Genomic DNA, 57,671 nt, shown 5'->3' with positions numbered 1-57,671 from the left:
CTGCCCACGCTGGGGTTGTCGCTGGGGCTGCTGGCTCGCTATCCCGTGGTCGCCGCGCGCACCGCGCTGCGCACGCGGCAGCAGGGCTTCCCGCTGGGCCACGCGTTGGCGTGGGGTGGCAGCGTGGCGCTACAGCCCTTCCCCGAGCTCTTGGGGGTCATCAAGTTCCACCGGGACCGTGTGCAGCACGCCGCGCCCGAGATCATCGAGTACAAGTCATGAACGCGCCCAAGTCTTCCTCGTCTCCTGCTCTCGCCGTCGGCATCGTCGGCGCGGGCTACATCGCGGACTACCACGTGAGCGCGCTGCGTGCGGTCCCCGGTGTGGAAGTGCGCGCGGTGTGTGACCTGCGGGCCAGTGCGGCCGCCCGCTTCGCCGAGGCCCAAGGCATCCCCGCTTCCTATGGGGACCTCGCCGAGATGCTGCGCAGCGAGAAGCTCGACGCCGTCCACGTGCTCACGCCGCCCAACGCGCACGTGGCGCCCGCGCTGCAGATCCTGGATGCCGGCGTGGACGTGCTGCTGGAGAAGCCGCTGGCCCACACGCTGGCCGGCTGCGAGGCGCTCGAGAGCGCGGCGCGAGCGAGCGGCGCGCGCTGCGGCACCAGCCACAACTTCCTGTTCACGAAGCCCTACGAGCGCTTGATGGCCGACGTGAGCAGCGGGCGCCTGGGGCACTTGGATCAGATCGACATCGTCTGGAACAAGGAGCTGGGGCAAGTGAAGGGCGGGCCGTTCTCGGCCTTCATGCTGGCGCACCCGAGCCACATCCTGTTCGAGGTGGCGCCGCACTCCTTCGCGCACGCGCTGCACCTCACCAGCGGGCTCGCGCCCAACACCAGCGCCACCGAGATCACGGATCTGAGCGTGGACGCGCGCGACGAGGTGGCGCTGCCGCGCGGCTTGCGCTTCTTCCGCCGCTGGGAGATCCGCGGCTGGGCCGGCAAGACCAGCGTGCGCATCCGCTTCTGCTTCGACGCCGGCTACCCCGAGCACTACGTGCACGTGCGCGGCAGCAACGGCACGGGCCACGTGGACTTCGAGAACAATACCTACGTGCGGCAGGAACACACGCCGTACCTGCTGGACATCGACCGCTTCGTGAACGTGGGCCACGCGGCGCAGAGCGCGCTGACGCAGGCCGGCGCCACGCTCGGCCAGGTGGTGCTGGCCAAGGCCGGGCTGCCCGTGGCCGGTGGGCCGTTCGCCGAGAGCATCACGCGCGCCGTGCGCTGCTTCTACGACACGCGCCTCGGGCGGCTGGACGCACGCCTGGATGTCGCGCTGGCCAAGGGGGCGGTGGCGCTGGCCACGCGCGCGGCCGAGCGGGCCGGGCTGGGGCAAGGAACCCAAGCGCCGGCGGTGAGCGCCGCGCCCAAGACGGTGGTTCCGCAGGCCACTGGAGCGCAGCGCCCCGACACGCTGGTGGTGGGTGGCACGGGCTTCATCGGCCGCGCGCTGGTGCGGCGCCTGGTGGAGAGCGGCGTGAGTGTCCGCGTGCTGGCACGTGACCCCGACGGCGCGCCGCCCGAGCTGATGCGCCCCGAGGTGGAGCGCGTGCGCGGTGACTTCACGGACCTCGCGTCCGTGGTGCCCGCCCTCGAGGGCATCAAGCACGTGTACCACCTGGCTCGCGGCTACGGGAACACGTGGGACGAGTACCTGCGCTGGGACGTGGCGCCCACGCGCGCCTTCGCCGAGGCGTGCGCCAAGTCCGGGGTCGAGCGCTTCTTCTACGCCAGCTCCATTGCCATCTACTACGCGGGGGCGCGCGCCGGCGTCATCACCGAAGACACCGCGCCGGTGGACGGCATGCTGCGCGCCAACGCCTACGCGCGCAGCAAGGCCGAGAACGAGCGTGTGCTCACCGAGCTGATGCGCACCCACGGCCTGCCGCTCACGCTGTTCCGCCCGGGCATCGTGCTGGGCGCGGGAGGCCCGCCGCTGCACTGGGGCATCGCGGCCTGGCCGTATCCCTCCGTGTGCCGGCTCTACGGCAGCGGCGACCACCCGCTGCCCATCGTGCTGGTGGACGACGTGGCCGACGCCATGGTGGCCGCGCGCACCGCCGACGGCGTGCTGGGGCAGTCGTACAATCTGACGGCCGACCCGTGCATCACCGCCAACCAGTACCTGGACGAGGTGGAGAAGAGCGCGGGCGTCACCATTCGGCGCGTGCCGGTCTCCGCGCCGCGGGCCTACGTGACGGCGCTGTCCAAGTTCGCGGTGAAGGCCGCCGGGCGCAGCCCCGCCGCCGTGCTGCCCAGCTACGCCGACTGCGAAGGCAAGAGCTTCGCGGGCACGTTCAGCGCTGCGAAGGCCGAGCGCGAGCTGGGCTGGAAGCCCGAGAAGCGCCGCGAGGTGCTGGTGCGCGAGGGCATCCACCGGCCCGTGCGGGAGTACTTCGAGCTGGGTGACACGAGCGCTACCTCCGGATCCGCTAGCAGCGCGCCCGTGCAGCCGGAGTCCGCGCCGTGATCTTCCTGGCCAGCGCGGCGCTGGGCGTCACGGGCACCCTCGCCACGCTGCCCGGCACGCTCGAGCTGGGCGCGCTCACGCTGGGCTCGCTGCTGGGCAAGCCGCGCCTCCTGGGCGACGCGCGCGCGTGCGGCATGCTGGCGGTCATCGTGCCGGCGCACAACGAAGCGGGCGGCATCGCGCAGTGCGTGCAGAGCCTGTTCGCGTGTGAGCAGCCTCCCGGTGGGGCGCGCGTCATCGTGGTGGCCGACAACTGCAGCGACGACACCGCCGCCCGGGCTCGCGAGGCCGGCGCCGAGGTGCTGGTGCGCAACGACACCGAGCGGCGCGGCAAGGGCTACGCGCTCGAGCTGGCGTTCACGCACGCGCTAGAAGACCCGAGCGTGGAGGCTGCTCTGGTGGTGGACGCCGACACCACGGTCCTGCCCAACTTCTTGATCGCCATGGCGGCGGCCTTTGCGGGCGGCGCCGACGGCGTGCAGTGCCGCTACCTGGTGAGCAACGCGAGCGAGCACCAGCTCCGCAACGTGGCGCTGCTGGCCTTCAACGTGGCCCGGCCACGCGCGCGCGAGCGCTATGGGCTGTCCGTGGGCATCCTGGGCAACGGCTTCGGCCTCCACCGGCGCGTGCTCGAGGCGCTGCCCTACACGGCGCGCTCGGTGGTGGAGGACCTCGAGTACCACGTCATGATGGTGCGCGCGGGCTATGCCGTGCGCTTCGTCGAGCAGACCGCCGTGAGCGCCGCGGTGCCCACCACGGCTGCCGCCGAGAGCACGCAGCGCGCGCGCTGGGAGGGTGGCCGCCTGCGCATGCTGCGCGAGCTGGCGCCCAGCTTGGCTGCCGACGTACTGCGCGGGCGCGGGCGCAGCGTGGAGCCGCTGGGCGAGCTCTTGCTGCTGCCGCTGGCGTCGCACGTGGGCGCGCTGCTGGTGGTTCTGGTGCTGCCGTTCCCGCCCACGCAGCTGTACGCGGCGGGCGCGCTCTCCTTGGTGGGCGCGCACGTGCTCAGCAGCCTCATGACCAGCGGCGCCACGCGCGCCGACTGGGTGGCCCTCGGCACCGCCCCCCTGTACGTGGCGCGCAAGCTCGCGCTGCTGCCCGCCATCCTGCGGGCCTCGAAGACGGACCAAGAGTGGGTCCGCACGGCCCGCCCCAGCTGAGGCGCGGCCCGAAAGACGATCATGATGCGAAGCAACCCCACCTCCGAGCCGACCACGCCCTCACGGGCCACGGCCCACCCGCAGCTCCTGGCGCACACGGGGCTCGCGTCCCGCTTGCGCCGCTTGCCCGTGGTGCGCCTGCTGGGCTCGGCCTTGCTCCTCACGCTGGTCGCCGGTACCAGCCAGTGCAGCACGCGGCCCGCGAGCGAAGCCAGCACCGACGCCACCGCCACGCCGCGCGACACCGCCCCCCCGCGCGATGGCCAGCCGCCCGTGGTGTTGCCAGACCCGGGCACGCCGCTCACGAGCGCCAACGTGTTCTTCCTGGGCCACAGCCTGCAGGGCTGGCAGGCGCCCGCCATGATCGCCAACTTCAGCACGCACGCTGGCGCCACCTACAACTACAAGGCGGCCATCGGCATCGGCGCCAACCTGGCCTGGCAGTGGGAGCACCCCGAGCGCGCCGAGGGCCACAACCCGCGCACCACCCTGGCGGCAGAGCCCTTCGACGTGTTGGTCATGACCGAGGCCATCCCGCTGGCCTCGCAGATCGCGGGGGCCGACAGCTCGGGCAACTTCGGCCGCTTCCTGGCCTTGGCCCACGCGCAGAACCCCAACGTGCAGGCCTACCTCTACGAGACCTGGGACTACCTCACGGTGTCCAACTGGCGCGCGCAGCTCGACAGTGACCGCGCCTTGTGGGCCTCCATCATCACCGACGTGAACGCTGCACACCCCGGCCGCGACGTGCTCTTGATCCCCGGCGGGCGTGCCATGGCCGCCCTCCACGACCGCATCGAAGCCGGCCAGGTCCCCGGCATCACGAACCTCCGCGACCTGTTCACGGACGACGTGCACCTCACGAACACGGGCTGGTACTTCATCGCCATGGTGCAGTACGCCACCATCTTCCGGAGGAGCCCGGTGGGCCTGCCGGCCGCGACCACCAACCGCTTTGGTGAGGCGATCCCGCCGCCCCCCGCAGCGGCCGTGCCGGTCATGCAAGAGGTGGCCTGGCAGGTGGTGCTGGGTGACCCGCTCGCGGGCGTCCAGGCGCCGTAGCTCACCCTCCGAGGTACTCGGACTCCAGCATCAGGTCCGCGATCACGCTCTGGTACTCGAGGTGGGTCTCGTGCTCGCGCGTGCGGAAGCGCTTGCCCTCCTGCGCCAGCATGAACGCACGGTAGTCCGGCGCGCCGGGCACCTTGATGTTGTCGGCCACCACGATGGCGTGCGGGCGCAGCCAGCCCTCCTGCAAGACGCGCTCGAGGTCGGGGAGGTAGGCCGCCTTGTCGTGGTCCACGAACACGAAGTCGAGCACACCTGTGCCGAAGCCGTGCTCGCTGCGCAGCTGGCTCAGGGTGGCGCCGCCGTCGCCGAGCGTGCCCACCACCACGGTGATGCGGTCGGCCACGCCCGCGTGCTCGAAGATGCGGCGCGCGATGCCGGCGTTGTCGGCGCTGAACTCGATGGAGTGGATGTGCGCCCTGGGGGCCACGCGAGCCATGCGCAGCGCGCTGTAGCCGCAGTACGTCCCCAGCTCGAGCACGCGCTTGGGCTGCGCACGCCGGACCGCCGCGTCCAGGATGGCGCCCTTCTCGTCGCCCACGTTGATGAGGAAGGCCTCGTCGTAGGCGTACTGGTCGATGACGCGGATGACGTCGTCGAGGTCCCCCTGGCGGGCGTTCGCTGCCACGTACTGCGCCAGGCGTTCCTCGCGACCGTCGCCCACCTGCCAGGTGGTGAGCAGCTGCTTGCGACCGAGCGCCATGCGCCAGAACGACCAGCGCAGGAACGGCACCTTCTTCCAGGCTCGCGTCATCCCGGAAGCTTACACGGCCCCGGGACCCGTGCCGATGGGCTCAGGCCACTCAGGCCTTCTTCAGGAAGCAGGTCTTCAGCACGATGGCGATCTTGTTCACGCGCGCGTCGATGAGCTCGGGGTCGTCGGTCAGGCGGATGTTCTTCACCAGCGTGCCGCGCTTGGCGGTGAAGCCTGCGCCCTTCACTTCGAGGTCCTTGATGAGCGTGACGGAGTCACCGTCCACCAGCACGGCGCCGTTGCTGTCCAGCGTGGGGCGCGCGCCGTCGCCAGCCGCGGCGCCGCCACCGAGGCCCGCCTGCGCCCAGGCCAGGGTCTCGTCGTCGAGGTAGAGCTGGCCCAAGAGGTCCACGGCCCAGGCCTCGTCGGGGAGCGCGTGCAGCAAGCGAAACGCAGCCACCTGCACGGCGGGCACCTCGCTCCACGCGGCTTGCTGCAGGCTGCGCAGCGCGGCGGCGTTGGCGGCGGGGGACACCACGGCGGCGTCGCACGCGGCGCACAGCAGAATCGCGCGCTCGCTCGGTGCGCTGCCGGGAGCCTCGGGCCCCACGGGGAACACGTGCTCCGCGTCGGCCGCTCCGCAGAGCTCACACTGGGAGCCCGCGCGCGTGCGCAGGGCTGGGAGAAGCACGCTCGAGTCGCTCATGAGGGCGCGTCTTGCGGCATCGCCACCGACACCGCAAGGCGCACCTCGCTCAGGGCGCGACGGCCGCCGTCACGAAGAACACACCGGTGAGGTCTTCGCTGACGGAGATGGGGTCGCCGCCGCCATCACGCGACTCCACGCGCCACTGGTAGTACATGCCCGGCTCGAGCGGGCCCGCGTAGTCCACGCTCGGGTTGCCGCCGCCCGAGAACCCGGGCTGCGTGTTCTGCCACACCTCGGTGCCGAACACGTCGTACACGCGGATGTCGTAGCTCTGCTCGCTCGAGTCGTCGTTCCACTCGAAGGTCACCGTGGCGCCGCTGGCTACCTCGGTGGGCTCGTCGGCGCCGGGCGAGAAGATCTCGAGCGCCTCGGTCACCTTGAAGCTCTCGCTCACGGTGATGTCCGTGCCCGCCACGTCCACGAAGACGATCTGCGTGCCCGCGATGCCCGGGTCGGGGTCGCGCACCAAGAGGTCGTTCTCGAACGCGGCCAGCACGGCGTAGCGGCCAGCAGGCACGCCCTCGATGACATAGTTGCCGCTGATGCTCACGGCGCTGCCCGGCTCGGGCGCGCGCAGGCCGGGGGCCACCTCGCCGCGCACGAACGTCTCGGTGATCTGCACGAACGTGGACTCCGGGATCAGCACCACGCTGGTCACGCTGCCGCCCGGCGCGTTCACGATCTGCAGCGAGCCCGACACGGTGGCCAGCGCGTCTTCGTTGGCGGCCAGGTCCACGCCTGCCAGCGCGGCGGCGGCCACGGTCACCTCGGCGCTGTCGAGCGAGCTGCCCGCGCGGTAGCCGCGCACCGTGTAGGTGCCGGCCGCGACGCCGTAGATCACGTACGAGCCGTCCGCGTCGGCGTAGCCGAAGGGGCACGGCGCGGTGTCGCACCCGGCCACCACCAGCGTGCCGGACGGGTTGTCCCCGCCCACCACGCCGCTGACGCTGGGCAGGCCCACCTGCGCGTCAGGCACGCCGATGAGCACCACGTCGGTGCTGCCGTTGTCGGCCACGAAGCCCACGTCGGTCACCGCCACCGCCTCGCTCGCGTCGATGGGCAGCGCGGGCCGGAAGCCGCTGGGGAAGGGCAGGTAGTCCTGCGCCGCGACGCGCAGCGTGAACGTGCCCGAGACCGGCAGGCCCATGGCGTCGCGCACCACGGGCACCGCCAAGCGGTAGCGCCCCGCCGCGTCGGTGATGGCCACGCGCGTCACGACCGAGCCGGCGTTGTTGGCGGCCAGCACGCGCGCGCCCTCGATGGCGCTTCCGTCGGATGCGTCAGTCACGTCTCCGTCCACGAACACCGGCGCGAAGCACGCGTGCTCGCCGCTGGCCACGGGGTCACACACCAGGCCATCACCGCACACGTCGGCCACGGAGGGGTCGCACACCTCGGTGCAGGTGGCGTCGGCGCCGTCTACCGCCAGGCACACGAAGCCGTCGCTGCAGTCGGGCGCGGCCAGGTCACACGCGCGGTCGGGGGAGCCGCTCTTGCAGCCCGAGGCAACCCCGAGGAGCGCGAGCAGGAGCAGCGGAGAAAAACGAAGCAGGGTACGAGTCATCTCCCGTATACCCATGCTAGGCGGGCGTGGATACGCTCTCACTGTACAGAGCCGGTGTGGGACACTGTGGTTGCGAGGCCGGCTGAGTGACTGTGGACCTTGTGATTCGAGACTCAACGACACGAACCGAGCGGGCCCTGGTCATCTTCGCCTGCGTCACCCTGGCGGGCACGGTGCTGCTCAACGCGTGGGTCTGCGACGACGCCTACGTGACCATGCGCACCGTGGAGGCGTTCCTGCGGGGCGATGGCCTCGTGTGGAATCCTGGCGAGCGCGTCCAGGCGTCCACGCACCCGCTCTGGCTTGCGCTCCTGGTGCTCGCGCGCGCGGTGGGGGTGAGCGCCTACGCGGCGCTCCTCGGCGCGGGGCTCCTGTGCACCGCGCTGCTGGCGCTGGTGATGACGCGTATCCAGTCTCCGAGGCGGGTGTGGCCGGTGCTCGTGGTGCTCGCCGTGTCGCCGGCGTTCGTGCACTTCTCCACGTCTGGCCTCGAGGCGCCTCTCACGCACTTGCTCTTGGCGGCGTTCTACGTTGGCGTGGTCCGGGGGACCTCGCTGCGTGGCCTCGCGTTGCTGGCCAGCGGCGTGGCGCTCTGCCGCATGGACGCGGTGTTGTTCTGCGTGGCCCCCATGCTCTTGCGCCTCTACGAGGACGCGAGGAAGCGCGGGCGGTTGCGCGCGCTCGCTGACGCGGCCCTCGGGGTCCTGCCCTTCCTCGCGTGGTCGCTCTTCGCGCTCGTGTACTACGGCTCGGCGGTTCCCAACACCGCGTACGCCAAGCTCGCGCACGGGACGTCGCGCACGGAGGTCATCGCGCAGGGCGTGAGCTATCTCTGGACCACGGTCACCTTCGACCCGCCGGGCAGTGCGCTGGCCGCGCTGGGCGTCGCTGCGGCGCTGCGCGATGGGCGCCGGGCCATGGTCGCATGCGCTGGGTCTGTGCTGCTCTACCTGGCCTACGTGGTGTCGGTGGGCGGCGACTTCATGGCGGGCCGCTTCACCACACCCGTGCTGGTCGCCGGGGCCGTCCTGTGGCTGGTGTCCGCCTGGGGCGACGAACACCTCGAGCTCGCCACCCGCACCACGCGACGCCGCGCGGCGTTGGTCGGGCTCATCGCCGTGCTGGGCGTGCTCCCGCACGACCACGTGGCCACGCCGCTCGCCCGCTCCTTGGGTCTCCCGATCCCGGCCGGCCCGCTGCCCCTCCACAGCACCCACTGGGTCACGGTGGAGCAAGCCTTCTACTGGAGGGCCACGGCGCTCCTCGAGGTGGCGCGGTCATCCTCGCCCCCGCCACGTCACGAGTGGGCGGACCGTGGGCGCTCGATGGGTGCCGAGGGCGGCGTGCACCTCGCGCGCAACATCGGCTTCGCGGGCTTCGCGGCTGCCGGTGGCGCCACCCTGGTGGACCCGTACGCGCTCTCGGACGCGTTCCTGGCGCGTCTCCCCGCGGCACGCAACATCGACTGGCACGTGGGGCACTATCGGCGCGCCATCCCGCGCGGCTACCCGCAGTCCGTCGAAGATGGGCGCTGTCACATGGACGACCCGGAGCTCTGTGAGCTGTTCGACCTGGTGCGCAGCGTCACGCACGGGCCGGTGTTCTCGCGGCAGCGATTCGACGACATCCTGCGTCTGCATCGTTTTCGTCCTTCGCCGCGGCTGACGGAGCGCATGGTCCACGGCGACCTGGTGCGAAGCGTGGAGCAGCCCCCCGAGCCCGTGCGCTTCCTCGACTCGGGGTTGGACGTGCGCTTTGCAGCCCCGGTGGCGCAGCGCTGGGTGGCGCGCGTGTCCCCCTGCCGTGACTACGAGGCGCAGCTGTTTCGCGGCGACGAGCGCGTGCTCGTTGAGCGAGTCGTAGCGCAGCGCGCCACGAACGGTGCCCCGGGCTGCGTGCTGACGGTCCCCATCCGCAGCGGCGCCGTCAGCCACGTGCGCATCCTCCCGCTCGAGCGGCCGGGCCCGTACCACTACTTGGGCGTGGTGTCGCCGTAGGATCCCAAGGATGGTCATTCACACCAGGACGGGGTAAGCAGCGGCCGTGGCTCGCCCCTCGCGCCAGAGACCCTGGGCCCTCCCGCTCCTGCTCGCGCTCGGGGTCGTGGCGCCCTGCGCGCTGCAGGCCTGGGTGAGCGACGACGCGTTCATCACGCTGCGCGTGGTGGACAACGTGGTCGAGGGGCGCGGCGCCGTCTGGAACACGGGCCAGCGTGTGCAGGTCTACACCCACCCGGCGTGGTTCGTGCTGGAGGTGGCCGTCATCGGGGTCACGCGCGAGTACTTCCTCACGCCCATGCTGCTGGGGCTCACGCTCACGTTCGCCTTCGTGCTGGGGCTCGCCTGGCACGCGCGCGAGGCACCGTGGCGGGCGGTGTTCGTGGCCGCGCTGCTCGCGGGCTCACCGTCGTTCACGGACTTCGCCACCTCGGGCCTCGAGAACCCGCTCACGCACCTGTGGCTGCTGCTGGCCGCGCTCGAGGCCACCCGCTCGGACGTGCGGCTAGGGCGGCTCGCGCTCTTCGCGGGGCTCCTGCAGCTCACGCGCCCCGACGGCGTGCTGCTGATGGTGCCGCTGGTGGCGCTGCACGCGCTGCGCACGATGAGCGCGGAGGGCGCCGTCATCACGGCCAAGCGCCTGCTGCTGGCGGGCCTGCCGGTGCTCGCGTGGTACGCGTTCGCGCTGGTCTACTACGGCACGCCGGTGGCCAACACGGCGCTCGCCAAGCTGGGCGCGCAGCTGCCCGCACGTCACACGTGGCCGGTGGGCCTGCACTACCTGCAACTGCTGGTGACCCGCGATCCGGCCGCCGTGGTCTTGATCCTGGCGGGCACGTGGACGGCCATCGCGCGCTTCCGCAGACGCCGCACGCACCCGGGTGGCGGCAGCGCCGCCGCGTGGCTGGTGGGCATCACGCTGCACACCACCTATGTGGTCAGCATCGGAGGCGACTTCATGCTGGGCCGCTTCTGGACGCCGTGGGTGGCGCTGTCCGCGATCCTGGTGGTGACGGCGCACACGCCTTGGCCGCTCCCCGCGCGCCGCGCTCGCGTCACGCGCACGCTGGCCACGCTGGGCGTGCTCGGCGCCCACGTGGGCGTGTTCCTCCTGCACGCGCACCCCTGTCGCCCAGAGCCCACCACGCAGGAGCTGTTGGACTTCAGCTATGGCGTGTACGACGAGCGCGCCTTCTACCGGGCCGACCTGAGTATCCAGGCGTGGCTCGACGGTCGGGGCCCCGGCACCTTCGGCTCGGGCGCCCACGCGCGACGGATCGCCGAAGAGGTGCGGGCCAGCGGTCAGCGGCGCGTGATGGAGGGCGCGCAGGCTGGCTTCTTTGGGTTCTATGTAGGCCCCGATGTCCACTTGCTGGACCCCTTCGCGCTGGCCGATCCACTGCTCTCCCGGTTGCCCGCGTTCCGCATGCCCAGGTTCCGCGCGGGCCACCTCCCGCGCCCCATCCCGCCGGGCTATGTCGAGAGCGAGCGCACCGGGGAAGACCACTTCGAAGACCCGGTCCTGGGCCGGCTCTGGCAGCGCGTGCGCCTGCTGACCAACGGCCCGCTCTTCACGCGCGAGCGCTGGGAGGCCATCGCGTGGCTGCTGACGCACGACGCCACGGAGGGGTTGGACGTGGATCGCTACTTGCTCTGGCACGCCACCCACGCCACCCCGGCGACGCTCGTTCACGGGCGCGTGCCCGTGCGCGACATGGGCATTCACGTGGACCTCGGTCGCGTGCAACGGGCCGAGACGATCATGGTGTACCTCGACCCGCCCGACCGCCGCGAGCTGTGGTTCTACCGGGGCACGCAGCGCTTGGCCGAGGTGGTAGCGCCCGAGGGCAACGCGCCCTTCCCGGTGCCCGAAGCCGCCCGCACGGGCTTCGACCGCGTGGTGGTGCTGCCGCGCGATCACTACCGCCCGGAGGCGCGCTGGTTGGATAGCGTCGCGCTCGATGGCGTTCGGCTCCTCGACGCGGGCGAGCCTCCTGCCCGCTGACGCGAGCGCCGCTCAACGCATGGCGGTGGCCTCGGCCACCAGGCGCGGCGTGGCCTCGGGGGTGTTCGCGAGGCCCAGCGCCTGCGCGGCGGTGGGGGCGATCAGGAAGAAGCGCAGCGACACGTCCACACTCGCGGCGGTGCGCGCCTCGGGCGGCAGCGCGATCCGCAGCGTGCGTGTCTCGTCCGGTGTGAGGCGTGAGTCCGGGCCGAGCGCGGTGGCGAAGGGCGCCATGGTGGGCTGCCCGGCAGCGTCCAGGAACACCTGGCGCAGCATCAGCGTGGGGGCCTCGCTCGGCGACTCCCGCCACGCGCGCCACAGCTCGCGGCCGTCGGCGGCCTTGGCAACGGCTTGAAGCACGGCCAGACGGCCCGGGAAGCCCGAGGGGAAGGCGTGTCCCGAGCGGTTGCGCAGGGTGACCACCAGGGTGCGGCCCTCGAGCGCAGCGCTCAGCTCGACGGCGCTGCGCAGGAGCGCGTCGTCGCCGCGCCAGGCCGCGTGCGGGCCGAGGAAGCCGTGACTGCGGTGGCTGGGGCGGCCCCCGACGGCGCCGCTCGGCCCGTCCACCGTGGGCATGTGGCAGCCCGTGCACGTGGCGCTGGGGTCACTCGCCGCCAGCTCGTTGCCGGTGTTGCACGTGGGGATGCCAGCTGGGTTGTGCGCCTCGCGGTGGCAGGTGTTGCACAGCGTGCGGCCGTCCGTGAGGTGCGCCGCCGCAGGACCCGTGCCGTGCGCTGGGGACGCATCGGGCGGCAGGTCGTGTGGACCGCGCAGCAGGCGCCCCTCGGCCCAGGTCAGCGCCGCGTGGCCCGCTCCCGCGCGCACCTCGTCCACGCCATGGCAGCTGCGGCACGAGACGCCGTGAGCGGCCAGCGGCGCGTCGGGCTCGGTGGCGGCGCGCGGGTGGTGGCAGCTGCCGCACTCGTTCGCGATGGCGGCGCCCTGGCGCTCCATGCGCAGGCTGCGCAGCGCGGCGAAGATGGGGTCCTGCGAGTGGTGCGCGTGCGCGTGCATGGAGCTCTCCCACTCGGCCACCACGGCGGCGTGGCAGCTGGCGCACGTGCTCGGGTCGTCGAGGTCCACCTCGAGGGGGGCCTCGGCTCGCGGGGTGGGCGTGGCCTGCGCCTCGTCGGTCGGGGCCGCGTCCGAGCAGGCCATGAGCCCCAGCGAGATCAGGAGAGCGACGAGACAGCGCAGCGTGATCTGCCGAGGACTGGTGGAGTGCATGCTGGCCAGAGGATCACGCGCGGCGTGCCGCAAGCCCAACAAATGCGTCCGCGCGGTGAGCCGCCCGAGGGCCCTCAGTCGGCTGAGCAGGGCCCGTCGTACGGCGTCGTGGTCAGCACACGCGTGACGCGGAAGCCGCGGGGCTCCTCCAGGATCTCCACCCACAGGTTGTGCCGCACGGTGCCGTAGGCGTGCACCTCGATGCAGCGCGAGCCCCACTCCACGGTGGTGCCCACGTCCTGGAACGACGTGCTGTCGCGGGCTACGCCGAAGGCCGGGCTGCTCTCGCCGCGCTCGCCCTGCACCACGCGGAGCGCGTCTCCGGCCGCTCGCTCGGCCGCGCTCGGGGCCTCGTTCTTCACGTCCATCAAGAACGCGAGCGCGAGCGCCGCTTCAGGCTTTGCCCGATACTGCGCGACGCCGTAGGCCACGGCCAGCGCCGCCGCGAGGCCGAGCGCCATCCACACGCCGCGGGGCACCAGGGGAGGGAGCTCGTCGTCGGCCATGCCACGAGGGTACGCCCGTGTGGGCCCGCTCATCAATCGGGGCCGAGCCGCGCAACCGGCGCAATGATGTGGGGCGCCGGCTTCTGATTGGCAGCGAACGCCGTCAGCACGTGGCGGACGCCCTGACGGTAGCTGTTCTCGTCAGAGAGAAACTCGCGGCCAGCGTCACGCGCGCCAGCTTGCAGCGTGCGGTAGTGCGCGGGATCGTCGACGAGCTTCACGAGCTGCTGGAAGTAGCTCTCCGGATCGTCGGGGTGCGCGAGCGTGACTCCGCCCGACAGATAGTGGACCGCAGGACACACCTTCGAGGTCACCACGGGCCGCCTAGCGAGCAGCGCCTCCACGATGACGTGATTGAACCCCTCGACGAAGTCCGTCCGCGTCGGAACGATCGCCGCGTGGCTCTGCATCTGCAGCGACCGCAGCTTCTGGGCATCACACCAGCCGTGCAGCACCACCAGGTCTTGCAGGCCGTGCTCGCGCACCTGACCCTCGAGGGCGGCGGATGCGGCACCGCTCCCACAGATGTCGATCACGATGTCGCTGCGTTGCGCGGCGCGCAGGCGCCGGGCGATCTCCATCAAGTCGAAGACGCCTTTGTTGGCTTCCACGCGACCCACGAACATGACTCGAAACGGCCGTCGCGATGCCTCCGGATCCGGGATGTCCGAGAAGAGGTCGGAGCGAAACAGAGGAAAGAACTCGACGATTGGGATCGTGCGCTCGCCTGCGATGTCCTGCACCTGGGCGCTGACCATGCTCGACGCGCTGAGGACTGCGTCGCCGTGGAAGCGGTAGAACGGCCGTTGGGTGTGGAACAGGACGCGTGACTTGGTGCTGCGCGGTTGAAACGCCGGCCACAAGACGCAGTGATGAGCTAGCACGACACGCACCCCCAGGAGCTGGAGCGGAGCGAGCAACTCCGGGTGCGGCTCGCCCCCGATGACGACGACGTTGGCGCGAAAGGCGACGGCACGCTTGATGATGGCGGCCGCCAGGATGACCTGCGCCGCGTGGTACGCGAGGCCGTGCGTCCCGGCCAGGTAGTCGTCGATCTTCTCCACACGCATCTCGCCGTGCTGCGCGTCGCTGTCGTTTGCGTGTGTGGTGAGTGCGAGAACGGACGCGCCGACCTCCGCGCACGCATCGAAGAACTGGTGCGAATAGCCCACGTGGGTGATCGCCTCCAGCTCGGAGTGGTTGGCCCAAGCCTGAAAAGCCGCTTTGGCATCGCCAGCGCCGGCCATGTACAGCACGCAGAGCTTCTTCATGTTGATGCTCTCATCCGTCGGGGGTGAGCGTGCCCCATTCGACCACTCGGAGGCGCGAGACGTCGAGCCCCGCCGTGCTGCCGCTCTCGAGCACCCCGGCGAAGGCCTCGCGCGCGTCGGGGGACCCGTCCGCGTACACGTTGATGGAGCCCGAGAAGTCGCCCACGTAGGCGCCGTACACTTGCAGCGCACGCGCCACGGTGCGCCCCGCCGGCGAGAGGCCCAGCGTGTCCACGTCCAGCGAAGGGTCCAGCTGCAGGCGACCGCCGCAGGGCACGCCCTCGCTCTCGGAGATGATGCCGTTGGCCGGGTGCCCCGTGCTGGCGGGCGACACGAACCAGCGCTGGCGAAGGCCGGGGTAGGCCAGCACCAGCGCGTGGCGGATCTCTCCGGCGCGCAGCTCGGCCGCCGTGATGAGCCCGGCCATCAATGGGAAGCCACAGGCGCGCGACCCGTGCGAGGCGTACCACTCGGTGGGGCCGCCCTTGGGGGGGCGCACGCCGCTGCCCCGCAGGTCCACGCTCGAGCACAGCGTGCAGTCCCAGCCGCCGTCGGCGCGCGGGCGCGCTTGAAAGAAGTCGTAGGCGCGCCCCGCTGTCACGTCCACGAGCGTGAGGTGTCCGTCGGCCTCGGGAGCTGCCTGGGCGCCCGCGGGCACGGGCCAGCGCAGCGTGAGGTTCTCGCCCTCGTTGCCGAGCGGCGTGTGCACGTCCACCAAGGGCGTGCTGGCATTCACCCAGTAGACGGGCACGCTCCATGGGTGGATGGACACGCTGAGGCCCGGCCACTCGGAGCTCTCGGCCAGGTGCTGTACCAGCGTGGCGCTGTCGGGGCGCAGCGCCACGCCCGCCGGGATGGGGGTGTTCCAGGGGCTGCTGTCGGCGAACGGCCGAAAGATGTTCGGAGCGGGTGGCTCCCGATAGCCCGTGACGGCGCCGCTCTCGGGTGCACCCGCGGCGCCGCTGCACGCCGCCAACACCACGGCCGGAGCGAGCGCGGCCAGGAGCGTTGCCAGCCCAGCGCCCCGCCCGGAAAAAGAAGAGCGACGCCGTGTGGTCATGAAGCCCCTCGCGGCGGCAGCGCGCCCGTGTCGACGAAGTCTCGAATCACATCGAACAGGGGCCCCTCGCGGCGCGGCGGCTCGGCCACACCCGAAGCGGTGCGCACCAGCGCGGTGAGACGCTCGAGCCCCTCGGGCAGCTCGCGTTCTTCCCACACCACCACCACGCCTGGGCGCTCCCCGAAGCGGCGCGCCGTGGCCAGCTGGTGGTCGTTGCGCGTCTCGCGCAGGTCCGCGCGGCGCGGCAGCACCAGCACGGGCTTGCCACGCTCGAGCGCCGCGAAGAGCGTGCCGATGCCCGCGTGCCCCACGATGGCGTCGGCCTCGTCGCAGGCCAGGTCGAAGCGCGCCGGTTCGAGGAAGCGCTGCGCTTCGAGGTGCGTGGCGTTCACCGTGGAGTCGCCGATCTGCGCCGCGACCCGCGCGCTCGGGTTGGCCGCCGCCCAGGCGTCCATGGCGAGCACCAAGCGGTCGAAGGGCATCTGCGCGCCCACCGTGAGCAGCAGCTTCATCCGAGCACGCTCCCCGCGAAGCGCGGGCCACCCGGGCGTGCCAGCTCGGGCCACTGCGTGAGCCACAGGTCTGCGAAGCGCCCCACCTTCTGCCCGCTCATGCTCAGCTCGTCCACGTTGGCCAGGCTGTCCACCCAGATGGTGCGTGCCCCCAACGCCCGCCCCAGCACCACGCCGAAGAAGCCAGGCAGCGCGCCCGTGCTGACCACCACGTCGGGCCGCTCCTCCAGCAGCACCCGCAGCACCTGCGCTGCGCAGCGCAGCATGCCCAGGCGGTCCCAGCGGGTGGTGTCCGGCACCACGCGCAACGGCGCGCTGCCCACGTGCGCGCGGTAGGTCTCGTCCACCGTCACGAACACCATGAAGTGCCCGTCGAACGCCGGGCGCAGGCGCAGCAGCTCGACCCAGTGTCCGCCCCCCGAGCTGATGGCCAGCACCTTCTGCCGGCGTGGCGAAGAGGCCTGCCTTGCTGCGCCGTGCGTGCCCATGCTCAGCCCGCGAACCCGCTCAGGAAGTCGCCCACGTGGCCCGCGCGGTCGTTCTGGCGCGCCACCGCGTCCGACACCGCCAGCAGCACGAAGGCCACGCCGCCGTCCAACGCCAGCTCACGCCGCACGCGCCGCAGCTCCGAAGCCTTGATGCCCGCGCCTACCAGCACCATCACGCCATCGGAGCGCCGCGCCGCGCGACGCAGGGCCGCCACACCGCGCTGGCCGTCCCAAGTGCACGTGGACACGCGCAGCGCGTGGCTGATGCGGATGCCGCCAGTGTCGTCGGCCTGCACCGCCGCGAAGCCGCCCGGGGGGCTGTTGCGCGTGCGCCGGCCCATGGGCAGCACGTTGCCGATGACGTGGCGCTCCGGCTCGCCCGAGCTGCTCGTGGTGCTCCCCAGGCTGCTGGTCGCGCCACCCTGCGCGCTGCGCGCTGGGGACATCACGGCCTCGTGCTCGTCCTGCACCACGCCGCGCCAGGTCTGGCGGATGACCATGGTGAGCGTCTCGGCCAGCTGCCGCTCGATCTCGGTGGCGCCCACCAGCAAGAGCTCCCCGCGTTTGTCGCGCATGAGCTCCTCGAGGTCGGCCAAGAGGTCGTCGAACGCCTCGCTGTTGCGTGGCCAGCTGGAGGTGGCCACCACCGGCCCCTCGCCCCACCAGGCGATCTCGGGCGGCGCGATCAGCCGCAGACCGTTCAGGTCGCGCGCCACGACGACCAGCAGCGCCAGCAGGCCGAACACCAAGGGCACCCCGAGCGCGATGATCTTCTTCTTCTTGGACGGCACCGCGTTCTCGGGCGGGATGGCGTTCGACACGCTGCGGAAGCCGGTGGGGATGTCGTGCAGCTGGTCGTCGATGTTCGCTGCGCGCTCGGTGAGGCTCTCCACCAGCGCGCCCTTCACGTTCACCTGCGCCAACAGACTCGCGGCCTGCGACTCGATGTCGCTGAAGCGGTTGCCGCGCTCCTCGGCGGCGGTGGCCAGCTGCTCGAGGGTGGTCTGGCGTGACTGAAGGGTCTCGAGCTCCGTCTGCGCCGCCTCGAGGTTGGTGCGACGCTCCACCTGCAGGGCGCTCGACCCACCCGTGCGAGCGACGCCCGTCGAGTCTTCGGCGGCCCCCTCGCGCTGCTGCCGCTGGAGTGCGGCCACCTGCCGCTGGAGCGACTGCACCTGCGGGTGAGACTCACCCAGCCCCTGACCACGCGCCTCGCGCAGGCGCTGGCCGAGCTCGACCACGCGGGCGTCCTCGACGCGCCGGCTGGCGGTGTTCGCTCCCCCGCCCGTCCCCCGCGAGCGCGGCGCCTCCTCGAGCGATGCGGTGAGCTGACGCACGCGCGCACGCGCAGCTTCCACCTCGGCCGCTGCCAGGGTGGCCTCGGTGCGCAGCTCCGCCGCCTGCGCGATGACCTGCGACTGCTCCACGTTCATTTCGCTGATGCCGTGCTCGGAGCGGAACGTGTCGTATGCGGTGCGCGCGTCGTTCAGCTCGATGGACGTGGCGCTGATGCGCTCGGCCACGCTGGCCTGCTCTGCGCGCAACGAGGCCTCACGCAGCTCGGTGTGGTGCTGGAGGAACAGCTCCACCGCGCTGTTGGCGAGGTTGGCCGCCTGTTCCGGAGTCTCACCATAAGCGTTGAAGCTGACTTGCCGCGTGCCCTGGTCCGCCGACACCTGCAGGATGGCGCGCATGGCGTCCACATGGACGTCCTCGAGCCCGGCGCGCTCGCGCATCTCGAGCACGAAGCGGTCCGTGAGCGCCACCGAAGCGAGCGAGGGCAGGTCTTGCTGTGCCTCGAGGAAGCTCTGCCCGGGGAGGCCCTCGTAACGCACCACGGCCGACGTGAGGTAGGACCGACCGACCCCGAACTTGGCCACGAGCACGCCGATGACCAGGCCCACCAGCGCGGCGCCCACCACCCAGGTCTTGGCCCGCCACACCACGCGCACGATGCGACGCACATCGAGCGGTGACCCCGCGCGCTTCGAGCCGCCCTCGTCTTCGTCCATGTCTTGGTCTGCTCGTCGGCTCATGTTGCCCTCCTCAACGACGCTTCAGGACGCGCCGCGGCGCCTCGCTGGGTGTACCACGCGCTGCTGTGCGCTCGGCGGCTCGCTCGGCGGCACGCGAGAGCGCCTCGTTGGCGGAGCTGCCACCGTCCAGGTGCTCGGCCAGCGCCGCGATGGTGGGGAAGCGGAACACGTCGGTCACCGTGAGCGGCTTGCCGGTGACCTCGCGGATCTCGCGGTGCGCCTGCACGGCCAGCAGCGAGTGCCCGCCCAGGTCGAAGAAGTTGTCGCGCGCGCCCACGTCGGGGAGCCCCAGCAGGCGCATCCACACCTCGGCGATCTGCCGCTGCGTCTCGCCCGTGGTGGCCACCTTCTCGGCGCGCGCCTGGGTGGAGAGCTCCGGCTTCGGCAGCGCCTTGCGGTCCACCTTCTTGTTGGGCGTGAGCGGGTAGCGGTCGAGCCGCACGAAGTGCGCCGGCACCATGAACGTGGGCAGGCGCTCTTCCAGGTGCGCCTTGAGCGTGGGGACGTCCAGCGGCGCCGCGCTCAGCAGGTAGGCCACCAGCCGCTTGTCCCCCGGTGTGTCCTCGCGCGCGATGACCACGGCGTTCTTCACCGAGGGGTGCGCCTCGAGGCGCGCCTCGATCTCACCCAGCTCGATGCGGTAGCCGCGCAGCTTCACCTGGTTGTCCACGCGGCCCAGGAACAGGAGCTCGCCGTCCTCGCGGAACGCAACCTCGTCGCCGGTGCGGTACATGCGGGCGCCCGGGCGCTGCGAGAACGGGTCGGCCACGAAGCGCTCGGCCGTCAGCTCGGGGCGCTTCCAGTAGCCGCGCGTCACGCCGTCGCCCGCGATGTAGAGCTCGCCCGCCATGCCGGGGGGCACCAGCTCGAGCGCCTCGTCCAGCACGTAGAGCTGCGTGTTGCAGATGGGCTTGCCGATGGTGACCGCGCTGCCCGCCGGATCCACGGCCGACGTGGACGACCAGATGGTGGTCTCCGTGGGGCCGTACATGTTGGTGATGGTGGCGCGCGTGGCGGCGCCCAGCTCCTTCACCAGGCTGAGCGGCAGGGCCTCGCCGCCGATCATGAGCTGCTGCACGCCCGCGAGCGCGCGGCGCGACTCGTCGTTGGTGACCAGCATGCGCGCCATGGACGGCGTGCACTGCAGGTGCGTGACGCCCTCGCGCACCAGCTGCGCCGCGATGGAGAAGTCGTCCGCTGCGACCGCCTGCACCTCGTCGCTGGACACGCGCCGGAGCTGATCGAGCAGCGGCAGGTGCGCCATGACCGTGGCCGAGTCGATGCCGAAGTCGATCAGGCAGCCCAGCTCGTCCACGCCCACGCCGCGGCAGGCCTCCACGATGTGCCGCGCCGACTGCGGCGTGCCGAACAGCGCGCTGGTCTCGTAGTAGCGCTCGAACGCGTGGTCCAGCAGCGCCTCGGTGTCCTCGGGCGACAGGTTCTCGAAGTTGTCCGCGAAGGACTTGGTGCTGTCGGCCGCCGCCTTGAACGCCGGGAAGGCCCACGCGTGCGTCTGGATGAGCGCGATGGAGCTGCGCAGGTAGTCCTTCATGGGACCGCGCACCAGCTCCTTCACGGCCGCGTCGTCGTGGCCGATGAAGGTGTGCAGCATGAGCACCACGAAGCCCTCGCCCGGGTGACCGGCCTTCTTCCAGGCTTCGCGGTACACGCGGATCTTGCTGGCCACGTCGTCCAGGCTCTGGCCGAGGAGGTGCGTGAGGATGCCGCCGCCCATGCGCCCGGCCATCTCGAAGGTCTCGGGGTTGCCGGCCGCCGTGATGAGGAAGGGCAGCTCGGGCTGAATGGGACGCGGCAGCGAGCGCACGGCCACCGGGCCCATGGGACCCTCGAAGGTGACGTGTTCGCCGCGCCACAAGCGCTGAATGGTCTCGATGTCCTCGACCATTTGGTCCTTCTGGCGGCCGAAGGACTGCGGGCGCAGAAGAAAGTCGTTGGGCTGCCAGCCCGCGGCGAAGCTGATGTCCACGCGCCCGTTGGAGAGGTTGTCGACCAGGCCCCACTCCTCGGCGATGCGCACGGGGTGGTGCAGCGGGCTCACGCAGCTGCCGGCGCGAATGCGGATGTTCTTGGTCACGGCCGCGATGGCGGCGCTGGCCACCGCCGGGTTCGGGTACAGCCCGCCGAACGCGTGGAAGTGGCGCTCGGGCGTCCACACGGCCGAGAAGCCGTGCGTGTCCGCGAAGCGTGCGCCGTCCAGCAGCAGCTTGTACTTGTCCGCGGCGTTCTCGCCCTCGTCCGAGGCGAAGTAGAACAGGCTGAAGTCGATCTTGCGGTCGCTGCTGCGCGACACCTCTCCGCCGCTGACCAGCCCGCGGTCTTCGTCGCCGGCCAGCACCACGCGGAAGCCGCGCGCCAGGGTGTAGAAGAGCTCCAGCACGCTGATGTCGAAGCTCAGGCTGGTGACGGCCAGCCACGTGCTGCCGGGCGCGTGCGGGATGCGCTCGTCCATGCCCACGAAGAAGTTGGACACCTGCTGGTGCTCCACCATCACACCCTTGGGCAGGCCCGTGGAGCCGCTGGTGTAGATCAGGTAGGCGAGCTGCGAGGAGCGGAAGTCGCCCTGTGGGAGCGCCGCGTCGGAGCAGCCCAGCAGCTCTGGGCAGTCGTCGAGGCACAGCGCCTGCGCGCCGGTGGCGGGCAGCTGGCCCAGCAGCGCGCGCTGCGTGAGCACCCGCGCGGCGCCGCTGTCTTGCAGCATGAAGGCCACGCGGTCGGGGGGATACGTGGGGTCGAGCGGCAGGTAGGCGCCGCCCGCCTTCAAGATGCCCAGCGCGCCGATGACCAGGTCCACGCTGCGGTCGGTGTAGAGGCCCACGGGGGCGTCCGCGCCAATGCCGAGAGCGCGCAGGTGCGCAGCCAGCCGGTTGCTCCGCCGGTCGAGCTCGGCATACGTCAGGCGCGTGCCGCGGTGCACCAGCGCGATGGCGTCCGGCGTGCGCTGCACCTGCAGCTCGAACAGCTGGTGCACGCCCAGCTCGCGCGGGTAGTCCGTGTCGCGCGGGTTCCACTCGGTGAGCAGCTGCTGGCGCTCGCGCTCGGTGATGAGCGGCAGCTTGCCCACGCTCTGCTGCGGGTCGCGCAGGGCGGCGCTCAGCAGCACCTCCAGCTGGCCGGCAAAGCGCTCGGCCAGGGCCGGCGAGAGACGCTCGGGGTGGAACAGCAGGCGCGCCTCGTGGCCGTCGGTCAGCACGGCGAGCGCGGCACCCTCGGGCAGCACGTACGGGTTCAGCCCCGCGAGCGTAGGCAGCGTGTCGAACACCACCGGCCACGTGGGGAGCGTGAGCCCCGGCTGACGCGCGGCGAGATCACGCGGGAAGGTGCCGCGGCGCTCGGCGGTGGCGAGGGCCTCACGGGCGCGCTCCACCAGCTGCGCGAAGGGCAGCGGGCGAGCCACGTCCACCACGAGCGGCACGCGCGTGGCATACACCGACGCCGCGTTCACCACGCGGTCGAGCCCAGCGTGACGGTGGCCCAGCTCCACCTCGGGCGCGCTGCCGAGCCGCAGCAAGAGCGCGCTCAGGCCGGCCAGCAGGGCCTCGCTCTTGGCGGAGTCGCCCGTGAACGACACGCTCACACGCGACAGCAGGCCACCAGCAAGCGCGTCACCCGCACCCTCGAGCACCGCGCCGGGCATGGGCGTGGGCGCGCTCGCCAGCAGGCGCTTGGTCCAGAAGGCCTCGTGCGGCGCGAGCCACGCGTCCAGCTCCGACAGCCGCGTGCGCAGCGCCGGGTCCGTGAGCAAGCTCGAGCCCGGCGCGACGCCACGCGCGGTGAGCGCCGCGAGCGACAAGGGCCCACCCTCGATGCAGCGCACCTGCGAGAAACGCAGCGTGCCGCTCCCCGTGGCCACCTCGAGCCCACCCTCGTCCACGGCCACCACGGCGCCCGGCGCGAGCAGCGAGCTGGCCCCCGTCTCCACCGCGTCACCCAGCAGCAATGCGCCGCTCGGGAGAACGGCCTTCGGCGTGCCCACGGGGTTCGGGTAACGCCCGTGATCGAGCGCGCGCACCAGCGCTGCCACGTCGGCCGCAGGGCGCGTGAAGTCGAGCGTGCAGCCAGCCTCGGGACGCAGGTCCTTGGCGAAGTAGGTGCGCTGCGAGAGGTCCTGCTTGGTGCGGTTCAGCTCCCAGCGGCCCAGCATGTCCGCCACGTCGGCGAACGCGTCGATGGCCACCTCGTAGCAGCGCGTGTTCAGCGTGAGGCAGGTCTCGTTGGGCGCGAGGTCGAACGTGCGCTGCGCGAGGATGTCGCCCTCGTCCACGCCCCCCTCGATGAGGTGAAACGTGATGCCGTGCGTGGGCTCGCGGTTGGCGAGCGCCCACACCGGCGCGTTCAGGCCGGCGTAGCGCGGCAGCGGGCCGTCGTGGAAGTTGATGGCCCCGCGCGCCGACAGCGCCAGCACGTCGGCCGGGATGATGGACAGGTTGGCGATGCTGAACAGCCACTCGAACGGGTCGCTGCCGATGCGCTGGGCCAGCGTCTTGCGCGGGGTGGGGGCAATCACCCGCAGCCCGCGGCCCTCGGCCCAGCCGGCGATCTCGGGGTTCTCGGTGACCACGCCGATGACGGTGTTGCCGCGCGCCAGCAACGCCTCGGCGCACTGCACCAAGAGGGTGCCGTTGCCCATGAGCACACTGCGAAAGGGGTTCTGCGCTTGCATCTTCGTCTCCGACATCACTACACCCACGGCACCGCTCAGCGCGGCGACGTGCTGATCACCGCGGCCCCGAGGCCAGTGGTGGCCGCCACGCTGACCACCGGCGCGATGGCCGCCATCACATCGCGCAACTTCGAGAGCCCGGTCGCGCCCACGTACACCACGTCACCCGGCGCGAGCAGCGGATCCGGACCCTCGCCGTCCAGCAGCTCGTCGAGGCGCGCCACGTACACCTGAGGCGCTGCGTGGTCGCCGCGCACGACGATGATCTCGGCGTGGTCCGCGTCACGCGTGGGGCCGCCGGCGAAGGCCAGCGCGAGCGTGAGGCGCAACCCTGGCCGGAACGGCAACACACGCGCGGCGTGCACTTCGCCCAGCACGCTCACCAGCGAGTGCACGGCCGGCGGCACGTAGAGATGGTCGCCGGGTCGCAGGCGCACGTTGTGGCGTGGGTTGCCCATGATGGCGAGCATCAAGCTGACGGGCAGCACCTGCCCGGATCGCACCAGGCGCGCCCCCGCGAGGTCGGACATGGGAATGGTGGTGCCCTCCTCGTCGTCGGTGCTGAGCCCACCCCCCGCCAACGCGAAGAGGTCCGCTAGGCGCATGCCCGGCACCACCGTGTGGCGCCCCGGCGTGGTGACCGCCCCGACGACCGTGGCGCGCTGACCGTTGGGCTCGGCGACGATGATGGTGACGCGCACCGTCTGGTCGAAGGGCCGCAGCGCGGTCTCGATGCGCGCCTCGGCCTCGGTCAGCGAGAGCCCCGACACGTCCACGTCGCCCGCGAGCGGCACGTGCAGCACACCACGCTCATCTACCGTCAGGCCCAGGGCCGCCGAGTCGGTGCCGCTGATCATCTGGAGGTTCACCACGTCGCCGGGCATCAGCGTGAGTGCCCGCGGCGGATCTTCGTCCAGCCCCGTCAGCGCGTCTGGCGCCTGTACGAATCCGTCAACGTCCGATGGAATTGTTGGAAGGCGCGGTAGCGAACTGCCCCCACATCCGGAAGCGAGCAGGGCGACAATGGGCGCCAGCATCGCATAACGTGGGCGGGTATACGGGGATGTAGGCACGGCAACTTGCTAGCGCTGAATTGACGCGACGGCAAGGTGTCCCAGGCGATCTCGCACGAAGAAACAAGGATGATGCGGCCGAAATGGGGGGGCGTGTACGCCCCGAATGGATTCCGTCTTCATGGTCAAGTTTCTGCACTGCGCGCAAGAATTTGGTGGCCGGATCGGAGAGTCTGACCCAAAGTCCCTGGTGTAGTTTCTCGACCTACCACGCCCCCTATGCCCCTCTTCGACCACACCAAGACCGGAATCATCCGACCTTACCACTCGATGCTCACCTTGGTGCAGCGCGCGCTGGACGTCGCCATGATCGTCCTCGCGTTGTGGTTGACCATGGCGCTGTACGCCGACCTGAGCGCTCCCGAGCCGTGGCACGTGCACGACACGCTGGCCGCCGGCGCGGCCTCGCTCTTGTTCCTGTTCGCTGCCGACGCGTGCGGGCTGTACGAGGGGTTCCGTGGCGTGCCGCTCGTGCACGAGCTCAAGCGCGTGTGGCTGGCCTGGTTCATCGTCTTCGCGGGGCTGCTCATGCTGGCCTTCGCGCTCAAGGAGTCCGCCAGCTACAGCCGTGCCGTGTCGTTCGGCTGGATGGTCAGCGCGCCCATGCTCGTGAGCGTCTGGCGCTCGTTGGTGCGGCTGGGGCTCTACGAGGCGCGTCGTCGCGGGCACAGCACGCGCCGCGTCGCCATCGTGGGCATGACCCAGCTGGGTGAGCGCGTGGCGCGCAGCGTCAACGACGCGCCGTCCCTGGGCCTACACTTCGAGGGCTTCTACGACGACCGCAAGGAGGACCGCCGCCACGAGATCGCGCCCGAAGTGGGTGGCTATGCGGGCACCTTCGACGAGCTGGTCGCACGCGCCACGCTGGGTGACCTCGACCTCGTCTACGTGTGCTTGCCGTTGCGGGCCGAGTCGCGCGTCCACAAGCTCATCGCGCAGCTGGCCGACACCACCGTCAGCGTCTACGTGGTCCCCGACTTCTTCGTGTTCGACCTGCTGCACGCGCGCTGGACCTCGCTCGGCGAGATCCCCGTGGTCAGCATCTTCGAGACGCCCTTCATGGGCACCGAGGGCTGGCTCAAGCGCTTCGAAGACATCGTGCTGGGCACGCTGGCCGTGTTGGTGGCGGCCATCCCCATGGCCATCGTGGCCATTGGCATCAAGCTCACCAGCAAGGGCCCGGTGCTCTTCAAGCAGCGCCGCTACGGTCTCCACGGCGAGGTCATCGACGTCTACAAGTTCCGCTCCATGACCGTGTCGGAAGACGGCACCAACGTGCGCCAGGCCACCGCGAACGACAGCCGCATCACGCCGTTCGGTGCGTTCCTGCGCCGCAGCTCGCTGGACGAGCTGCCGCAGCTGTTCCACGTGGTCACGGGCAGCATGAGCCTGGTGGGCCCGCGCCCGCACGCCGTCGCGCACAACGAGGCCTACCGCAAGCACATCTACGGGTACATGCTGCGCCACAAGGTCAAGCCGGGTCTCACGGGCTGGGCGCAGGTCAACGGCTGGCGCGGCGAGACCGACACGCTCGAGAAGATGGAAAAGCGCATCGAGCACGACCTCGAGTACATCCGCCGGTGGAACCTCTTCCTCGACATCAAGATCGTGTTCCTGACCATCTTCGGTCGCGCGGTGCATCAGAACGCGAAGTGAGGCGGGCCGCATGAGCCGCCGCAAGACCATCGGGGTGCTGCTGGCCCTGGGCTCCGCGCTGTTGGCGGGCTTCGGGGTGGCGGTGCATCGACGGCTTCACAAGCTCTGGGTCATCCCCGACGCGCCCAGCCGCAGCCAGCGCATCGAGGGCTTCGTGCCGGCCGCGCCGCTGCCGCGTGTGCGCGTGCTGTTCGTGGGGCACAGCCTGGTGAACCAGGACATGCCGGCCATGGCGCGCGCCGTGGCCGCGAGCGTGGGCGTGGACTTCAGCTACGACGTGCAGCTCATCGACGGAGGCTCGCTCGAGGTGAACTGGAACCAGGCGGAGCGCGCCACGGGCGTGCGGGCGCGCGAGGCGCTGGCCACGGGCGGCTACGACACGGTGGTGCTCACCGAGGCGGTGAACCTGGACGACCACCTGCGCTGGAGCGAGCCCTCCGCGCACGCCGCGCGGTGGTACGCGCTGGCCCGCGAGCACCGGCCAGACGCGCGCCTGTTCTTCTACGAGACGTGGCACCACCGCAGCGAGCCGCGCCACGCGCGCGGCCTGCCGCTGCTGCCCAGCCGGCTGAGCTGGCGCGAGCACCTGGATGCGGACCTCGGCAAGTGGGAGCACATCGTGGACGGCGCCGAGCGCCAGCACGCCGTGGCGCACGCGAGCGCGCCGCCTCTCGGGGTGCACATCGTGCCGGGTGGGCAGGCGCTCGCGGCGCTGGTGGACGCCATCCGCGCCGGGCAGGTGCCGGGCGTGCCCAACGAAGGCGCGCTGTTCCGCGACGGCGTGCACCTCACCGACCTGGGCAACTACTTCATCGCGCTGGTGCAGGTGCGCACGCTGAGCCGCGCCGATGTCGAACGAGCGACCAGCGAGGTGACCCTCGCCAGATGGCCAGGCCGTGGTAGTGCCTTTGGCCACGGCGCAGGCGCTGGCTCGCATTGCCTCGCGTGCCGTCCGCCTCTATCCCCGCTCGGGCGTGCTGAGCCCACCGGAGCCGAACTGAATCATGTCCGACGAATACGAAGTCATGGAGCGCGACATCGCCATCGTGGGGATGGCGGCACGCGTTCCGGGGGCGAGCACGCCGGCTGAGCTGTGGAAGAACTTGGTGGGCGGGGTGGAGTCCATCCGGACGTACACCGACGAGGAGCTGCGCGCCGCCGGGGAGAAGCCCGAGCTGCTGCGCCACCCGCGCTACGTGCGCGCCGCCGCGCCGCTCTCGGGGGTGCCGCTGTTCGACGGGGAGTTCTTCGGGTTCAGCCCGAAGGAGAGCGCCATCATGGACCCGCAGCACAGGCACTTCCTCGAGTGCTCGTGGGAGGCCCTCGAGAGCGCCGCGCACCCGCCCGAGCGCTTCAAGGGCCCCATCGGCGTCTTCGCGGGCTGCGGCATGGGCAGCTACTTCTACGTGAACGTGTGCTCGCAGGCCGAGCTGGTGCGCGACGTGGGGCTGTTCCTGCTGCGCCACACCGGCAACGACAAGGACTTCCTGGCCACGCGCGTGAGCTACCTGCTGGACCTGGCGGGGCCGTCCATCAACGTGCAGACGGCCTGCTCCACGTCCCTGGTGGCCACGCACCTGGCGGTGCAGAGCCTGCTGGCGCGCGAGTGCGACATGGCGCTGGCGGGCGGCGTCACCATCGAGCTGCCGCAGAACCGCGGCTACGTCTACCAAGAGGGCGAGGTGCTCTCGCCCGACGGGCACTGCCACGCGTTCGATCACCGCGGGCAGGGCACGGTGTTCGGCTCGGGCGTGGGCGTGGTGGTGCTGCGCCGCTTGGGCGACGCGCTCGACGACGGCGACATGATCCACGCGGTCATCCGCGGCACGGCGGTGAACAACGACGGCGCCAAGAAGGTGAACTACCTGGCGCCCAGCGTGGACGGGCAGGCGGCCTGCGTGGTGGAGGCCCTCGGCGTGGCCAACGTGGACGCCCGCACCGTCGAGTACATCGAGTGCCACGGCACCGGCACCGCGCTCGGCGACCCGATTGAAGTGGAGGCGCTCACGCAGGGCTTCCGCACGCAGACCGACGCGCGCGGCTTCTGCCAGATCGGCTCCATCAAGACCAACATCGGGCACCTCGACACCGCGGCAGGCGTCATCGGGCTCATCAAGGCGTCGCTCGCGCTGCGCAACGCGCAGATCCCGGCGTCGCTCGGCTACGAGAAGCCCAACCCGGCCATCGACTTCGCGAGCTCGCCCTTTCGCGTGGCCAGCCAGCTGAGCGCGTGGCCGGCGCCCGCTGCGCACCCGCGCCGCGCCGCCGTGAACTCGCTGGGCGTGGGCGGCACCAACGCGCACATCGTGCTGCAAGAGCCGCCGGGCATGCCGGACGCCGAGCCGCCCACACGCGTGGTGCAGCTGCTCACGCTGTCGGCGCGCACGCGCAGCAGCCTGGACGCGCAGAGCCGGCGCCTGGCCGACCACCTCACGGCCCACCCCGAGCTGTCACTGGCCGACGTGGCCTTCACGCTGCACCACGGGCGGCGCGAGTTTGCCGAGCGGCGCGTGGTGGCCGCTTCCACGCTCACCGAGGCGGCCGAGCTGCTGCGCACCAACGACCCGCAGCGCGTGTTCACGCACAGCGTGCTGCGCGGCAAGACCGAGAGCGGCGCCCCGCACGTGGCCTTCCTGCTGCCGGGTGGCGGGGCGCAGTACGCGCGCATGACCGTGGACCTGTTCGAGCACGAGCCCGTGTTCCGCGAGCACATGGAGCGCGGCCTCGCGCTCTTGCAGGAGCGTCACGCGCTCGACCTGCGCCCGCTGCTGTACCCCGCGCTGGGCCAAGAGGCCGAAGCCGACGCCCAGCTGAACACGCGCATGGACCGGCAGCTGCCGGCCATCTTCCTGACCAGCGTGGCCATGGCGCGCTTGTTCGAGAGCTGGGGCGTCACGCCCAGCGCCTACCTCGGCCACAGCGTGGGCGAGAACACCGCCGCGCACCTGGCCGGCGTCATGTCGCTCGAAGATTGCCTCGGGCTGGTCATGCTGCGCGCGCAGCTCTTCATGGAGACGCGCCCCGGGGCCATGCTCTCCATCACCCTGTCCGAGGCCGACGTGCGCGCGCTCCTGCCCAGCACGCTCGACCTGGCGGTGGTCAACGGGCCGAACGCGTGCGTGGTCTCCGGTGACCCCGACGCCATCACGGCGCTCGAGGCCCAGCTGGCCGGGCGTGAGGACGTGGAGACGCAGCGCCTGGCGATTCCCGTCGCGGCGCACTCGCGCTTGCTGGACCCGATCCTCGAGCGATTCACCGCTTACCTGCGCGGCATCCGGCTGCGCGCGCCCAGCGTGCCGTTCTTGTCCAACCGCAGCGGCACGTGGATCACGGACAAAGAGGCCACCGACCCGGCCTACTGGGCCAGCCACTTGCGCAGCGCCGTGCGCTTTGCCGACAACGTGGACGCGCTCTTGCAGCGTGGCCCGAGCGTGCTGCTGGAGGTGGGCCCGGGCCGCACGCTCAGCTCGCTCGCCCGGCAGCATGCGGGCTTCCGTGCAGGCGGTCACCAGGCCATGGCGTCGGTGCGCCACAAGGACGAGGCCGTGTCCGACGTGGCCTACTTCGTGACGTGCCTCGGCCGTGTGTGGGCCACCGGCGCGACGCTCGACTGGGCGCCCATGTGGCCGGGGGAGCTGCGCTCGCGCGTGGAGCTGCCCACCTACGCGTGGGACCACAAGAGCTACTTCATCGAGCCCGCCCTGCCGGCCTCGGCGCCCAGCGAGGTGGCGCTCGAGAAGCTGCTCGATGTGCGCGATTGGGGCTTCGTGCCGCGTTGGAAGCCGTCACTCGCCGACGTGCCGCTCGAGGGCAGCGCGCCGAGCACGCCGCGCACCTACCTGCTGTTCATGGACCGTGGCGGCGTGGGGCAGCGCCTGCGCCAGCGCCTGGTGGACGCGGGCCAGCACGTGATCGCGGTCTACGAGGGCGACGCCTTCCACCACCGCGGCAACGACGAGTACACGCTCAGCCCGGAGCGCGGGCGCGAAGGCTATGCCTCGCTGATCGCCGACCTGGTGGAGCGCGGGCGCACGCCGGAGCGCGTGGTGCACCTTTGGTTGCTGGAGGCCGAGCAGACGTTCCGCCCCGGCTCGAGTCTGTTCCACCACCACTTGGAGCGCGGCTTCTTCAGCCTGTTCTTCCTCGCCAAGGCCTTGGTGGAAGCCAGCGTGGCGGGCGTGCACCTCACGGTGATCGGCGACGGCCTCCTGCGCGTGGCCGACGAGGCCCTGCCGGACCCGCAGAAGGCCACCGTGCTGGGGCCCGTGAAGGTGCTTTCGCGTGAGCTCGAGAGGGCCAGCGCCCGCCTCGTGGACGTGCAGCTCCCGGCTCAGCGCACTCAGCTCTTCGGCGGCTCGCTGCGCGCGGGCCTGCTGGACCCGTTCGGCGGCAAGAAGCGCGTGGAGCGCGAGCTGGACGCGCTGGTCACGCGCCTGCTGGACGAAGTGACCGCCGCTCCGGGTGACGAAGTGGTGGCGCTGCGCGGTGAGCGCAGGCTCACGCAGGTGCTGGCCCCTCGGCCTCTCGATGCCCTCGAGGGGGTGGCGAGCGAGGGCAGCCTGCCCAAGCCCGAGACGTTGCGCGAGCGCGGCGTCTACCTGATCACCGGTGGCCTCGGGGGCCTGGGCCTCACGGTGGCGGACTACCTCGGGCGCACCTGCCACGCGCGCCTCGCGCTGCTGGGCCGCACGCCGTTGCCCGCGCGTGATCAGTGGCCAGCGTGGATCGCCCAGCACGGCGCGGGCGACCGCGTGAGCCAGCGCATGCAGCGCGTGCTCGACCTCGAGGCGAGCGGCGCCGAGGTGCTGGTGCTCACGGCCGACGTGACCAACCGGGACGAGATGCAGGCGGCGCTCCAGTCGCTGCAGGCGCGCTTCGGTGCGTTGCACGGCGTGTTCCACACGGCCGGCGAGCTGGACGACGACCTCATCGCCCTGAAGACGCTCGAGAGCGTGGAGCAGGTGTTCGCGCCCAAGATCCAGGGCACGCGCATCCTGCACGAGCTCACGGCCGGCAGCGGGCTCGACTTCACGCTGCTGTTCAGCTCCACCTCCACGGTCACGGCGCCCGCGGGGCAGGTGGACTACGTGGCCGCCAACGCGTTCCTGGATGCCTTCGCCGAGGGCCAGCGGGCGGCCGGCTTCCCGGTCACGTCGCTGCACTGGGGCATCTGGGCCGACGTGGGCATGGCGGCCGAGCCCGCACGTCTGCGCGCCCATGCGCGCGTGGGCGAGCCCGTGGGACAGCAGCCCAGCCACCCGTGGCTGAGCGCGCGCGTCAGCGACGGCCGCGGCGAGTCCAGCCTGCGCGGCACGCTGTCGTCGGCGCAGCACTGGATCCTGGACGGCCACCGCACGCTCGCGGGTCACGCGCTGATCCCCGGCACCGGCTATCTCGAGCTCGCGCGCGCCGCGCTGCGCGCCTACGGCGAGCTGGGCGCCTTCGAGCTGGAAGACCTCTTCTTCGTGCGGCCCTTTGCGGTGGCCGACGGGGAGGCCCGCGAGCTGTTCGTGAAGCTGCGCCCCACGGCGCGTGGCTATCGTTTCGAGGTGCGCGGGCAGGTGCAGGTGGGCGGCCGCGCGGGCACGGTGCTGATCGCCCAGGCGCACCTGGCGCTCCAGCTGGACGCCGCGCCGGCGGCGCTCGAGCCCGCGCAGATCGCAGCCATCGACGCGCGCTGCAACATCTCCCACGTGGGCCCCGACGAGGCCGGCCTGCGCACGGCACAAGAGGCGCACCTGCGCTTCGGCCCGCGCTGGCGCGTGCTGCGCGAGGCTCGCTTCGGGCCCACCGAGGGGCTCGCCCGCTTGGCCCTGCCGCCCGCGTTCGCGGCCGAAGTGCAGAGCCTCGGGCTGCACCCGGCGCTGCTCGACATCGCCACCGGCTGGGCCATGGGGCTCATCGAGGGATACGACAGCAGCACGCTCTACGTGCCCGTGTCCTACGAGCGCGCCCGCGTCTACCACGACCTCACGCCGCAGCTGCTGAGCTGGGTTCGCACGCCGGTGGTGAACCACGCCGACGCGGAGTTCGTGTTCTTCGACGTGACGCTCATGGACCCGAGCGGCCGCGTGCTCGTGGAGGTGGAGCGCCTCGGCCTGCGGCGCATGAGCGGTGGCCCGGACTTCGCCCTCGGCGCGCGCGTGGCACCCACGGACGTCACCTTTCACGACGACCCGAGCGACGATCACGCGCCCTCCCCGGGCGAGGCGTTGCGCGACCGGCTCTTGGCGCAGGGCATTCGCACGGTCGAGGGCCAGGACGCGCTCGGCCGCGTGCTGCAGCAGCTCTCGTCCAAGAACCCGGCAGGCCTGGCACAGGTGTTCGTGAGCTCCATGGACCTGCCCACGCTGGTGCAACAGAGCGCCGCGGGTGAGCGCACGCGCAGCCCTGCAGCCGGCCTCGAGCTGGCGCGCCCGGACCTGAACGTGGACTACCTGGCCCCGCGCGACGAGGTGGAGAAGACGCTGGTGGGCTTCTGGCAAGAGCTGCTGGGCGTGGACCAGGTGGGCGTGCAGGACAGCTTCTTCGACCTGGGCGGGCACTCGCTGCTGGCGGTGCGGCTCTTCGCCAAGATCAAGTCGGCCTACCGCGTGGAGTTCCCCATCTCGGTGCTCTTCGAGGCGCCCACCATCGAGCGCTGCGCCGCGTTGCTCCGCGAGCACCTGGGCCCCGAGACCGCCACCGAGGGCGGCGCAGACGCCAGCGCCCAGAGCGCGGCCACGCGTCCGCGCTACACCCACCTCGTGGCCATGCACACCGGCGACGGCGGGCCCAAGACGCCCTTCTTCCTGGTGGCCGGCATGTTCGGCAACGTGCTCAACCTGCGGCACCTGGCGCACCTGGTGGGCACCGACCGGCGTTTCTATGGGCTGCAGGCTCGCGGCCTATACGGCGAGCAGGCGCCGCACGAGTCCTTCGAGGAGATGGCCTCCGAGTACATCGCGGAGCTGCAGACGGTGCAGCCGCGTGGGCCCTATTTCCTGGGTGGCTTCTCGGGCGGCGGCATCACGGCCTACGAGATCGCCCGGCAGCTGGAAGCGCGTGGCGAAGAGGTGGCCCTGCTGGTCATGCTGGACACGCCCGTGCCGATGCCGCCAGCGGACCTCAGCCTGCGCGACCGCGTGCTGATCCAGCGCACCGAGCTGCGCTCGAAGGGGCCCGCCTACGTGGCCGAGTGGGCCGAGCGCCGCGCCTCCTGGGAGCTGGGTCGCCTGCGTCGCCGCTTCGAGAACGCGGCCCCCGACAGCACGCCCGAGAAGTTCCACGACGAGGCCATCGAGCAGGCCTTCCGGCGCGCGCTCGAGCGCTACGTGGTGGTGGAGCGGAAGCACGCGGTGGTGCACCTCTTCCGGCCCAAGCTGCCCGTGGCCTACGATCTCGGCGAGGGGCGGCGCATCAACCACGAGCGCTCCTATGTGTTCGAGGACAACGGCTGGACGCCCTTTGTGCGCGAGGTGGCCGTGGCCGAGGTGCCGGGGGACCACGACTCCATGGTGCTCGAGCCCAACGTGCGCGTGCTGGCGCGCCGGCTGCGTGAGGTGGTGGAGCAGGCCGAGGCCGCGCAGCGGAGGTCACGATGAAGCTGCTGTGCGTGATCCTGAACTACAAGACGGCCGAGATGACGCTGGACGCCATCCGCGCGGCGCGTGCGGCGCTGACCACGCTCGACCACCGCATCGACGTGGTGGACAACGACTCGCAAGACGGCTCGTTCGAGCGCCTCACCGCGGCCGTGGCCGAGGCGGGCTGGCCCGACGTGCGCGTGGTGCAGAGCGGACACAACGGGGGCTTCGGCGCCGGCAACAACGTGGCGCTGCGGGCCGCGCTGCTCGAGCCCGAGCCGCCGGAGTTTCTCTACATCCTGAACTCCGACGCGTTCCCTGCCCCGGACGCCATCGAGGCCTTGGTGCGCTTCCTCGAGCAGCACCCGCGCGCCGGCATCGCAGGCAGCTTCATCCACGGGCCCGACGGTGACCCGCACCTCACGGCCTTCCGCTTCCCCAGCGTGGCCAGCGAGGCGCTCAGCGGCTTCCGTCTCGGCGTGCTGAAGCGCCTGCTGCCCGAGCGCGAGGTGCCCATCCACCCCATGCCGAGCGAGACACAGCGCGTGGACTGGCTCGCCGGCGCCTCCATGATGTTCCGCCGCGAGCTCCTGCAGGAGGTCGGACTCTTCGACGAGACGTTCTTCCTGTACTTCGAAGAGACGGACCTGTGCCGTCGCGCGCTGCTCGCCGGCTGGGAGTGCTGGTACGTCATGGAGAGCCGCGTGGCGCACATCGGCAGCGTGTCCACGGGCATGAAGAACAAGAGCCGCCCCATGCCGCGCTATTGGTTCGACAGCCGCCGGCACTACTTCACCAAGAACCACGGTGCGGCCTACACGTGGGCCGCGAACGTCCTGCACGCCGCCGGGCTGCTCACCTTCAAGGCGCGCGCGGGGCTGCAGAAAAAGCCCGACCCAGACCCCGTGAACTTCCTGCAGGACTTCGCGCGCTACAACTTCGTGGACAAGCGCCCCCAGTAGGGCGGCCGTCTACGCCTCGCTCGGCAGGCTCTGACGCAGCAGGCGCAGGGCGGTCCCCGGGATGGGCTCTTCGGCCCAGCCAGGCTCCACCGCGCCGTCCGCCTCCACGCGCGGCAGCGGGAGCGCCTGCATGGCCTGGTTCATGGCCACTGCGCGTCCGTCTGCGCCCAGGACCACCACTGGCGTGCTCTCGCGGTCCAGCAACAGCACCAGCAGGCGGCGGACATCCGTGGCCTCGCGCCGTCCCTCGGCCGTGGTGGTGCTGGCCGACTCCATCAGCCAGCGGTCGAGCACCACGTTGAGGTCGCGCGCCACGTCGCGCAGCTCGACAGGGGCCTCGGCGATGACACAGCGCGCCCGCATGTCGCCCGTGCGCAGACGGTGCAACGTGAGGCGCAGCAGCTCCACGGGGAGCTCGAGCCGCAGCCGCAGCCGCTGGTAGACCATGATCCCGAGCGCGAACGAGATGGCGCCGAGCACGGCGGCCGCCCACGCGCCAGCCTGCCCGAGCCGGCGCGCGCGCAGGTCGCTGCGCACCATGGACTGGCGGTTGACCTCGGCGAGGCCCTCTAGCGCCACGATCACCGCGTGGCGCGCGGGCAGCTCACCCCGCAGGGCAGCGGCGCGGTGCCGGCGGATCTCGGCGATGAACGGGCGCTCGCCCTCCTCGGTGACGTTCTCGCGCGCCCGCTGGAAGGCGTCATCGAAGCGCGCGACGCGCACGGGGTCGGTGTGTGCCTCGGGGTCCGCGAGCACGGCCAGCATCTCTTGCACCGCCTGGCTGCTGAAGACGTTGTCCTCGAGGATGCGCTCGATGGCCGGGCCCATGCGCGTGAGGAGCACGATGGCCAGCGCCGAGAGCAGCACCTGGAGCAAGAGGATGGACCCGATGCCGACGCTGGCTTCGTGGCGGATGCGCACGTCAGCTGCGCTCCGTGAGCTGGCGCGCGGCCGCCTCGGTGCTCACCAGCATGAGGACGTCTCCCTCCGCCAGCGGGATGCTGGGGTCGGGGATGGTGGCCGACACGACACTGTCCGTTACGCGCCGCACCGCCGAGACGGTCACCCCGAAGCGCTTGGGCAGCGCCAGCTCCGCCAGCGTGCGGCCCCAGAACGACTCGGGCGCGATCACCTCGGTGAGCACCAGCTCGCCGCCCAGGGGCATGACGTTGACCACGTTGCGCCACGCCAGCCGGACCGCCAGGCGCTCGCCGTAGCTGCGCTCGGGGTTGATGACCTCGTGCGCGCCCACCAGGGAGAGGATGCGCGCGTGCAGGTCGTCCGTGGCGCGGGCCACGATGTGTCGGGCTCCCAGCTGCTTCAGCAGCGCCGTGACGATGATGCTGCCCTCACGGTTGTCATCGCCGATGGCGCACACGCACGTGTCGCGGCGGGCGGGGTCGAGAGCCGCCAGCGCCTCCTCGTCCATGGCGTCCATGAGCACCGCGTCGGCCACGTGCGGCGCGATGTCGTGGATGTGCGCCGCGTTCACGTCCACCGCCAGCACCTCGCCGCCGTTCTCGGCGAGCGCTCGCGCGAGCGCCATGCCGAACTGTCCGAGACCGATCACCATCGTTTGTTTGGGCATAGGAACTCCACCCGTCAGCCGACGGGCACACTCTCCTCGGGATAGACGCGACCGGTGTGGTCGGCCGAGGCCGCCGCGAGAAAGACGAAGAGCGTGAGCGGACCCACGCGGCCCGCGAACATGCACGCCATGATGATGGCCTTGCCGAGGTCGTCCAAGAGCGCCGTGGCGCCCACGCTGAGCCCCACCGTGGCGAGCGCGCTGACCACCTCGAAGACCGCTGCGTCGAGCGGGATGTCCTGCGTGATCTGGACGGCGGCGAGACCCACACAGCTCGCGAAGACCCCCAGCGTGGTCACGGCGGTGGCCCGCATGAGCGTCACGGTGGGCAGCGTGCGCCCGAAGACCTCGATGCGCTCACGCCCACGCACCACGGCGAAGATGGCCAGCACCACGACCGCGAGCGTGGTGGTCTTGGCACCGCCCGCGGTGGACCCGGGGCTGCCGCCGACGAACATGACCAGCACCATGAGCGTGAGCGTGGCCGGGTGGATCTGCGTGAGGTCGATGGAGTTGAACCCGGCCGTGCGCAGCGTCACCGACTGGAAGAGCGCGTTCGACAGCTTGTCGACCACGCTCATGCCAGCCAGCGTGTTGTCCCACTCGAGCGCCGCCACCAGCACCCAGGGCGCCACGATGAGCAGCAGGGTGGTCACGAGCACCAGCCTGGCGTGAAGGGTGCGGCGCGCTGGCACCCGCCACGCCACCAGGGCGGCGAGCACGCTGGGCCCGAGACCGCCGGCCACGATGGTGGTGCCCACCACGCCCAGCGCGAACGGGCTGTTCGCATAGGGGATCAGGCTGTCGGTCTGGAGCGCGAAGCCCGCGTTGCAGAACGCCGAGATGGCCGTGAAGACGCCGCGCCAGAGTGCCTCGCCGAAGCTGTCTCCGTGGAAGAGGAAGCTCCCCGTGAGCAGCAGCGCAGCCACCGCTTCGGTGCCGAGGGTGACCAGCAGGATGGTGCGCAGCGCATCACGCAGGCCGGCGCGCCCGCTGGCGCCCACCAGGTCCACGGCGGCGCGCTCGTGAGACAGCGACATGCGGCGGCCGAGGAACACCACCGCCGCCGCGGAGAACACCATGATGCCGAGGCCGCCCACCTGGATGAGCGCCAGCACCACCACCTGCCCGAAGGGGGAGAACACGGTGGGCGTGTCCACCACCACCAGCCCGGTCACGCAGGTGGCGCTGACGGACGTGAAGGCGGCGTCCATCCACGACAGCGAGACGCCCCGCACGGAGGAGATGGGCAGCTCCAGCAGCAGTGTCCCGAAGGCGCAGATGGCGGCGAAGGACACCACCAACACGCGCGCCGGGTTGGTGACCACCACGTCGATGAGGTCTGGATCGCGCGCCACGGTGGACGCGGCGAAGCGGCGCAGCAGCACGTGGCGCGAGGCGAGCCCCAGGACCAGCAGCGGCGACAGGACGCCGAGCGCCACGTAGCCCGAGAGGGATGGGAAGGGCTGCCCGGACGCCTGCACCCATGCCACCACGATGAGCGGCGCGAGGGCCGCGAGGGCAGCCAATCCCAGCAGCGCCCACTGCGCGGGCCGGGCGGGCACACGGCGCCGCACCGCGAACACCACGGGCACCAGGAACAGCGCCGTGAGGGCGCCCACGCTCACCAGGGTGCCGGAGGCGAGCTGCAGCCACGCGTCCAGCCCGAACAGCGACGCGATCATGCCGGTGAGCTGGGCCTCGAGCTCCGGCGGATGCTGCAGACGACGATGGTCCGCGCGCCGCAGCTGCTCGGGCGGCCACACGTAGGCATAGAACGCGACGCCCGAGAGCATGAGCACCATGCCACGGCCGGGCTCGTCCGGGCGCGCCAGCAGCGTGGCTAGCAGGAACGCGCCAAAGGCCAGGGTGGCGAGCAAGCGCCAGATGCGGCTGCCCTCGCGGTGAAAGGTGGCGCTCACCAGGAGCACCAGCGAGATGCCCGCACCCGCGAAGACCCAGCTGGGCAGGAAGCGCTCTACCAATGCCTGCGCGGCCGCGCTGGGCACCACCGTCAACGCGGCCGGAGCGAGCGCCAGCCAGAGCGCCCGCATGCCCAACGTTCGACCACAGGTGTATGCCGTCACGGTGGGAGTGGATGTGCCAGCTCGCTCATGGGGGCGCAATCCCCTTGCCCGGACGGAGCAGCGCCCGAAGTGCCCAGGTGAGCCCCAACGCGAAGAGCAGCAGCCAAGCGCCGAAGTGCACCAGCACCCCGAGCACGACACGTGGCTCGTGTACCCCACCGGCGTTCTCGTGGCAGCGCATGGAGAGCGACCCCACCGGCTGGCCGTCGGGGAGGTACTCGGTCTGCCCCACGTGAGCCGCGAACTCGGCGTCGGCGCCACACATCACGCGGCCGACCCCCAGCATGGCGGGGGCGGCTGCGAACGAGACGGCGGTCGCCAACACCGCGAGCAGCAGCGACCCGATGACGACGAACGCAACCTTCTTGCGCATGGATGGAACGTGGCGCCCCGAGCGAGGCTCAGCGCTTCTTCAGCTCTTCGAGGATCTGCTTGTTCAGCTCGTACTGGCGGAACGCGAGGATGCTGCGCTCGAAGATGACGCGGCCCATGAGGACCCACATGAAGACCCACAGCGGGTAGGCCACGAACGACCCGCAGAAGATGGAGAACTGGGGGTCACTGCTGTAGCTGCCCGGCGTGTTGCTCGCGTAGTCGTAGTTGTAGCTCTCGTGGGTGAGCGCCTCGTACCACACGAAGAAGAGCCCGAAGATGGAGGGGACCAGCATGAAGAGCCAGAAGCCATAGAGGACCTTGAGCACGCGGGGCGAGACGAAGCTCTCGAAGGAGAAGTCGATGAGCGACTTGAGGAAGCCCTTGGCCTCCGCCTTCTTGGCGTCCATGTCGACATTGGCGAGCGGCCCACCACCACCACCGCCGCCACCACCACCACCACCCTGCGAGGGCGGCGGGAACTGCGGCTGCGGCGCAGGCTGCTGTGCGTAGCCTCCCTGCGGCGTGGCGAACCCGCCTTGCGGCTGCGCGGGCTGCTGTGCGAAGCCACCCTGCGGCTGCGTGGGCTGAGGCGGGAATTGACCGGGAGGCGGGAAGCCGCCCTGCGACGGAGGCTGGTTCATGTGGAGTCCCTTGAGGTCTCCGGCCGCACGACGCGACCCCCCGAGACCACCGACGACGCTACGTGAGGACGCTCCGAGGTGTCCAGCGAATCCGCGTTCAGGGAGCGTGGCGCCGCCGGAAGCGACGCACGTAGCCCACGCTCACCGCGATGAAGGACACGAGGCCCGCGGGCACGAGCCCCAGCAGGAACGCGAGCGAGAACATGATGAGCAGCCACGCGAGCGCGCCGAGCACGGCCGACGAGAAGGCGATGGCGCCGAGGTCGATGACCAGCAGCGGCAAGAGGACCACCAGCGCGACGGGCCCCACGTGAGCGATCCTGCCCATGTCCGCTACCAGCCAGTGGTGACCTCGGCCGGCGGCCACGCACGCGTCCAGCACGCCGGTGGCGGCGCTCGCGAGCGGGCCGCTCATGAGCCAGAAGGAGCACAGCAACGCCAGCGGGATGCTGAAGATGGGCACGAGCACCCACGGCCCCGAGAGCGTCCAGGCCGCACGGAAGGCGGCCACGATGGCAGCCACGGGGGCGCCCACCACCAGCGCGTAGAAGAGCGCGAAGAAGGGGAGCACCACGTAGACGCTCGTGTCGGTCGCCGGATCGTCCGCGAGGCCGCTGATCGCTGCATACGTGATGAAGAGGAAGACCAGCACGGCCACGACACCGAGCGTCTTCCAGAACGGCCGGAAGAACGCGGCCAGCACGAAGCGCAGCTCCGCCTTGAAGACGGCGAAGCCCTTCTTGGCGGCGTTCTTGCCGGCTTCCTGGGCGCGCTCGAGCGCGGGCTTCGGGTGCTCCATGGCGCGAGGATGCCATGCCGCGCAGCGACCTATGCCCGTGTCGGGTGCAGATTCCGTCTGGACCTCGAGCTACTCGCAGGGCCGACAGGGCTCGGTGACCTGCACCGCCGGCTCCATCTGGATCGGCAGCCGCGGGGCGGTGGGCAGGTAGGCCGCGAGCGCCCGCTCGCAGCGCGCGACCTCGGCCGGGCCACGGCCACCGTCGAAGAACGCATAGAGGACGCCGGTCCCTGGGAAGTGGCCGAAGCGCGGGGGCGCCCCCGGAGTGGCGCGTCGCAGCTCGTCGGCCTGGTGCAGCACGAACATGTCCACCCCGCTCGGGGAGGTGTTGATCGGCAGCGCCCGCAGGTCGAGGCCGAGGTGGACCACCACGCACTCCCGTGACGCGCTCGGGTCCGCCGGCGGCGCCGGTTCGGGGGTGCCCGTGGGCGTCGACTCGGGCCGGAGGGCCGCGTGGGAGTCGGGGGTGGGCGGCGTCGGCTCGGGCGTGGGCTCGGCCTCCGGGGCCGTTTCGGACTCGGGGGTGGGTGTCGGCTCCGCTTCCGTGGCTTGTGGGTCGGCTCGGGTGGTGTCGCTGGCGTCCGTCGTGGAGGAACCGCACCCCGCCCACAGCCCCGCGAGCACGCACGCAAACGGTCGCAAGTCCATGGCTGCAGTCTGCCATGGGAATGTCCCCGGCCCACGCGTGTTAGCGGCCTCGGCGGGGCGGACTGGCCTCGCGGAACGCCCTCCGGCCCTGATTTGGCCGGGGTTCTTGACTCACGGGGTCCTCGGACTACCATCCGCGCGCCCGAACCTATCGTTTTCTCGACGGAAGATACGCTTCATATGAGTGACCTGATGATCGAGGCCCAAGAGCTGCACAAGCTCTACGGGCCGATGACCGCCCTCCAGAAGGCAAGCTTCAAGGTGCACCGCGGCGAAGTCGTCGGCCTGCTCGGCCCCAACGGCGCCGGCAAGAGCACCACCATGAAGATCCTCACCTGCTACATCTCGCCCACCAGCGGGACGGCCACGGTGAACGGCTGCGACGTCTTCGACGACCCGGTCGGGGCGCGCCGCGCCATCGGCTACCTGCCGGAGAGCACGCCGCTCTACTACGAGATGATGGTGCTCGAGTACCTCGAGTTCATGGCCGCCATGCGCGGCTTCAAGGGCGTGGAGGGCCGCAAGCGCATCAAGACCGCGGTGGAGCAGACCTCGCTCGGCGACGTGCTGGGCAAGGAGATCCGCGCGCTCTCGAAGGGCTTCAAGCAGCGCGTGGGCCTGGCGCAGGCGCTGGTGCACGACCCCCCGCTGCTGGTGCTCGACGAGCCCATGAGCGGCCTCGACCCCAACCAGGCCTCCGAGATCCGCGACCTCATCAAGGAGATCGGCGAGAAGCGCACGGTCATCCTGAGCACGCACAACCTCGCGGAGGTGCAGGTCACGTGTGACCGCGTGCTCATCATCTCGGGCGGCCGCATCGTGGCGGACGACAAGCCCGAAGAGCTCATGGAGCGCGCCGGCAAGGCCAAGTACGTGGCCACCATTCAGGGCAGCTCGGACGGCTCGGCGGCGGCGCAGAAGGCCTTCGAGAAGATCAAGGGCGCGGCCACCGTGCGCGCGCGCACCGGCGAAGAGGCCGGCGAGCTGGTGTTCGAGATCCTGCCCGAGGGCGACAAGGACCTCCGTGCCGACATCTTCAAGGCCGCCGTGGCCGCCGACCTGGTGCTGCTCGGGCTAGAGCATCAGGGCGAGAACCTGGAAGACATCTTCCGCGACCTGACCCGCGTGGGAGAGGCGTGACATGCAGAACATCCTGACCATCGCGGGGCGTCAGTTCCGCAGCTATTGGAACGGCCCGACGGCCTACATCGTGCTCTCGCTGGTGCTCGGCGCCCTCGGCTGGTTCTTCTGGAGCACGTTCTTCCTCTATGACCAGGCCAGCGTGCGCCAGATGTTCGACTGGGTCGGCATCCTGAGCGCCTTCGCTGCGCCCGCACTGGCCATGGGCCTCCTGGCGGACGAGAAGCGCCAGGGCACCATCGAGCTGCTCATCACGCTGCCCGTGCGCGACCACGAAGTGGTCCTCGGCAAGTTCCTGGGCGTCATGGGCCTCTACGGCGTGCTCGCGCTGCTGACCATCCCGTACCCCATCGCGGTGGCGCAGTTCGGCCCCCTCGAGGCGGGCCCGGTGGTCACCGGCTACCTCGGCATGTTGCTGCAGGGCGGCGCCATGCTGGCCATCGGCCTCATGGCCAGCAGCTTCACCGAGAACCAGGTCGTGGCGTTCTTCGTGGCGCTCACGCTCACCATGTTCTTCTTCCTGGTCGACAAGATGCTGGTGCTCCTGCCCAGCGAGCTCGCGGGCTCCCTCGAGTGGTTCAGCTTCGGCTACCACTTCGGGCCCATGACGCGCGGAGTCATCGACCTGCGCAACGTCGTCTTCTTCCTCTCTGTGACCGCCCTGTGCCTCGGCGTCACCTTCCGCTCCCTCGAGAGCCGGCGCTGGAGCTGATTCCATGACCACCAACAAGCGCAAACGGGCGGCCAGCGAGTCGCTCGTCTTCCTCCTCATCGGGGCCGGCATCCTGCTCGCCCTCAACCTGCTCGGCCTGTTCACCTCCTACGGTCGCTTCGACGCCACGCGCAACAGGCTCTTCAGCCTGGCGCCCAGCAGCGAGCGCCTCATGGAGGACCTCGACGAGGACATGCAGATCACGGCGTACTTCAGCAGTGACCTGCCGCCGCAGTTCGCCTCCACGGAGCGCGAGGTGCGTGACCTGCTCGAAGAGTACGCGCAGGCCAGCGACGGCCGCCTCAGCGTGCGGTTCGTGGACCCGGGCGACGACGAAGAGCTGAAGTCCCAGGCGGAAGAGGACGGCATCGAGGCCGTCCAGCACCAGCTCATCGAGGCCGGCGCGCGCAGCACGCGCATGGGCTTCCGCGGCCTGGTCATCAAGTACATGGGCGACTCGCGCACCATCCCGGTCATCGCCGGCAGCGACGGCCTCGAGTACGAGCTGACCATGCGCATCAAGGACCTGGTGGGCGAGAAGCGCGTGGTCGGCATCCTGGCCGGTCACGGCGCCGCCACCCTGGCGGAAGACCTGGCGCCGCTCAGCCAGATGCTCACCAACTACGAGCTGCGCGAGGTGAGCGCGGCGCAGCCCATCGACAACGACGAGATCTCGGCCGTGCTGCTGGTCTCGCCGTCCGAAGCCATCCCCGAGGCCGAGCTGCAGAACCTGAACACCTACGTCATGAACGGCGGGGCGCTCGGCATCATCGGCGGCTCCATCAACCTGAACCTCGAGCAGCCGCCCCCCAGCGCGGCGCCCGTGGACACCGGCCTGAACGCGCTCCTCGAGCGCTGGGGCGTGCGCCTCGAGCAGAACCTCGTCGCGGACCCGCAGTGCGAGATGCTGCCCATGGGCGGCATGGCCGTGCCGTACCCCTTCTTCCCGCGCGCGGTGCTGGACGCCGAGCAGCAGGAGCACCCGGCCGTCTTCGGGCTGGCCACCGTGACCATGCCCTTCAGCGCGTCGGTGAGCGTGCTGGAAGACGCCCCCGCCGGCGTGCGCGTGCTGCCGCTCATCTCGTCCTCCGAGGGCGCGTGGGTGGTCAACGACGCGAGCATCATGCTCCAGCCGCGTGACCCGACCGAGTGGCAGCGCACGGGCCGCGTGGGCACGCGCGCCATGGCCGTGGCCATCGAGGGCACGTTGCCCAGCGCCTTCCCGGGCGGCGAAGGCCCCGCGCAGGCCGCGACGGACGTGCGTGTGATGGTCATCGGTGCCGGCGCGCTCTTCCTCCAGGCGGGGCAGGGCCAGATGACCGACACGCTGGCCTTTGCGCTCAACTCGGTGGACTGGCTCGCGGCCGAGGACGACCTCATCGCGATCCGCACCAAGAGCGTCGCGGAGCCTGGTCTCGACCAGCCCGCCGCCTTGCGCGACGCCGAGCAGCGCGCCGAAGCGGCGAGCGAAGCGCGTGACCGTGACGAGTTCGCCGAGGCTCTCGAAGAGCGCCAGGCGGCGGAGGACGCGTACAAGCGCTCGCAGCAGATCACGCAGTGGGCGCTCACGCTCGGGCTGCCCCTCTTGCTCGCGCTCTTCGGGGTGATCCGCTGGCGCCAGCGCATCGCCAAGAAGAACAACATCAAGCTCTGAGAGAGACCGGACGATGCAGAACAAGAAGCTCCTCATCGCGGGCGGCGTCCTCGTCACCCTGGTTGCCCTCGTGGCCTTCATGGCCAACCGCCGCGCCACCACGGACGCTGGCTCGAGCGAAGCCCCCGAAACGGCCACGCTGCCGGACCTCGACGGCAGCGCCATCACCTCGCTCACCATCGCGCGCCCCGACTCCGCTCCCATTACGCTCACGCGTGAGGGCGAGACGTGGCGCATCACCACGCCCATCGAGGCCGAGGCCGACGAGAACGTGGTGCGCGCCGCCATCGAGAAGCTCGACGAGCTCGAGGCCGGTGAGGTCGTGGCCCGCAACGCGACCAACCACGCGCGCCTCGAAGTGGACGACGAGCAGGGCCTGCGCGTGACCGTGCGCGCCGGCGACGCCGAGGTGGCCGACCTGATCTTCGGCGCCACGCGCGGCGGCAACACCATGGTCCGCGTGGCTGGCCAAGACGTGGTGGTCGCCGCCGAGGGCTCCATGCGCTTCGCGTTCGACCGCGAGCTCAGCGCCTTCCGCAACAAGCGCATCGTGGACGTCACGCCCGAGCGCGTGGTGGGCCTGAGCTACCAGGTGGGCGAGCGCACGCTGGCCTTCGCGCGCACCGAAGAGTGGGCGCTCACCGCGGGTGAGCCCATCGAGCGCTTCGGCGCCCAGCGCGTGCAGGCCGTGGCCGCCACGCTCGCGCGCATGCGCGCCACCGACTTCGCCGCCGCCGAGGTGACCGAAGCCGACGCGGGGCTCACCGCCCCCGAGGCCGTGGTCACGCTGTCCATCGGGCCCGAGCCCGTGGAGCCCAGCGACGCGGCGCCGGACGCGGGTGTGGCCGAGGTGGCCGACGGTGGCACCGCTGCTCCGGCGGCTGCTCCTGCCGCAGCGCCCACCATCGTCGAGACGATCGTCATCGAGCTCGGCGGCGCGGCCCCCGGCGACGGTCAGATCTACGTGCGCGTGCGCGGGCTGCCCACCATCTACACCATCTCGCGCTACACCTCGGACCGCCTGCGCGGCGAGGCCTCGCTCTTCCAGGAGCCCGAGCCGGGCGCCGCGCCGGAAGAGGGCGCCGAGGACCCCGCGGGCCTGGGCATCCCGGGCCACGAGGGCATGGGCGCGCCGGGCGGTCAGCAGATCCCCGAGGAGCTCATGCGCCAGATCCAGGAGCAGATGCGCCAGCAGGGCATGGGCCAGTAGGCCACGCGCTCCCACGGAGCACGGCTCCGGTCCAAACGAGAAAGCCCCAGCCAGATGGCCGGGGCTTTTCTCATGGTGGCGCGGTCACCCGCGCGCAACATGGCTCCCACTCCCAACCGTTGGCGCCAGCGGTGGAGTCGCTGCGCAGAGACCCCTTCGCGCGCCGCGAACTCCGTCATCTGCGGAGGGGATACAGGAGAGCGGCATCGGGCGCGGACCGCAGGGATGTCAGGGCGTGGTACCACGCGGATCGGGCCAGGTTCCTCGCTCTTGCCGTCGCCACAGTTCTCTGCGGCAGCCCCGGAACGGGCCGGGCAGCGTGGAGTCCGAGCTGGCAAAGTCGTAGAACTCCGCGCTGTACTGGAGCGGCCCGAGGCCGTCGGGATAGGCACACGAACGAACCAGGTCGGGCAGTTCACCGCTGGGGCACCCCACGAACCCGGGGACGTTGAACGCGCTAGTCCAGTAGACCACCCGCCCCTGCCCCAGGGCTGAGTCCCAGAGGAGGCACATCGTGGCCCCGGGTAGGTCGCCGCTTCCCGAATAGTGCACCTCGGCATAGGTGTGCACCGCCATCGAACTCGAACGTGGCGCTACCGCGCCACTCGTGGGTCAAAGCAGAGCCGCCGGGTCGGCCCGGCCCCGCGGGAGCGCAATGACGGGGACACTCAAGAGCACTTCCCACTTCCATCCGCATGTCATGGACACCTCCGCGACCAGCAGCCCATTGATGTCGGCGACCTGCTCAGCCACTCTACTCACCTTCATCAGGAGGTTCTGCATCATGCGCACGTTTCCGTCATTCCGCGTTTCACGTTCGCGCCTCGCTACGGCCGTCGTCGGCTTTGGCGTCGCCGCCACGATCGCCTGCGGAGACGCGTCTCCCCAAATGGAAGACGCCGCCACGATGCTGGATGACGCGGCCACCATCCTGCGCGACATGCAGACAGACGCCAATGCTCAGCCCGTGCCTCTCGAACCAATGGTGCTGGACTGCGACCTCAGCTACCAACTGGTACAGACCACGAACCCGGGGGAGGTGAACCAGTTCGTTAGCACTCGGTCGGGAGCCTATGACCAAGTGGTGGTGGAAGACCCCACCCGCTGGGTTGTGGAGCACTGTGGGCGCATGCAGGTGACCACTGGCAGTACTGCCGCACGGTGTGGCGACGCGAACGTGACCTGCACGGGCTCGTTGGCGCCGACACCCGACTGCGAACTCAGCCTCCCGAGCTACACCGGCACCACGATCCAAGTGACGTGCGGCACTGTTTCGCGTGGGCAGATCGGCGACAACGATACGACGACGACAGTCACCTATCAGTCGGTGCGGCTCGTGCCGCGCTGAGGGCACGACAACGCCAGCCTGAGCGGGCTACGACGGAGTTTGGATGATGCGAACGACGACATGGATGTTGTGGGCCAGCTTGCTCTCCGCAACGGGGTGCAGCTCTGGACTCTCGGTGCCGTACGACGAGATCTACGTGTCGTGTGTCACCGACGAGGACTGCCCCCGCGAAGCCTCGGAGTGCCGGACGCACCGCTTCTACACGTTCCCAAGCCGCACCGAGGTGGAGGAGTACCGCCAGTGCTCGCGCGCGTGTAGGCCAGGAAGAAACTGTCCCGATGGAACCGTCTCCGAGCTCGAGGGGGCACGTACCATCGTGGTGGATGGATTTTGTCTAGCAACCGACGAAGCTGGCGTGTTCGACCGCTCGGTGGAGTTCAGTGACGGCTACTGCATTGCCCGCCAGAACGTCAGACGCCCGGATCTCCCTCGCTGCCCGACGCGCGGGACGGCCGTCACAGAAGTATTCATCGGCACGGAGTTCGCGTCGTTCTGCCTGCCCGCCCTTGCGATGTCGACCCCCGACGCGGGTCCGTGAGGGGCGACCTGTGCTGACTGGAGCTGACCCGCGTTCGTGGACGGCGTTCTGACGCTGCGCCCCTAGATGGGATGAAGCGCTGACGGTCCTCGCGGGTGGCACACTGAAGGCTGCGACCCAGAGCCGCGAAGAAGCTGGTGGAGCACCAGAGCCGCAACTCCACCAACTCGAACCTGCCGCCGTCGAGCGATGGCCCGGGCGGCGCCTCGCCGAAGGCCACCAAGAAGGGCCACAAGCGCCGCGGCCAGCCGGGGCACAAGGGGTCCCACCGCGCGCATCACTCGTCGTCGTCGTCGCCGGCTTCCCAGCCCATGCCGCCGCGCCACTTGTTGTTGGGGCGGCGCTCTTCTTCGCGCTCGGTGCGACGAGGAGGAGGACGCACCTCTTCGCGCTTCTTCAGCGCGGGCTTCTCGCGGCGCTTGCGGCTGGGCTGATCGGGGTCTTCACCGGCCGCCCCGGGCTCCGCCGGAGGGCCCTGGAAGGGGCGCGGGGGCGCGCCTGCGTCGGGCGGGCGTCGGGGGAAACCACCACCGCCACCACCGCCGCCCTGGTAGCCGCCACCACCGCCGCCGCCGGAGCTGTAGCCGCCGCCACCTTGGTAGCCGCCGCCACCGCCGCCGCCTTGGTAGCCGCCGCCACCGCCGCCGCCTTGGTAGCCACCGCCGCCACCGCCGCCTTGGTAGCCACCGCCACCGCCGCCGCCTTGGTAGCCACCGCCACCACCGCCGCCTTGGTAGCCACCGCCACCACCGCCGCCTTGGTAGCCGCCCGGTCCGCCGGGGCCTCGCGGCCGATCGCCACCGTACGGCGGGCGACCACCGTCACCTCCTGGCCGTGGGCCACGCGGTGGGCCACCCGGGCCCGCGCCGCGTGGGCGCTCCACCGCCTCGGTGACCGTCACGCGCCGCCCATCGAGATCTCGCTCGTGGTTCGCCGCGATGATCGCCGCCAGGTCTTCGCCGTCGCCGAGGTCGACGAAGGCGAAGCCGCGCGACCTTCCGGTCTCGCGGTCTAGTACGACAGTGGCTTTTCTGACCTCGTGCCCTTTGGCCTCGAAGTGCGCCCTGAGTGAATCGTCTGTCGTCGAGTACGCCAGGTTCCCGACGAAGATTCTCTTGCCCACGAACAGTGTCTCCTACCGATGCTTACTTGCTTGCGAACGATTTCGCGCGATCAACCTAGCTGATTCTACGTGTGGATCGGACCCTACGACAAGCCGGCGTTGCGCTCAATCACCGCGATCAAGCGCGCGCCATAGGCTTCGATGCGCGCCGGGCCCATCCCGTGCACCCCCGAGAGGCCGCCCTCCGTGGTGGGCCGGTGCACCGCGAGGCCCAGCAGCGTGCGGTCGTGGCACACCACGTACGGGGGCACGGCACGCTCGCGGGCAAGCGCCAAACGCTCCTCGCGCAGCGCCATGAAGAGGCGCCGGGAGCCGTCGTCGAGCGCCTCGATGTCCACCGCGTTCTGGCTCTTGCTGCTGGCGGACGCGGTGTCCCGAGGCCCGGCGCGCTTGCCCCCCGAGCGGCGCCCCGCGTGCGCCGGAGGCAGCAATACGTCGGCCGGCAGCTCGCCTTTCATCACGCTCACGCCGCGCGCGGTCAGGATCAGCAGCGGGTACTCGTCGCTCGTCAGGTCCGCCAGCGCCGCCGTCACCAGGCGCCGCAAGAGCGCCACCGCCCACTCCACGCCTTCGTTGCGCAAGAGCCCGAACGTGGACAGCTGCTCGAAGCCCCAGCGCTTGCTCTTGGCGTTGCTCTTGCCCGCCAGCATCTCGGCCACGCTGCGCAGGCCCACCTGGCCGCGCGCGCGCGCGATTCCGCTGAGAGCCTGACGCACCACCAGCTGCGCGGCCGGGTCGCTGCGCGCGCCGTCGCCGCTCGTGCTCTCGCGCCCCTCGAGCGCGCTGCACACGTCGCAGTGGCCGCAGCCGCCCAGCGTCTCTTGGTCGTCGCCGAAGTAGCGCAAGATGAAGTCGTGGCGGCAGCTGCCGGCCTCCACGTAGCGCATCAGGTCCAGAAACAAGTCCCACTGCCGCGCCGCCAGCTCGCCGCCCGAGCCGCGCATGTCGATCAGCCGCTTGCGCAGGCCCATGTCGCTGGCGCTGGCCAGCAGCACGCCCTCGGCCGGCGCGCCGTCGCGCCCCGCGCGGCCCACCTCTTGGTAGTAGGCCTCGATGGAGCCGGGCGCCTGGAGGTGCACCACCACGCGGATGTCGGCGCGGTCGATGCCCATGCCGAACGCGTTGGTGGCGGCCACCACGTGCAGCTCCCCACTCGCGAAGCGCGCGTTCACGCTGGCCCGGTCTTCGGGGCTCATGCCCGCGTGATAGACGCCCGCGCGAAAGCCCGCTGCCAGCAGCGACTCGCCCACGGCCTCGGCGTTCTTGCGCGTGGCCGCGTATACGATGGCGCCGCCCTTCGGCTCGCTGGCGCTGCCCAGCACCTCCAGCAAGATGGCCACGGCTGCGTCGCGGCGCGCCTTCTGGCCGTCGATCTCTTCGCACGAGAGGTGCAGGTTGGGGCGCGCGAAGCCACGCAGCACCACCGCGGTGTCCCGTGTGGTCAGCCCGAGGCGCGCCAGGATCTCGTCGCGCACCACGGGCGTGGCCGTGGCCGTGCAGGCCAGCACGTGTGGCGGGTCGAGCGCGCGCAGCACCTCCCCCAGGCGCAGGTACTCGGGCCGGAAGTCGTGCCCCCACTGCGAAATACAGTGCGCCTCGTCGATGGCGATGAGCGGCGGCCGCAGCGCGCGCACCATCTCGAAGGTGTAGCGGTTGCTCAGCCGCTCGGGGGCCACGTAGACCAGGTCGAATTCTCCACGGGCCACGGCGGCTTCGCGCGCCTTGAGCTCCTCGAAGTCCAGCGTGGACGCCAGGAAGGTGGCCCGCACGCCGCGCGCCGTGAGGGCCCGAACCTGGTCCTCCATGAGCGCAATTAGCGGCGACACCACCAGCGTGGTGCCCGTGAGCTCCGTGGCCGGGTACTGGTAGCAGAGCGACTTGCCGCCCCCGGTGGGCGCCACCACCAGCACGCGCTTGGGCCCGGTCAGCAGCGCGTCGATGGCCTCGCGCTGCCAGGGGTGGAAGCTGCTGAGGCCGAAGCGCTGCTGGAGCCGCTGTTCGCTGGCCGACACGCTCACGCTACCTCCGCCTCACGCGGCCCACACGCGGCGGCGGCGCAGCAACATCCCGAGCGAGGCCACCGTGGCGAGCCACGCGGGCCAGTCGCCCACCGTCTCGTAGAGCGTGGCCTGGTCCATGCGGGGAACGCGAGCGTGCAGCTGCTCGCCCGTGAACAGCCCGCCGTGCGTCACCACGCGGCCGGCCGGGTCGATGAAGGCGCTGACGCCGCTGTTGGTGGAGCGCACCAGCGCGCGGTGGTGTTCGGCCGCCCGGAAGCGCGCCATGGCCAAGTGGATGTGCGGCTCCTGGCTCTTCCCGAACCACGCGTCGTTGGTGATGTTCACCAGCAGGTGCGGCTGCCCTGCGGCCACCGCCTGCCGCGTGAAGCCCGGCAGCACGTCCTCGTAGCAGATGAGCGTGGTGATGCGCGTGTCCCCCGAGGAGCCCGGGAGCACCAGCGGGCGCGTGTGCGTGCCCGGTGACAGGCGCCCCGTGCGCGGCGACAGCTCGTACAGCTGCGGGAACGTCTCGCCGAGCGGCAGGTACTCCCCGAAGGCCAGCAGGTACGTCTTGTCGTACGTGCCCAGCAGCTGCGCCTGCGCGTCGATCAGGTAGGCCGTGTTGAAGAAGCCCATCTGGCCGTCTTGGTCCATGTCCCGCCGCAGGCCGCCGAAGAGCAGCGGCGTGGTGAGATCGCGCAGCACGCGCTCGAGGTTGGCGTTGGGCGGCAGCGTCCACAGGTAGGCGGACTCGGGCCACACCAAGAGGTCGAGCGGGTGCCCGGCGGCGCGCTGGGAGGCCTCGAGCGACCGCGACCCCTCGAGGTGCAGGCGATGCCCCCGCTGCGGGTAGAGGTGCTTCTCGAACACGCCCATGGCCGCCTGCACGATGCCCACGTGCAGCGTCTCGGCCCGCGCCGCGCGCGCGTCCACCTCTTGCGCGCGCCAGGCGCCGTAGCCGAGGCCCAGCAGCAGGAGCGCCAAGGAAGCGAGCAGCGGCCGCGCTGCGTGCACGGTGAGCGACTGCCCCGCGAGGCGGCTGCGCACCAGCGGGTAGAGCGCCGCTTGGATCAAGAGCGGAAGCGCACCCACCACGCCCGGGCCGCCGAGGTCCGCCAGCTGCAGCAGCCAGGTCTGGTCGAAGAACGCATATCCGAAGTGGCTCGGGAAGAGCGTGGGGAACCACTGCTCGAGACACAAGATGAAGGCCACCGCCGCGAGCGCCACCGGGTAGCCGTGGTGGCGCGCGCGCCGCAGGCAGAGCGCCAACACCAGCTGCAACAGCGCCAGGTAGGCCCAGAAGAACGACGCCAGGAACGACGCGATGCCGATGTTGAAGCCGCTGAAGACCTCCAGCATCTTGGCCATCCAGTGGTAGCCGCCCAGGTAGGCCACGAAGCCGTGCGTGAAGCCCACCGCCGCCGCGCGCCGCTTGGTGACCACGCTCGGGTGCTCGAGCGCGAAATACAGCGGCAGGAAGCACACGAACGCCAGCGGCCAGAGGCCGAAGCCGCAGAAGGACAGGAAGTGCAGCGTGCCCGAGAGCGCCGCCAGCGCGAAGGGCAGCCAGGCACGGGTGGGGCTCGGGGACGCGCCGTCGGTAGGCGGTGGTGTGGGCTCGGCCATGCGGTGCGCTCGCAGAGGCTACAGGCGGAGCAGCTTGCGCACCTTGCTCAGCAGCTCTTCGTGCTTGAACGGCTTGGTGACGTAGTGCTTGGCCCCGGCGTTGATGCCGCCCACGACGTCCATGGCGCCGCTCTTGGCGGTGAGCATGATGATGGGCACCTTGGCCAGGCGCTCGTCCGCACGCATGGCCTTGGCGAGGCCCATGCCGTCGAGGCGCGGCATCATCATGTCGGTGATGACCAGGTCCGGCGGCTTCTTGCTGGCCTGCAGGATCTCGAGGGCTTGCTGACCGTCGGTAGCCGTCTGCACGCGCGCAATGGGCTCCAGCAGCTTCACCACGAGTGTGAGGACAGCGGGTTCGTCTTCCACGCAGAGGACGCGCGGCTTGTCGGGTGGGGGGGGCGGTGGCTGAGCCATCTCGGGCGCAAGCTAGCAGATTCAGGGACGGATGCCGCCACGCTCGCTGCCCAGCGCTTCCACGACGCTCTCGTGGACGATGCGCACTAGCCCTTCGAGCGCGGCAGGGTCGATATTCAGTGGCGGAATCGCGTAGATGGTGTCGCCCAGGGGGCGCAGCTGAGCGCCGCGGGCGCGCGCGGCGTCGTGCACCGCCCAGCCCAGACGGCCCAGGTAGCCGCCTTCGCCCAAGTCGGCAGCGGCCACCATGCCCAGCGCCCGGGTTCGCCGCACGCCGGGGATGGCGGCCAGCGCTGCGAAGCCCGCCGCCAGCTGTGCCGCCAGCGGTTGGCTGTTCTCGAGGATGGCCTCCTCGCGGTAGATGGCCAGCACCTCGCGCGCCACCGCCGCGCCCAGCGGGTTGCCATAGAACGTGTGGCCGTGCATCAGCGCGCGCGTCTTGTCGCCGCGGAAGCCGTCGAACACGCGCTCGGTGGCCAGCGTGGCCGAGAAGGGCAGCGCTCCACCCGACAGCCCCTTGGCGGTGCAGAGCAGGTCCGGTGAGATACCCGCGCGCGTGCTGGCCCACAGGGTCCCGGTGCGTCCGAGGCCGGTGAAGACCTCGTCGCAGATCAGGAACGTGTCCACCTCGCGCGTCACCTCGCGCAGCCGTCGCAGGTGCCGCTCGGGGTAGGTGCGCATGCCCGCGGCGCCCTGGATCAACGGCTCCACGATGACCGCCGCGATCTCGTCGGCGTCAGCCCGCAGCGTGTGCTCGAGCGCGCTGAAGAGCGCGTCCCAGCCGGCCTCGTCGTCCGCGTGCGCAGGCTCGGGCAGCCCCTCCGCGGCCGCGCGCCCCCCCGGAAACAGCGGCGCGAACAGCCCGTTGAACGCCCCCACGTTGCCCACCGCCATGGCCCCGATGGTGTCGCCGTGATAGCCGCCCGGCAGCGCCAGGAAGCGCGTGCGCCCCGGCCGGCCGTTCTGCTGCCAGTATTGGAACGCCATCTTGAGCGCCACCTCCACCGAGGTGCTGCCGTTGTCGCTGTAGAACACGCGCGTGAGCCCGGGCGGCGCGATGTCCACGAGCTCCTGCGCCAGCAGCACCGCCGAAGGGTGCACGGTGCCCGCCATCGAGCAGTGCAAGAGATCGTGCGCCTGCCGGGTCAGCGCCTCACGCAAGCGAGGGTGCCCGTGGCCCAGATTGTTGCACCACCACGCGCCGCTCCCGTCCAGGTATCGCGTCCCGTCCGCCGCGTAGAGGTACGGCCCCTCGGCGCGCTCGATGAAGAGCGGGGTCTTGGTTTCGTGGTCCTCGCTCGACGTGTACGGCCGCCAGAGGTGCCGCCGGTCGATGGCCAGCAGGGCTTCGCGGGAGTCGATCGTCATGCCGTGCGGGGTATCAGGCGAGCGGGGGACCGGCAACGACACCGCGCGCGTGCATCACCAGATGGCGCGGATGACGCGTGAGCTGGCCTGCCAGAACGCGAGGTGATCGTCGCCGTAGACAGACAGCCACGCTGGGTCGCGCAGCAGGGCCATGGTGCCGGACCGCCGTCGCCCGTGTCGCCCGGAGTGAGACGGTCGCCGGCGATGGTGCGAATCATCCCATCGAGACCGATCACCCGGACGCGGTCGTAGATGTACTCCGCGATGACGATCTCGCCGGTCGAGAGCATCTCCACGGACTCCGCGTCGCCGAGCACGGCGCTGACCGCGGGGATGTTCTCGGGCGACGCGTCGTTGCCCATGGCTCCGGCGAGGTGGGTGAGCTCGCCGGCCGTGGTCACCCGCAGGATGCACTCGCGGGTACCCGCGGGCGTCGTGCAATCGGTGGCCAGCAGCACCGCGTCGCTCTCGCCGGGAATGGCGCCCACGTCACCGAGGTAGCCACCGATGGCGAGCGCAGGCGTCCCGGTCCCCACCACCAGGATCGTGGCGATCCGGCCCGCGGTGTCGATGTAGCGCATGGACCGCGGCGTCGCGTTCGAGCCCACCGTGACGAAGAAGAGCACGCCGGTGTCGCTCACGGCCATGTAGCCCACTTCGAACGAGGTGGCGTTGACGGCCAGGCCGCCCTCTCCCGTGTTACTGCACGTTCCGGGGACGCCCATGTAGAGGTCCATCGCGTGGCTGAGCAGGTCCACCACGTAGATGGCGCAGCGCTGCGCGTAGTACAGCCGGTTGCGCGGGGCGTCGAGCGCCAGGGCCGCCGTACCCATGGGCCAGATGGCCACCGTGCGTGCGTCCGCGCTGGGGACGGCCGGCGTGAAGCCGAGCGTCCCGGTGCCCGCCACGGTCTCGACCACGCCATCGGGTTTGACTCGCAGGATGCGGTTGCCGGCCACGAAGTAGAGCGAGCCGTCAGGACCCCCGGTGGCGCTCGCCGAGGTGTTGTCGACGGCGGCCGTGTAGGTGGGCCCCGTGAGCCGCAGCACGTTGTTGCGCGGCCCATTGAACGCGCTGAAGATGGTGCCGGGGTCTGGCGCTACGGTGGTCATGGTGATGGGCAGGTCGGGGACCCCCAACGCCGTCGCGCGCACCACCTCGGTGCCCACGCGGTACGCCGCGCGCACGTTCATGAACACGGCCTCTCCCATGGCATCCGTCGTTGCCGTCATGGCAGGCGCCGTGATGCTGGTAGTCACCAGCGTGACCGCGCGACCCGCGAGCGGATTGTTGGCGCCGTCGCGCATGCGCACGCGCAGAGGCTGCGGGAAGACGGCGTGCACGGCAGCGGACTGCGACCCGCCCGAGAGCAGCTCGAGCGTTCCGCAGCCGCTCGAGCAGGTGGAGTCCGCGCAGTCCAAGCTCGTGTCGCAGTCGTCGTCCAGTCCGTTCGCGCAGAGCTCCGTGGCGCCGGGGCGCACCGCCATGCGTGAGTCGTCGCAGTCGGTGGCGTTCAACACCCAGCCGTTCATGGGCGCGCACAGCTGCATGGTCACCGTGGGGTCGCCAAAGGTGTCCACGTCGAAGTCGCGGTAGTAGGTGGTCCGCACCGTGGCCTCGTCCACGATCATGTCGCAGTCGTCGTCGAGGACGGCCACCCCGCTGCAGTCATCGGCGCGTCCGGGGTTGCGGTTCACGTTGGCGTTGTCGCAGTCACCGGGGAACGGCCCGTGTCCCACGGGGGCGCTGCACGCCATCACGCCCACGCCGGTGCCGTACGAGTCGTTGTCGCCGTCCGGGTAGAACGAGCGCAGCACCACGGCCTCGTCCACGTCCACGTCGCAGTCGTCGTCCACCATCAGCCGCGTGGTGCAGTCGTCTGGCCGGCCCGGATGAATGGCCACGTCGCCCTCGTTGCAGTCGCCCGGCGCCGTGACGTAGCCAATGGGCGTGCCGCACGAGATCATGGACGCCCCGTTGCCGTACCCATCGCCGTCCACGTCGCGGTAGACCGCCGTGAACGCGGCGGCTTCGTCGATCGCTCCGTCGCAGTCGTCATCCACGGACATCGGCCGCGAGCAGTCGTCCGGCGCGCCGGGGTTGCGCGTGGCGTTGTCGTCGTCGCAGTCGCCGGCCGTTCCCACGGTGCCGACGGGGCCCGTGCACGCCTGCACGGTAGGGCCCGCGCCAAAGCCGTCGTCGTCGCGGTCCTGGTAGAAGTTGAGCAGCGCGCGCGCCTCGTCGGTGGACGCGTCGCAGTCGTCGTCCACGCCAATCTGCGTGGCGCAGTCGTCGGGCACGCCGGGGTTGCGCAGGTAGCTCGTGTCGTCGCAGTCGCCGGGGACGGTGGCCGTGCCGGCGGGCTGGCTGCAGCCGCTCGACGCGCCGCCCGCGCCGTAGCCATCGCCATCGAGGTCGTCATAGAAGGTGCGCGGCACCAGCGTCTCGTCCACCTCACCGTCGCAGTCGTCGTCCACCAGCGTGAGGGCCGCGCAGTCGTCGAGCGCCGCGGGGTTCACCGCCGCGCGGGTGTCGTCGCAGTCGCCGTCCCGTGTGGCCGTCATGGTGGACTGCAGGCAGGAGCGAATGGGCGCCCCGGTGCCGTAGCCATCCCCGTCGAGGTCTTCGTAGATGGTGAGCGCCACGCCGCCCTCGTCCACGCGCGTGTCGCAGTCGTCATCGACGAACAGGCGCCCCGAGCACGAGTCCGAGGCGCCCGGGTGCGTGCCCGCGTCCGTGTCGTTGCAGTCGGTGTTGTCCAACGTGCGCCCCGGCTGCAGGTCGCAGCTCGTGAACGGCGTGCTGTTCGGGTCGCCGAAGCGGTCGCCGTCCATGTCCACGTACCAGGCCACAGGGATGGCGTCTTCGTCCACGCGCGTGTCGCAGTCGTTGTCCACGTCGTCGCAGATCTCGGCGCTGGTGGCCACGCTGATGAGCGCGTCCCTGTCGTTGCAGTCGGAGGTCGCCGCACCGCACAGCATGTCGGGCACGCCGTCGAGGTCGTCGTCTTCGGTGTCGCGGCCGCCCACCAGGTAGTCCGCGCGGCCGTTGCAGTCGTCATCCACGCCGTTGCACTGCTCGAGCGCCGTGGGCGACACGTCCACGTCGGCGTCGTTGCAGTCGCCCACGCGGATGGCGCGGTTCGCGGGCGGCACGCACGACTCCACCGAGGGCTGGCTGGCCGACACGGTGCCCCAGCCGTCGCTGTCCATGTCCACGTACCAGGGCACGGTGGTCACGTCTTCGTCCACCACGCCGTCGCAGTCGTTGTCGAGCAGGTCGCAGATCTCGGGCGCCGTGGGGCGCACGCTGGCGCGCGTGTCGTCGCAGTCGCCCACCGCAGCCGCGGCACCCGGCGTCCCCGGGCAGGCCAGGATCTCGCGCGCGGCGTCCGCCACGCCGTCGTGGTCGGCGTCCAGGTAGAGCCGCATGATCAGCCCCTCGTCCACGGCGCCGTTGCAGTCGTTGTCGAGGCCGTCGCACACCTCGGGCACGCCCGTGTTGGTGCTGCGCCGCGTGTCGTCGCAGTCCGGCCCGCAGTTGGCGCCGTTGCAGCACGCGCTCGACACCTGCAGGTCGCCGTCCACGTCGCGGTCCGACACGGTGGTCTCGTCGCAGTCCTCGTCGTGGCCCGCGGCGTCGCACACCTCGAGGTTGCCGGGGAAGCGCAGCGGGTCCGCGTCGTC

42 protein-coding genes (1 of these 42 running past the window's edge) are annotated in these 57,671 nt (G+C 71.1%); 16 read left to right on the top strand and 26 right to left on the bottom strand.

Going from position 1 to position 57,671, the window contains the following annotated elements; all coding sequences use genetic code 11:
* The 4 genes in view from IPI43_33650 to IPI43_33635 are tightly spaced (at most 21 nt apart) and all read left to right on the top strand, a layout consistent with a single transcriptional unit that may run on beyond the window.
* A protein-coding gene (locus IPI43_33650) for a glycosyltransferase family 2 protein (GenBank protein MBK7779008.1) crosses the window boundary here: on the top strand, window positions 1-222 show its final stretch. It extends 783 nt beyond the left edge of the window; only the last 222 of its 1,005 coding nucleotides appear in the window; the start codon falls outside the window, past its left edge; its stop codon occupies window positions 220-222.
* On the top strand, window positions 219-2,477 hold the full coding sequence (locus IPI43_33645; protein ID MBK7779007.1) for an NAD-dependent epimerase/dehydratase family protein: 2,259 nt from the start codon (window positions 219-221) through the stop codon (window positions 2,475-2,477). Before IPI43_33650 ends, IPI43_33645 begins: the two co-directional genes overlap by 4 nt.
* On the top strand, window positions 2,474-3,637 hold the full coding sequence (locus IPI43_33640) for a glycosyltransferase (protein MBK7779006.1): 1,164 nt from the start codon (window positions 2,474-2,476) through the stop codon (window positions 3,635-3,637). Before IPI43_33645 ends, IPI43_33640 begins: the two co-directional genes overlap by 4 nt.
* 21 nt (window positions 3,638-3,658) lie before the next feature.
* Window positions 3,659-4,699, top strand: coding sequence for a hypothetical protein (locus tag IPI43_33635; protein ID MBK7779005.1), 1,041 nt, complete (start codon window positions 3,659-3,661; stop codon window positions 4,697-4,699).
* Between the two features lies 1 nt (window position 4,700).
* Here IPI43_33635 and IPI43_33630 read toward each other — a convergent pair whose 3' ends face one another.
* Genes IPI43_33630 through IPI43_33620 form a run of 3 tightly spaced genes read right to left on the bottom strand, consistent with a single transcriptional unit; the run spans window position 4,701 to window position 7,672 of the window.
* The gene (locus IPI43_33630; protein ID MBK7779004.1) at window positions 4,701-5,459 is read right to left on the bottom strand and encodes an O-methyltransferase; all 759 of its coding nucleotides are present in this window, start codon (window positions 5,457-5,459) and stop codon (window positions 4,701-4,703) included.
* 49 nt (window positions 5,460-5,508) lie between these two features.
* Window positions 5,509-6,105 carry a PhnA domain-containing protein gene (locus IPI43_33625; protein ID MBK7779003.1) on the bottom strand — a complete coding sequence of 199 codons (597 nt, stop codon included), beginning with the start codon at window positions 6,103-6,105 and terminating at the stop codon, window positions 5,509-5,511.
* A gap of 49 nt (window positions 6,106-6,154) precedes the next feature.
* The gene (locus IPI43_33620; GenBank protein MBK7779002.1) at window positions 6,155-7,672 is read right to left on the bottom strand and encodes a hypothetical protein; all 1,518 of its coding nucleotides are present in this window, start codon (window positions 7,670-7,672) and stop codon (window positions 6,155-6,157) included.
* Between the two features lie 86 nt (window positions 7,673-7,758).
* Between IPI43_33620 and IPI43_33615 the strand changes: the two genes are divergently transcribed.
* Both IPI43_33615 and IPI43_33610 read left to right on the top strand, forming a co-directional pair.
* The gene (locus tag IPI43_33615; protein MBK7779001.1) at window positions 7,759-9,669 is read left to right on the top strand and encodes a hypothetical protein; all 1,911 of its coding nucleotides are present in this window, start codon (window positions 7,759-7,761) and stop codon (window positions 9,667-9,669) included.
* A 46-nt stretch (window positions 9,670-9,715) separates the two neighbouring features.
* The gene (locus IPI43_33610; protein MBK7779000.1) at window positions 9,716-11,674 is read left to right on the top strand and encodes a hypothetical protein; all 1,959 of its coding nucleotides are present in this window, start codon (window positions 9,716-9,718) and stop codon (window positions 11,672-11,674) included.
* A 12-nt stretch (window positions 11,675-11,686) separates the two neighbouring features.
* Here IPI43_33610 and IPI43_33605 read toward each other — a convergent pair whose 3' ends face one another.
* From IPI43_33605 to IPI43_33565, 9 genes are all read right to left on the bottom strand, one after another.
* Window positions 11,687-12,901: a hypothetical protein gene (locus IPI43_33605; GenBank protein ID MBK7778999.1), complete on the bottom strand. Its 1,215-nt coding sequence runs from the start codon at window positions 12,899-12,901 to the stop codon at window positions 11,687-11,689.
* 74 nt (window positions 12,902-12,975) lie between these two features.
* Window positions 12,976-13,407, bottom strand: a complete 432-nt coding sequence (locus IPI43_33600; GenBank protein MBK7778998.1) for a hypothetical protein — start codon at window positions 13,405-13,407, stop codon at window positions 12,976-12,978.
* Between the two features lie 32 nt (window positions 13,408-13,439).
* On the bottom strand, window positions 13,440-14,678 hold the full coding sequence (locus tag IPI43_33595; GenBank protein ID MBK7778997.1) for a glycosyltransferase family 4 protein: 1,239 nt from the start codon (window positions 14,676-14,678) through the stop codon (window positions 13,440-13,442).
* 10 nt (window positions 14,679-14,688) lie between these two features.
* The gene (locus IPI43_33590; protein MBK7778996.1) at window positions 14,689-15,738 is read right to left on the bottom strand and encodes a hypothetical protein; all 1,050 of its coding nucleotides are present in this window, start codon (window positions 15,736-15,738) and stop codon (window positions 14,689-14,691) included.
* Complete coding sequence (locus tag IPI43_33585; protein ID MBK7778995.1) at window positions 15,735-16,250, bottom strand: glycosyl transferase family 28; 516 nt, start codon at window positions 16,248-16,250, stop codon at window positions 15,735-15,737. Before IPI43_33585 ends, IPI43_33590 begins: the two co-directional genes overlap by 4 nt.
* Entirely contained in the window at window positions 16,247-16,738 is a 492-nt protein-coding gene (locus IPI43_33580; GenBank protein ID MBK7778994.1) for a UDP-N-acetylglucosamine--LPS N-acetylglucosamine transferase, read from the bottom strand. The genes IPI43_33585 and IPI43_33580 overlap by 4 nt, the downstream gene beginning before the upstream one ends.
* A 2-nt stretch (window positions 16,739-16,740) precedes the next feature.
* Window positions 16,741-18,774 carry a hypothetical protein gene (locus IPI43_33575; GenBank protein MBK7778993.1) on the bottom strand — a complete coding sequence of 678 codons (2,034 nt, stop codon included), beginning with the start codon at window positions 18,772-18,774 and terminating at the stop codon, window positions 16,741-16,743.
* Window positions 18,775-18,784: 10 nt separating this feature from the next.
* Window positions 18,785-23,470 carry an LLM class flavin-dependent oxidoreductase gene (locus IPI43_33570; protein MBK7778992.1) on the bottom strand — a complete coding sequence of 1,562 codons (4,686 nt, stop codon included), beginning with the start codon at window positions 23,468-23,470 and terminating at the stop codon, window positions 18,785-18,787.
* 20 nt (window positions 23,471-23,490) lie between these two features.
* Complete coding sequence (locus IPI43_33565; GenBank protein MBK7778991.1) at window positions 23,491-24,339, bottom strand: SLBB domain-containing protein; 849 nt, start codon at window positions 24,337-24,339, stop codon at window positions 23,491-23,493.
* Between the two features lie 495 nt (window positions 24,340-24,834).
* Between IPI43_33565 and IPI43_33560 the strand changes: the two genes are divergently transcribed.
* From IPI43_33560 to IPI43_33545, 4 genes are read left to right on the top strand one after another with little or no spacing between them, the layout of a single operon-like run.
* A complete protein-coding gene (locus IPI43_33560) occupies window positions 24,835-26,184 on the top strand; it encodes an undecaprenyl-phosphate glucose phosphotransferase (GenBank protein ID MBK7778990.1) in 1,350 nt (449 codons plus the stop codon).
* A gap of 10 nt (window positions 26,185-26,194) precedes the next feature.
* On the top strand, window positions 26,195-27,274 hold the full coding sequence (locus tag IPI43_33555; GenBank protein MBK7778989.1) for a hypothetical protein: 1,080 nt from the start codon (window positions 26,195-26,197) through the stop codon (window positions 27,272-27,274).
* Window positions 27,189-33,767, top strand: coding sequence for a KR domain-containing protein (locus IPI43_33550; protein ID MBK7778988.1), 6,579 nt, complete (start codon window positions 27,189-27,191; stop codon window positions 33,765-33,767). The genes IPI43_33555 and IPI43_33550 overlap by 86 nt, the downstream gene beginning before the upstream one ends.
* The gene (locus IPI43_33545; GenBank protein MBK7778987.1) at window positions 33,764-34,711 is read left to right on the top strand and encodes a glycosyltransferase family 2 protein; all 948 of its coding nucleotides are present in this window, start codon (window positions 33,764-33,766) and stop codon (window positions 34,709-34,711) included. Before IPI43_33550 ends, IPI43_33545 begins: the two co-directional genes overlap by 4 nt.
* Before the next feature lie 9 nt (window positions 34,712-34,720).
* On the opposite strand, the gene IPI43_33540 is transcribed toward IPI43_33545, so the two are convergent.
* The 7 genes from IPI43_33540 to IPI43_33510 all read right to left on the bottom strand — a co-directional run bounded on the left by IPI43_33540 (window position 34,721) and on the right by IPI43_33510 (window position 40,849).
* The gene (locus IPI43_33540) at window positions 34,721-35,632 is read right to left on the bottom strand and encodes a hypothetical protein (GenBank protein MBK7778986.1); all 912 of its coding nucleotides are present in this window, start codon (window positions 35,630-35,632) and stop codon (window positions 34,721-34,723) included.
* A gap of 1 nt (window position 35,633) precedes the next feature.
* Entirely contained in the window at window positions 35,634-36,299 is a 666-nt protein-coding gene (locus IPI43_33535) for a TrkA family potassium uptake protein (GenBank protein MBK7778985.1), read from the bottom strand.
* Between the two features lie 14 nt (window positions 36,300-36,313).
* A complete protein-coding gene (locus IPI43_33530) occupies window positions 36,314-38,386 on the bottom strand; it encodes a hypothetical protein (GenBank protein MBK7778984.1) in 2,073 nt (690 codons plus the stop codon).
* A 25-nt stretch (window positions 38,387-38,411) separates the two neighbouring features.
* Entirely contained in the window at window positions 38,412-38,759 is a 348-nt protein-coding gene (locus IPI43_33525; protein ID MBK7778983.1) for a hypothetical protein, read from the bottom strand.
* Between the two features lie 28 nt (window positions 38,760-38,787).
* A complete protein-coding gene (locus IPI43_33520) occupies window positions 38,788-39,402 on the bottom strand; it encodes a DUF4282 domain-containing protein (GenBank protein MBK7778982.1) in 615 nt (204 codons plus the stop codon).
* Between the two features lie 97 nt (window positions 39,403-39,499).
* A complete protein-coding gene (locus IPI43_33515) occupies window positions 39,500-40,201 on the bottom strand; it encodes a hypothetical protein (protein ID MBK7778981.1) in 702 nt (233 codons plus the stop codon).
* A 69-nt stretch (window positions 40,202-40,270) separates the two neighbouring features.
* Window positions 40,271-40,849 (bottom strand): hypothetical protein, encoded by a 579-nt coding sequence (locus tag IPI43_33510; protein MBK7778980.1) that lies wholly within the window; start codon window positions 40,847-40,849, stop codon window positions 40,271-40,273.
* A gap of 192 nt (window positions 40,850-41,041) precedes the next feature.
* Between IPI43_33510 and IPI43_33505 the strand changes: the two genes are divergently transcribed.
* Genes IPI43_33505 through IPI43_33490 form a run of 4 tightly spaced genes read left to right on the top strand, consistent with a single transcriptional unit; the run spans window position 41,042 to window position 45,565 of the window.
* Window positions 41,042-41,989, top strand: a complete 948-nt coding sequence (locus tag IPI43_33505; protein MBK7778979.1) for an ATP-binding cassette domain-containing protein — start codon at window positions 41,042-41,044, stop codon at window positions 41,987-41,989.
* A gap of 1 nt (window position 41,990) precedes the next feature.
* On the top strand, window positions 41,991-42,701 hold the full coding sequence (locus IPI43_33500; protein MBK7778978.1) for an ABC transporter permease subunit: 711 nt from the start codon (window positions 41,991-41,993) through the stop codon (window positions 42,699-42,701).
* A 4-nt stretch (window positions 42,702-42,705) separates the two neighbouring features.
* The gene (locus IPI43_33495; protein ID MBK7778977.1) at window positions 42,706-44,355 is read left to right on the top strand and encodes a GldG family protein; all 1,650 of its coding nucleotides are present in this window, start codon (window positions 42,706-42,708) and stop codon (window positions 44,353-44,355) included.
* Window positions 44,356-44,368: 13 nt separating this feature from the next.
* A complete protein-coding gene (locus IPI43_33490; protein ID MBK7778976.1) occupies window positions 44,369-45,565 on the top strand; it encodes a DUF4340 domain-containing protein in 1,197 nt (398 codons plus the stop codon).
* A gap of 228 nt (window positions 45,566-45,793) precedes the next feature.
* Here the strand turns inward: IPI43_33490 and IPI43_33485 are convergent, their stop codons facing one another.
* Window positions 45,794-46,141 carry a hypothetical protein gene (locus tag IPI43_33485; protein MBK7778975.1) on the bottom strand — a complete coding sequence of 116 codons (348 nt, stop codon included), beginning with the start codon at window positions 46,139-46,141 and terminating at the stop codon, window positions 45,794-45,796.
* A 124-nt stretch (window positions 46,142-46,265) separates the two neighbouring features.
* Here IPI43_33485 and IPI43_33480 point away from each other — a divergent pair, with 124 nt between their 5' ends.
* Together IPI43_33480 and IPI43_33475 are read left to right on the top strand one after the other, a co-directional pair.
* The gene (locus IPI43_33480) at window positions 46,266-46,913 is read left to right on the top strand and encodes a hypothetical protein (GenBank protein ID MBK7778974.1); all 648 of its coding nucleotides are present in this window, start codon (window positions 46,266-46,268) and stop codon (window positions 46,911-46,913) included.
* A 115-nt stretch (window positions 46,914-47,028) separates the two neighbouring features.
* Window positions 47,029-47,451, top strand: a complete 423-nt coding sequence (locus tag IPI43_33475) for a hypothetical protein (GenBank protein ID MBK7778973.1) — start codon at window positions 47,029-47,031, stop codon at window positions 47,449-47,451.
* Window positions 47,452-47,728: 277 nt separating this feature from the next.
* Here IPI43_33475 and IPI43_33470 read toward each other — a convergent pair whose 3' ends face one another.
* The 6 genes from IPI43_33470 to IPI43_33445 form a co-directional block, all read right to left on the bottom strand.
* Window positions 47,729-48,574: an RNA-binding protein gene (locus IPI43_33470; protein ID MBK7778972.1), complete on the bottom strand. Its 846-nt coding sequence runs from the start codon at window positions 48,572-48,574 to the stop codon at window positions 47,729-47,731.
* Between the two features lie 83 nt (window positions 48,575-48,657).
* Window positions 48,658-50,592 (bottom strand): ATP-dependent DNA helicase RecQ, encoded by a 1,935-nt coding sequence (locus tag IPI43_33465; protein MBK7778971.1) that lies wholly within the window; start codon window positions 50,590-50,592, stop codon window positions 48,658-48,660.
* Between the two features lie 12 nt (window positions 50,593-50,604).
* Entirely contained in the window at window positions 50,605-52,200 is a 1,596-nt protein-coding gene (gene lnt, locus IPI43_33460) for an apolipoprotein N-acyltransferase (GenBank protein ID MBK7778970.1), read from the bottom strand.
* An 18-nt stretch (window positions 52,201-52,218) separates the two neighbouring features.
* The gene (locus IPI43_33455; GenBank protein MBK7778969.1) at window positions 52,219-52,617 is read right to left on the bottom strand and encodes a response regulator; all 399 of its coding nucleotides are present in this window, start codon (window positions 52,615-52,617) and stop codon (window positions 52,219-52,221) included.
* Window positions 52,618-52,638: 21 nt separating this feature from the next.
* The gene (gene bioA / locus IPI43_33450; protein ID MBK7778968.1) at window positions 52,639-53,985 is read right to left on the bottom strand and encodes an adenosylmethionine--8-amino-7-oxononanoate transaminase; all 1,347 of its coding nucleotides are present in this window, start codon (window positions 53,983-53,985) and stop codon (window positions 52,639-52,641) included.
* Window positions 53,982-57,671: hypothetical protein (locus IPI43_33445; protein MBK7778967.1), on the bottom strand; the 3,690-nt coding region annotated here is incomplete at its 5' end. The genes IPI43_33445 and bioA, both read right to left, overlap by 4 nt.

This window comes from Sandaracinaceae bacterium (genome assembly GCA_016706685.1).
GTDB lineage: Bacteria > Myxococcota_A > Polyangia > Polyangiales > Houyiibacteriaceae > JADJJE01.
This window is presented reverse-complemented; position numbering and strand designations above follow the sequence as displayed.

Bases quoted from the DNA above. Each gene is read 5' to 3' on its own strand.
- IPI43_33590 (MBK7778996.1), bottom strand. From the start codon at position 15,738: ATGACCACACGGCGTCGCTCTTCTTTTTCCGGGCGGGGCGCTGGGCTG.
- IPI43_33525 (MBK7778983.1), bottom strand. From the start codon at position 38,759: ATGCGCAAGAAGGTTGCGTTCGTCGTCATCGGGTCGCTGCTGCTCGCG.
- IPI43_33495 (MBK7778977.1), top strand. From the start codon at position 42,706: ATGACCACCAACAAGCGCAAACGGGCGGCCAGCGAGTCGCTCGTCTTC.
- IPI43_33585 (MBK7778995.1), bottom strand. From the start codon at position 16,250: ATGAAGCTGCTGCTCACGGTGGGCGCGCAGATGCCCTTCGACCGCTTG.
- IPI43_33625 (MBK7779003.1), bottom strand. From the start codon at position 6,105: ATGAGCGACTCGAGCGTGCTTCTCCCAGCCCTGCGCACGCGCGCGGGC.
- IPI43_33575 (MBK7778993.1), bottom strand. From the start codon at position 18,774: ATGAGCCGACGAGCAGACCAAGACATGGACGAAGACGAGGGCGGCTCG.
- IPI43_33565 (MBK7778991.1), bottom strand. From the start codon at position 24,339: ATGCCCGGCGACGTGGTGAACCTCCAGATGATCAGCGGCACCGACTCG.
- IPI43_33620 (MBK7779002.1), bottom strand. From the start codon at position 7,672: ATGACTCGTACCCTGCTTCGTTTTTCTCCGCTGCTCCTGCTCGCGCTC.
- IPI43_33520 (MBK7778982.1), bottom strand. From the start codon at position 39,402: ATGAACCAGCCTCCGTCGCAGGGCGGCTTCCCGCCTCCCGGTCAATTC.
- IPI43_33645 (MBK7779007.1), top strand. From the start codon at position 219: ATGAACGCGCCCAAGTCTTCCTCGTCTCCTGCTCTCGCCGTCGGCATC.
- IPI43_33630 (MBK7779004.1), bottom strand. From the start codon at position 5,459: ATGACGCGAGCCTGGAAGAAGGTGCCGTTCCTGCGCTGGTCGTTCTGG.
- IPI43_33535 (MBK7778985.1), bottom strand. From the start codon at position 36,299: ATGCCCAAACAAACGATGGTGATCGGTCTCGGACAGTTCGGCATGGCG.
- IPI43_33545 (MBK7778987.1), top strand. From the start codon at position 33,764: ATGAAGCTGCTGTGCGTGATCCTGAACTACAAGACGGCCGAGATGACG.
- IPI43_33600 (MBK7778998.1), bottom strand. From the start codon at position 13,407: ATGGCCGACGACGAGCTCCCTCCCCTGGTGCCCCGCGGCGTGTGGATG.
- IPI43_33635 (MBK7779005.1), top strand. From the start codon at position 3,659: ATGATGCGAAGCAACCCCACCTCCGAGCCGACCACGCCCTCACGGGCC.
- IPI43_33515 (MBK7778981.1), bottom strand. From the start codon at position 40,201: ATGGAGCACCCGAAGCCCGCGCTCGAGCGCGCCCAGGAAGCCGGCAAG.
- IPI43_33550 (MBK7778988.1), top strand. From the start codon at position 27,189: ATGTCCGACGAATACGAAGTCATGGAGCGCGACATCGCCATCGTGGGG.
- IPI43_33595 (MBK7778997.1), bottom strand. From the start codon at position 14,678: ATGAAGAAGCTCTGCGTGCTGTACATGGCCGGCGCTGGCGATGCCAAA.
- IPI43_33560 (MBK7778990.1), top strand. From the start codon at position 24,835: ATGATCGTCCTCGCGTTGTGGTTGACCATGGCGCTGTACGCCGACCTG.
- IPI43_33555 (MBK7778989.1), top strand. From the start codon at position 26,195: ATGAGCCGCCGCAAGACCATCGGGGTGCTGCTGGCCCTGGGCTCCGCG.
- IPI43_33570 (MBK7778992.1), bottom strand. From the start codon at position 23,470: ATGTCGGAGACGAAGATGCAAGCGCAGAACCCCTTTCGCAGTGTGCTC.
- IPI43_33490 (MBK7778976.1), top strand. From the start codon at position 44,369: ATGCAGAACAAGAAGCTCCTCATCGCGGGCGGCGTCCTCGTCACCCTG.
- IPI43_33510 (MBK7778980.1), bottom strand. From the start codon at position 40,849: ATGGACTTGCGACCGTTTGCGTGCGTGCTCGCGGGGCTGTGGGCGGGG.
- IPI43_33480 (MBK7778974.1), top strand. From the start codon at position 46,266: ATGGACACCTCCGCGACCAGCAGCCCATTGATGTCGGCGACCTGCTCA.
- IPI43_33455 (MBK7778969.1), bottom strand. From the start codon at position 52,617: ATGGCTCAGCCACCGCCCCCCCCACCCGACAAGCCGCGCGTCCTCTGC.
- IPI43_33605 (MBK7778999.1), bottom strand. From the start codon at position 12,901: ATGCACTCCACCAGTCCTCGGCAGATCACGCTGCGCTGTCTCGTCGCT.
- IPI43_33580 (MBK7778994.1), bottom strand. From the start codon at position 16,738: ATGGGCACGCACGGCGCAGCAAGGCAGGCCTCTTCGCCACGCCGGCAG.
- IPI43_33500 (MBK7778978.1), top strand. From the start codon at position 41,991: ATGCAGAACATCCTGACCATCGCGGGGCGTCAGTTCCGCAGCTATTGG.
- bioA (MBK7778968.1), bottom strand. From the start codon at position 53,985: ATGACGATCGACTCCCGCGAAGCCCTGCTGGCCATCGACCGGCGGCAC.
- lnt (MBK7778970.1), bottom strand. From the start codon at position 52,200: ATGGCCGAGCCCACACCACCGCCTACCGACGGCGCGTCCCCGAGCCCC.
- IPI43_33485 (MBK7778975.1), bottom strand. From the start codon at position 46,141: ATGGCGGTGCACACCTATGCCGAGGTGCACTATTCGGGAAGCGGCGAC.
- IPI43_33505 (MBK7778979.1), top strand. From the start codon at position 41,042: ATGATCGAGGCCCAAGAGCTGCACAAGCTCTACGGGCCGATGACCGCC.